General features: G+C 69.3%; 54 protein-coding genes, 1 tRNA gene and 2 pseudogenes (1 of these 57 running past the window's edge). 28 read left to right on the top strand and 29 right to left on the bottom strand.

All coding sequences use genetic code 11. From position 1 onward, the window contains the following. Nucleotides 1–125: 125 nt before the first annotated feature. Both NNI01S_RS29930 and nudC read left to right on the top strand, forming a co-directional pair. The gene (locus NNI01S_RS29930; RefSeq protein WP_063024377.1) at nt 126–1181 is read left to right on the top strand and encodes a potassium channel family protein; all 1056 of its coding nucleotides are present in this window, start codon (nt 126–128) and stop codon (nt 1179–1181) included. A gap of 46 nt (nt 1182–1227) precedes the next feature. Next, nucleotides 1228–2133 (top strand): NAD(+) diphosphatase, encoded by a 906-nt coding sequence (gene nudC, locus NNI01S_RS29935; RefSeq protein WP_063024379.1) that lies wholly within the window; start codon nt 1228–1230, stop codon nt 2131–2133. Between the two features lie 43 nt (nt 2134–2176). On the opposite strand, the gene NNI01S_RS29940 is transcribed toward nudC, so the two are convergent. Then, nucleotides 2177–2407, bottom strand: a complete 231-nt coding sequence (locus NNI01S_RS29940; RefSeq protein WP_157115098.1) for a mycoredoxin — start codon at nt 2405–2407, stop codon at nt 2177–2179. A gap of 114 nt (nt 2408–2521) precedes the next feature. Here NNI01S_RS29940 and NNI01S_RS29945 point away from each other — a divergent pair, with 114 nt between their 5' ends. The 6 genes from NNI01S_RS29945 (at nt 2522) to NNI01S_RS29970 (ending at nt 7078) form a co-directional block, all read left to right on the top strand. Next, complete coding sequence (locus NNI01S_RS29945; RefSeq protein ID WP_063024383.1) at nt 2522–2944, top strand: SRPBCC family protein; 423 nt, start codon at nt 2522–2524, stop codon at nt 2942–2944. Further along, complete coding sequence (locus NNI01S_RS29950) at nt 2941–3384, top strand: EVE domain-containing protein (RefSeq protein WP_063024385.1); 444 nt, start codon at nt 2941–2943, stop codon at nt 3382–3384. Before NNI01S_RS29945 ends, NNI01S_RS29950 begins: the two co-directional genes overlap by 4 nt. A 9-nt stretch (nt 3385–3393) precedes the next feature. After that, complete coding sequence (locus NNI01S_RS29955; RefSeq protein ID WP_063024387.1) at nt 3394–3858, top strand: MarR family winged helix-turn-helix transcriptional regulator; 465 nt, start codon at nt 3394–3396, stop codon at nt 3856–3858. Between the two features lie 168 nt (nt 3859–4026). Further along, nucleotides 4027–6174, top strand: coding sequence for an ATP-dependent DNA helicase UvrD2 (locus NNI01S_RS29960; RefSeq protein WP_063024389.1), 2148 nt, complete (start codon nt 4027–4029; stop codon nt 6172–6174). Between the two features lie 106 nt (nt 6175–6280). Then, nucleotides 6281–6619: a hypothetical protein gene (locus NNI01S_RS29965; RefSeq protein ID WP_063024391.1), complete on the top strand. Its 339-nt coding sequence runs from the start codon at nt 6281–6283 to the stop codon at nt 6617–6619. A 135-nt stretch (nt 6620–6754) separates the two neighbouring features. Continuing rightward, a complete protein-coding gene (locus NNI01S_RS29970) occupies nt 6755–7078 on the top strand; it encodes a WhiB family transcriptional regulator (protein ID WP_435825111.1) in 324 nt (107 codons plus the stop codon). A 264-nt stretch (nt 7079–7342) separates the two neighbouring features. Here the strand turns inward: NNI01S_RS29970 and NNI01S_RS29975 are convergent, their stop codons facing one another. The 3 genes from NNI01S_RS29975 to NNI01S_RS29985 form a co-directional block, all read right to left on the bottom strand. After that, on the bottom strand, nt 7343–8686 hold the full coding sequence (locus NNI01S_RS29975) for an ABC1 kinase family protein (protein WP_063024476.1): 1344 nt from the start codon (nt 8684–8686) through the stop codon (nt 7343–7345). 48 nt (nt 8687–8734) lie between these two features. Beyond that, on the bottom strand, nt 8735–9610 hold the full coding sequence (locus tag NNI01S_RS29980; RefSeq protein ID WP_063024393.1) for a hypothetical protein: 876 nt from the start codon (nt 9608–9610) through the stop codon (nt 8735–8737). A gap of 84 nt (nt 9611–9694) precedes the next feature. After that, nucleotides 9695–11104, bottom strand: coding sequence for a zinc-dependent metalloprotease (locus NNI01S_RS29985; RefSeq protein WP_063024478.1), 1410 nt, complete (start codon nt 11102–11104; stop codon nt 9695–9697). A 127-nt stretch (nt 11105–11231) separates the two neighbouring features. Between NNI01S_RS29985 and NNI01S_RS29990 the strand changes: the two genes are divergently transcribed. Continuing rightward, nucleotides 11232–12257 carry a YlbL family protein gene (locus NNI01S_RS29990; RefSeq protein WP_218019281.1) on the top strand — a complete coding sequence of 342 codons (1026 nt, stop codon included), beginning with the start codon at nt 11232–11234 and terminating at the stop codon, nt 12255–12257. Nucleotides 12258–12407: 150 nt separating this feature from the next. Here NNI01S_RS29990 and NNI01S_RS29995 read toward each other — a convergent pair whose 3' ends face one another. Further along, nucleotides 12408–12989: a PPA1309 family protein gene (locus tag NNI01S_RS29995; protein ID WP_063024397.1), complete on the bottom strand. Its 582-nt coding sequence runs from the start codon at nt 12987–12989 to the stop codon at nt 12408–12410. Between the two features lie 210 nt (nt 12990–13199). On the opposite strand from NNI01S_RS29995, the gene NNI01S_RS30000 reads away from it, so the two are divergent. Beyond that, entirely contained in the window at nt 13200–16199 is a 3000-nt protein-coding gene (locus NNI01S_RS30000; protein WP_063024399.1) for a UPF0182 family protein, read from the top strand. Between the two features lie 85 nt (nt 16200–16284). Here NNI01S_RS30000 and NNI01S_RS30005 read toward each other — a convergent pair whose 3' ends face one another. Continuing rightward, nucleotides 16285–16830 (bottom strand): transglycosylase family protein, encoded by a 546-nt coding sequence (locus tag NNI01S_RS30005; protein WP_063024401.1) that lies wholly within the window; start codon nt 16828–16830, stop codon nt 16285–16287. A gap of 518 nt (nt 16831–17348) precedes the next feature. Here NNI01S_RS30005 and NNI01S_RS30010 point away from each other — a divergent pair. Next, nucleotides 17349–17422: transfer RNA gene (locus NNI01S_RS30010), tRNA-Met, on the top strand. A 115-nt stretch (nt 17423–17537) separates the two neighbouring features. Here NNI01S_RS30010 and NNI01S_RS30015 read toward each other — a convergent pair. From NNI01S_RS30015 to NNI01S_RS36610, 4 genes are read right to left on the bottom strand one after another with little or no spacing between them, the layout of a single operon-like run. Continuing rightward, the gene (locus NNI01S_RS30015) at nt 17538–17867 is read right to left on the bottom strand and encodes an SH3-like domain-containing protein (protein WP_063024402.1); all 330 of its coding nucleotides are present in this window, start codon (nt 17865–17867) and stop codon (nt 17538–17540) included. Beyond that, nucleotides 17864–18574, bottom strand: coding sequence for a thiocyanate hydrolase subunit gamma (gene scnC, locus NNI01S_RS30020; protein ID WP_063024404.1), 711 nt, complete (start codon nt 18572–18574; stop codon nt 17864–17866). The genes NNI01S_RS30015 and scnC overlap by 4 nt, the downstream gene beginning before the upstream one ends. Further along, on the bottom strand, nt 18571–18870 hold the full coding sequence (locus NNI01S_RS36605; protein WP_063024406.1) for an SH3-like domain-containing protein: 300 nt from the start codon (nt 18868–18870) through the stop codon (nt 18571–18573). Before NNI01S_RS36605 ends, scnC begins: the two co-directional genes overlap by 4 nt. Further along, entirely contained in the window at nt 18867–19292 is a 426-nt protein-coding gene (locus NNI01S_RS36610) for an SH3-like domain-containing protein (protein WP_063024408.1), read from the bottom strand. The genes NNI01S_RS36605 and NNI01S_RS36610 overlap by 4 nt, the downstream gene beginning before the upstream one ends. Before the next feature lie 490 nt (nt 19293–19782). Between NNI01S_RS36610 and NNI01S_RS30035 the strand changes: the two genes are divergently transcribed. Then, nucleotides 19783–20589, top strand: a complete 807-nt coding sequence (locus NNI01S_RS30035; RefSeq protein ID WP_063024410.1) for a VOC family protein — start codon at nt 19783–19785, stop codon at nt 20587–20589. A 361-nt stretch (nt 20590–20950) separates the two neighbouring features. Here NNI01S_RS30035 and NNI01S_RS30040 read toward each other — a convergent pair whose 3' ends face one another. Next, nucleotides 20951–21622 carry a response regulator gene (locus tag NNI01S_RS30040; RefSeq protein ID WP_063024412.1) on the bottom strand — a complete coding sequence of 224 codons (672 nt, stop codon included), beginning with the start codon at nt 21620–21622 and terminating at the stop codon, nt 20951–20953. Beyond that, entirely contained in the window at nt 21619–22776 is a 1158-nt protein-coding gene (locus NNI01S_RS30045) for a sensor histidine kinase (RefSeq protein WP_245676422.1), read from the bottom strand. Before NNI01S_RS30045 ends, NNI01S_RS30040 begins: the two co-directional genes overlap by 4 nt. Nucleotides 22777–23000: 224 nt before the next feature. Between NNI01S_RS30045 and NNI01S_RS30050 the strand changes: the two genes are divergently transcribed. Continuing rightward, entirely contained in the window at nt 23001–23927 is a 927-nt protein-coding gene (locus NNI01S_RS30050; RefSeq protein WP_063024416.1) for a sterol desaturase family protein, read from the top strand. Nucleotides 23928–24117: 190 nt separating this feature from the next. Here NNI01S_RS30050 and NNI01S_RS30055 read toward each other — a convergent pair whose 3' ends face one another. Continuing rightward, nucleotides 24118–24924, bottom strand: coding sequence for a nuclear transport factor 2 family protein (locus NNI01S_RS30055; RefSeq protein WP_063024418.1), 807 nt, complete (start codon nt 24922–24924; stop codon nt 24118–24120). A 112-nt stretch (nt 24925–25036) separates the two neighbouring features. Between NNI01S_RS30055 and NNI01S_RS30060 the strand changes: the two genes are divergently transcribed. Both NNI01S_RS30060 and NNI01S_RS30065 read left to right on the top strand, forming a co-directional pair. Next, nucleotides 25037–25828, top strand: a complete 792-nt coding sequence (locus tag NNI01S_RS30060; RefSeq protein WP_063024420.1) for a phosphatidylethanolamine N-methyltransferase family domain-containing protein — start codon at nt 25037–25039, stop codon at nt 25826–25828. 167 nt (nt 25829–25995) lie between these two features. Next, nucleotides 25996–27345 (top strand): TIGR01777 family oxidoreductase, encoded by a 1350-nt coding sequence (locus NNI01S_RS30065; protein ID WP_063024422.1) that lies wholly within the window; start codon nt 25996–25998, stop codon nt 27343–27345. A 792-nt stretch (nt 27346–28137) separates the two neighbouring features. Here the strand turns inward: NNI01S_RS30065 and NNI01S_RS30070 are convergent. Further along, the gene (locus NNI01S_RS30070) at nt 28138–28983 is read right to left on the bottom strand and encodes a MerR family transcriptional regulator (protein ID WP_063024480.1); all 846 of its coding nucleotides are present in this window, start codon (nt 28981–28983) and stop codon (nt 28138–28140) included. Nucleotides 28984–29151: 168 nt separating this feature from the next. Between NNI01S_RS30070 and NNI01S_RS30075 the strand changes: the two genes are divergently transcribed. Beyond that, on the top strand, nt 29152–29775 hold the full coding sequence (locus tag NNI01S_RS30075; protein WP_245676423.1) for a lipocalin family protein: 624 nt from the start codon (nt 29152–29154) through the stop codon (nt 29773–29775). A 160-nt stretch (nt 29776–29935) separates the two neighbouring features. Beyond that, nucleotides 29936–31261: a cryptochrome/photolyase family protein gene (locus NNI01S_RS30080; protein WP_063024424.1), complete on the top strand. Its 1326-nt coding sequence runs from the start codon at nt 29936–29938 to the stop codon at nt 31259–31261. Nucleotides 31262–31271: 10 nt separating this feature from the next. Here the strand turns inward: NNI01S_RS30080 and NNI01S_RS30085 are convergent, their stop codons facing one another. Both NNI01S_RS30085 and NNI01S_RS36615 read right to left on the bottom strand, forming a co-directional pair. Continuing rightward, nucleotides 31272–31865: a hypothetical protein gene (locus NNI01S_RS30085; RefSeq protein ID WP_157115095.1), complete on the bottom strand. Its 594-nt coding sequence runs from the start codon at nt 31863–31865 to the stop codon at nt 31272–31274. Between the two features lie 414 nt (nt 31866–32279). After that, nucleotides 32280–32387 (bottom strand): annotated as a pseudogene (locus tag NNI01S_RS36615) (hypothetical protein); the annotation flags it as partial. 226 nt (nt 32388–32613) lie between these two features. Here NNI01S_RS36615 and NNI01S_RS36430 point away from each other — a divergent pair. From NNI01S_RS36430 to NNI01S_RS30095, 3 genes are read left to right on the top strand one after another with little or no spacing between them, the layout of a single operon-like run. Continuing rightward, nucleotides 32614–32739, top strand: a complete 126-nt coding sequence (locus tag NNI01S_RS36430) for a hypothetical protein (RefSeq protein ID WP_281180704.1) — start codon at nt 32614–32616, stop codon at nt 32737–32739. Nucleotides 32740–32774: 35 nt separating this feature from the next. Next, nucleotides 32775–33170 (top strand): hypothetical protein, encoded by a 396-nt coding sequence (locus NNI01S_RS30090; RefSeq protein ID WP_245676424.1) that lies wholly within the window; start codon nt 32775–32777, stop codon nt 33168–33170. Between the two features lie 22 nt (nt 33171–33192). Then, nucleotides 33193–33993 carry a PIG-L deacetylase family protein gene (locus NNI01S_RS30095; RefSeq protein ID WP_063024428.1) on the top strand — a complete coding sequence of 267 codons (801 nt, stop codon included), beginning with the start codon at nt 33193–33195 and terminating at the stop codon, nt 33991–33993. Nucleotides 33994–34319: 326 nt separating this feature from the next. Here the strand turns inward: NNI01S_RS30095 and NNI01S_RS30100 are convergent, their stop codons facing one another. From NNI01S_RS30100 to NNI01S_RS30115, 5 genes and pseudogenes are all read right to left on the bottom strand, one after another. After that, nucleotides 34320–35828 carry a sensor histidine kinase gene (locus NNI01S_RS30100; RefSeq protein WP_084489409.1) on the bottom strand — a complete coding sequence of 503 codons (1509 nt, stop codon included), beginning with the start codon at nt 35826–35828 and terminating at the stop codon, nt 34320–34322. A gap of 26 nt (nt 35829–35854) precedes the next feature. Continuing rightward, nucleotides 35855–36052: pseudogene (locus tag NNI01S_RS30105) on the bottom strand (winged helix-turn-helix domain-containing protein); the annotation flags it as partial. Between the two features lie 189 nt (nt 36053–36241). After that, on the bottom strand, nt 36242–36454 hold the full coding sequence (locus NNI01S_RS34975; RefSeq protein WP_157115096.1) for a mannosyltransferase YkcB-related protein: 213 nt from the start codon (nt 36452–36454) through the stop codon (nt 36242–36244). A gap of 62 nt (nt 36455–36516) precedes the next feature. Then, complete coding sequence (locus NNI01S_RS30110) at nt 36517–37173, bottom strand: class I SAM-dependent methyltransferase (RefSeq protein WP_063024486.1); 657 nt, start codon at nt 37171–37173, stop codon at nt 36517–36519. 109 nt (nt 37174–37282) lie between these two features. After that, nucleotides 37283–37486, bottom strand: coding sequence for a hypothetical protein (locus NNI01S_RS30115; protein ID WP_157115097.1), 204 nt, complete (start codon nt 37484–37486; stop codon nt 37283–37285). 454 nt (nt 37487–37940) lie between these two features. On the opposite strand from NNI01S_RS30115, the gene NNI01S_RS30120 reads away from it, so the two are divergent. After that, a complete protein-coding gene (locus tag NNI01S_RS30120) occupies nt 37941–38771 on the top strand; it encodes a mycofactocin-coupled SDR family oxidoreductase (RefSeq protein WP_063024436.1) in 831 nt (276 codons plus the stop codon). 128 nt (nt 38772–38899) lie between these two features. Beyond that, entirely contained in the window at nt 38900–39289 is a 390-nt protein-coding gene (locus NNI01S_RS30125) for an STAS domain-containing protein (RefSeq protein WP_084489402.1), read from the top strand. Nucleotides 39290–39421: 132 nt separating this feature from the next. On the opposite strand, the gene NNI01S_RS30130 is transcribed toward NNI01S_RS30125, so the two are convergent. Next, nucleotides 39422–40453, bottom strand: a complete 1032-nt coding sequence (locus tag NNI01S_RS30130; RefSeq protein ID WP_063024440.1) for a DoxX family protein — start codon at nt 40451–40453, stop codon at nt 39422–39424. Between the two features lie 193 nt (nt 40454–40646). Between NNI01S_RS30130 and NNI01S_RS30135 the strand changes: the two genes are divergently transcribed. Then, nucleotides 40647–40931, top strand: coding sequence for a hypothetical protein (locus NNI01S_RS30135; protein ID WP_063024441.1), 285 nt, complete (start codon nt 40647–40649; stop codon nt 40929–40931). A gap of 7 nt (nt 40932–40938) precedes the next feature. Here NNI01S_RS30135 and NNI01S_RS30140 read toward each other — a convergent pair whose 3' ends face one another. The 6 genes from NNI01S_RS30140 to NNI01S_RS30165 form a co-directional block, all read right to left on the bottom strand. Beyond that, nucleotides 40939–41793: an alpha/beta fold hydrolase gene (locus NNI01S_RS30140; RefSeq protein WP_063917735.1), complete on the bottom strand. Its 855-nt coding sequence runs from the start codon at nt 41791–41793 to the stop codon at nt 40939–40941. Nucleotides 41794–41878: 85 nt separating this feature from the next. After that, on the bottom strand, nt 41879–43630 hold the full coding sequence (locus NNI01S_RS30145; protein WP_063024445.1) for an N-acyl-D-amino-acid deacylase family protein: 1752 nt from the start codon (nt 43628–43630) through the stop codon (nt 41879–41881). A gap of 4 nt (nt 43631–43634) precedes the next feature. After that, on the bottom strand, nt 43635–45284 hold the full coding sequence (gene casG, locus NNI01S_RS30150) for a steroid-24-oyl-CoA synthetase (protein ID WP_063024447.1): 1650 nt from the start codon (nt 45282–45284) through the stop codon (nt 43635–43637). A gap of 37 nt (nt 45285–45321) precedes the next feature. Then, a complete protein-coding gene (locus NNI01S_RS30155; RefSeq protein ID WP_063024449.1) occupies nt 45322–46368 on the bottom strand; it encodes an NAD(P)-dependent alcohol dehydrogenase in 1047 nt (348 codons plus the stop codon). Beyond that, nucleotides 46368–47525, bottom strand: a complete 1158-nt coding sequence (locus NNI01S_RS30160) for a serine hydrolase domain-containing protein (protein ID WP_063024451.1) — start codon at nt 47523–47525, stop codon at nt 46368–46370. Before NNI01S_RS30160 ends, NNI01S_RS30155 begins: the two co-directional genes overlap by 1 nt. Before the next feature lie 7 nt (nt 47526–47532). Then, complete coding sequence (locus tag NNI01S_RS30165; RefSeq protein ID WP_063024453.1) at nt 47533–48900, bottom strand: flavin-containing monooxygenase; 1368 nt, start codon at nt 48898–48900, stop codon at nt 47533–47535. 211 nt (nt 48901–49111) lie between these two features. Here NNI01S_RS30165 and NNI01S_RS30170 point away from each other — a divergent pair, with 211 nt between their 5' ends. Further along, a complete protein-coding gene (locus NNI01S_RS30170; RefSeq protein WP_063024455.1) occupies nt 49112–49729 on the top strand; it encodes a TetR/AcrR family transcriptional regulator in 618 nt (205 codons plus the stop codon). A gap of 314 nt (nt 49730–50043) precedes the next feature. Continuing rightward, nucleotides 50044–50802 carry a DUF6319 family protein gene (locus NNI01S_RS30175; RefSeq protein ID WP_063024458.1) on the top strand — a complete coding sequence of 253 codons (759 nt, stop codon included), beginning with the start codon at nt 50044–50046 and terminating at the stop codon, nt 50800–50802. Here NNI01S_RS30175 and NNI01S_RS30180 read toward each other — a convergent pair. Next, nucleotides 50792–52336: a GGDEF domain-containing protein gene (locus NNI01S_RS30180; RefSeq protein ID WP_084489403.1), complete on the bottom strand. Its 1545-nt coding sequence runs from the start codon at nt 52334–52336 to the stop codon at nt 50792–50794. The two genes, NNI01S_RS30175 and NNI01S_RS30180, sit on opposite strands and share 11 nt — an antisense overlap. Nucleotides 52337–52860: 524 nt before the next feature. Between NNI01S_RS30180 and galK the strand changes: the two genes are divergently transcribed. From galK to NNI01S_RS30195, 3 genes are all read left to right on the top strand, one after another. Next, the gene (gene galK, locus NNI01S_RS30185) at nt 52861–53985 is read left to right on the top strand and encodes a galactokinase (RefSeq protein WP_084489404.1); all 1125 of its coding nucleotides are present in this window, start codon (nt 52861–52863) and stop codon (nt 53983–53985) included. 219 nt (nt 53986–54204) lie between these two features. Further along, entirely contained in the window at nt 54205–55932 is a 1728-nt protein-coding gene (locus NNI01S_RS30190; protein WP_063024492.1) for a sodium:solute symporter family protein, read from the top strand. Between the two features lie 12 nt (nt 55933–55944). Continuing rightward, nucleotides 55945–56174 carry the 5' portion of a hypothetical protein gene (locus tag NNI01S_RS30195; RefSeq protein WP_063024460.1) on the top strand. It continues 22 nt past the right edge of the window, so the window shows 230 of its 252 coding nt (coding positions 1–230); its start codon is at nt 55945–55947; its stop codon lies beyond the right edge, outside the window.

Below are 56174 nucleotides of genomic sequence, written 5' to 3' on the forward strand. Positions count from 1 at the left end.
AGCCACAAAGGGGCCGCGAACACCCAGCGCCGCAGGCGCTGGCAAAACAAACACAGTAGGCTCCCCTGCTGTGCCGGAGGGACGAGGAATACCGGGAATGACCGACGCGATGACAGGTGTGTCCGGTGTTCGGTGAGCGAACGCGCGGCCTCGGGCTGGCCAGTCGTCCCGATTTCGCCCTGGTCGGTGTGCTGCGTATCCCGGAAGTGCAGACCAGTCCGTGGATTTCGCTGACCAGGCGGGTGCTGTTCGCGACGGCGCTGCTGTTCCTGGCCGCGCTGGTGGTGTATCTCGGGCGTTCGGGTTACCACGACAACTCGGGCAACGAACTGTCGTTCCTGGACGCGTTCTATTACGCGACGGTGTCGCTGTCGACCACCGGGTACGGCGACATCCATCCGGTGACGCCGGAGGCGCGGCTGGCGAACATCGTCATCATCACCCCGCTGCGCATCCTGTTCCTGATCGTCCTGGTCGGAACCACACTCAGCGTGCTGACCGAACGTTCCCGGCAGGCTTTCAAGATTCAGCGATGGAGGCACACCGTGCGTAATCACACCGTGGTCGTCGGATACGGCACGAAGGGGCGGACCGCGATCGACGCCATGCTCGGCGACGGGGTGCAGCCGGCCGACATCGTGGTGGTCGACACCGACGTGGTCGCCTTGGAGGCGGCCGCGAACGCTGGGCTGGTCACGGTGCACGGTTCGGCCACCCAGTCCGACGTGCTGCGGCTGGCCGGTGCGCAGAACGCCGACTCGGTGGTGGTCGCCACCAATCGGGACGACACGGCCGTGCTGGTCACCCTGACCGCGCGGGAGCTGAACAAGGCCGCCAAGATCGTGGTGTCGATCCGGGAGGCGGAGAACACCCACCTGGTGCGGCAGTCCGGCGCGAATTCGGTGGTGGTGTCGTCGGAGACCGCGGGCCGGTTGCTCGGGATCGCGACCACCACGCCCACGGTCGTGGAGATGATGGAAGACCTGCTCACCCCGGAGGAGGGCTTCGCCGTCGCCGAACGCGAGGTGGAGTCGTCCGAGATCGGCGGCTCGCCACGGCATTTCAGCGACATCGTCCTCGGCGTGGTGCGCAACGGGGTGCTCTACCGGGTGGGCGAGCCGGAAGTCGACGCGGTCGAGGCCGGCGACAAACTGCTGTACATCCGCCGGGCGGGTAAGTGACCCCGCCGCGAGCCGGGTGGTAGCTCCGGCGCGATAGTCTCGAATCGTGTCGGCTTTTCAGCTCAATGGCGTTCCGCTGCTGTCCCGCTCTGTGATCGACCGGGCCGAGCAGATTCGAGGTGATGCGCAGGCTCTGAAGGAGGGGTGGGCCGCCGCCAAACTCTTGCGTATCAACCGCCGCGGGCAGGTGCGCTTGGAGGACGGCGTGCTGCTGCTGGAACCGGCCTTGGAGTTGTCGGCGGAGCCGAGCCCGGCGGCGGTGTTCCTCGGTGTCGAGGACGGCGTTCATCTCTGGGCGGTGCGTGATCCGGAGCTGCAGGGCACGCTCACCGATCTGCGCGTGCTGGCGGGCGACGCCGTCGACGACCGCACCGCTGGGCTGCTTTCTACCGCGCTCGCGCTGCTGAACTGGCACGACAAGGCCGGTTTCCACGGCGCGGACGGTGCGGTGACCGTGTCGGCGAAGGGCGGATGGTCACGCCTCACCGAGAGCGGCTACGAAGAGTTCCCGCGCATCGATCCCGCGGTGATCTGCCTGATCCACGACGGCGGTGAACGGGTGCTGCTCGCCCGCCAGAGCAGCTGGCCGACCTCGCTGTTCTCGCTGCTGGCCGGATTCGTCGAGGCGGGCGAGTCGCTGGAGCGGTGCGTGGAGCGGGAGATGCGGGAGGAAGTCGGTCTCGACGTGCGCGAGATCAGCTATCTGGGCAGCCAGCCGTGGCCGTTCCCGCGCTCGCTCATGCTCGGCTTCGCGGCGGTCGCCGATCCCGAACAACCGCTGACCTTCTCCGACGGGGAGATCGCCGAAGCCGCCTGGTTCACCCGCGCGCAGGTGCGCGAAGCGCTGGCGGTGGGCGACTGGTCGAAGCGGGACGAGGGCGCGCAGCTGCTGCTGCCGGGTTCGATCTCCATCGCGCGCACGATCATCGAGTCCTGGGCCGCGCTCGACTAGCGCACCCGCGCGCGGGGGCATGCGACCCGCGCGCGTCGGCCGATCAGGACAGTCCGGCGAGAACCTGCTTGACGGTGGCCAGCGACGGGTTCGTCGCGGTGGAGCCGTCGGCGAACTTCACGGTGGGCACCACGTGGTTGCCCCCGTTCACACTGCCGACGAACTCGGCCGACGCCGGATCGTCTTCGATGTCGATCTCGACGTAGGTGATGCCCGCCTCGTCCAGCTGCTTCTTGAGCCTGCGGCAGTAGCCGCACCAGGTGGTCGAGTACATCGTCAGGGTGGGGTTCGCGTCAGTCACGGACACTGCAACGCCGGAGGAGTGCTCACTGTTCCAACTCGAACCAGTGGTCTTGCGCACCATTTAGTATGCGCGCATACTAAATGCATGACCATTATCGCCACCGCGCACGCCACCTCCAGTGCGCCGCCGACGGCCTTCTTCGCCCGCTGGGCGGACATGCCGACCTGGCCGGAATGGAACACCGACATCGAGTGGGCGCGCCTGGACGGACCCTTCGCCGAGGGCGTCACCGGGACGTTGCGGCCGAAGGGCGGTCCGAACATCCGGTTCGTCGTCACCCGCCTCACCGACCGCGAGTTCGTCGACGTATCCCGGCTGCTGGGCGCACGGCTCACCTTCGCCCACGAGATCACCGTTGCCGAGGGCGGCACCACGGTCACGGTGACCGTCTTGATCGACGGACCACTGCGATGGCTGTGGACCAGAATCCTGGGCGCGGGCTCGGCCGCATCCGTGCAGCCCGACCTGGACGCACTGGTCGCCGTCGCCGAGGGGGTTGCGGCGTGAGCGGCGCAGGCTCCGGCTCGAGATACTGGCTGGCCGTCGTGTCCCGCGAACACGTCCGGCGTGGTGTCGAGCTGGGCATAGCCCAGGCCAACCACGGCAAGCGTGCGCCCGTGGAACGCATGCGGCCGGGCGACGGACTGGTCTACTACTCGCCGCGGGAGGGCATGCGCGCGGGCGCGCCGGTGCGTTCGTTCACCGCGATCGGCGCTATCGACGACCGTCCGGCCTGGCAGGCCGACCCGCAGGACGGCGGCTGCTTCCAGCCCTGGCGCCGTGCGGTCAGCTACCGAGCCGGGGCGCGCGAGACCCCGATCGAGGCATTGCGCGAGGAGCTGGAATTCACCAGCGTGCCGAACTGGGGAATGCTACTGCGCCGCGGCCTGATAGAACTCAGCCCGCACGACTACACGCTGATCGCGCGCGCGATGACGGACGAGTGAGGGAGGCCGATGCACGAGGCGGGGGACGGAAGGCTGCGCTCCAGGTTCCGCACGGCCGAGGAAAGCCCCGGCCTGCTGCTGTGGCAGGTGACCAATCGCTGGCAGGCGGCGCAGCGTGCGGCGCTCGCTTCGTTCGACCTGACCCATGTGCAATTCGTGCTGCTGGCTTCGCTCACCTATCTCGCGGCGGGCCGCGCGGATCCGGTCCGGCAGCGTGACCTGGCCGAGTACGCCGCCACCGACCCGATGATGACCTCCCAGGTGCTGCGCGCGCTGGCGCAAAAGGGGCTGATCGACCGCCGCGACCACCCGAGCGATCGCCGGGCCAAGGCCCTGGTCGCCACCGATGCCGGCGTAGCGCTGGTCAACCGGGCCATCGTGGCGGTGGAAGCGTGCGACGCGGAGTTCTTCGGCCCGCTCGACGGCCGGGCCAGCGCCTTCGTCCGTTCCTTGCGGCTGTTGCGCGACCGCTGATCCGTCCGGAAGTCCTGTCGTTCCCGCTGCCCGGCGTGTGACGGACTCCGGAGGCCGGGCGATCACCTCGTCATCCGTGGTACGGCTGCGGCACGCCTCAGGTGGAGCGCGAGGCGAGCCGACCGCAAGGGCGCGAAGGCGCCACCGTGCCTGTCGGTGGGCGCTGTCATGATGGTCCGCGTGCCCGTTGTCGACCTCGCAGATCTCGATCCCGAGCAGGCCGCCGCCGTGCGCGCGCCGCGCGGTCCGGTGTGTGTGCTCGCGGGCGCGGGTACCGGCAAGACCAGAACCATCACCTATCGCATCGCGCATCTGATCGCGCAGGGGCAGGTCAAGGCCGATCAGGTGCTCGCGGTGACGTTCACCGCGCGGGCGGCGGGCGAGTTGCGCACCCGGCTGCGCGCGCTCGGCCTCGGCGGCGAAGCGACCCAGGTGCAGGCCCGGACGTTCCACGCGGCGGCGTTGCGGCAGCTGAAGTATTTCTGGCCGCAGATCGTCGGTGACGTGCCCTGGCGGCTGATCGATGCCAAGTTCCCGATCGTCGCGCAGGCGGCGCACCGGGCCGGGCTGTCCACGGCCACCGACAGCGTCCGCGACCTGCTGAGCGAGATCGAGTGGGCGAAGGGCTCGCTCATCGCGCCGGAGGACTACGTGGCGGCGGTCGCGAAGCAGCGGCGCGAGACGCCCTATGAGGCGCTACGTGTCGCCGATGTCTACGCGGGTTACGAGAAACTCAAGGCGACTCCGGACGGACTGCTGCTGGATTTCGACGACCTGCTGCTGCATACGGCAGCCGCTCTGGAGGATTATCCGGCCGTGGCCGACGAGTTCCGCGGCCGCTACCGCAGCTTCGTCGTCGACGAGTACCAGGACGTCACCCCGCTGCAACAGCGTGTGCTCGACGCGTGGCTCGGCGACCGCGACGACCTGACCGTCGTGGGCGACGCCAACCAGACCATCTATTCGTTCACCGGCGCCACCCCGAGCTACCTGCTCGACTTCTCGCGTCGCTTCCCCGAGGCCACGGTGGTCCGCCTGGAACGCGACTATCGTTCGACCCCGCAGGTGGTGTCGCTGGCCAACCGGGTGATCGGAGCGGCGCGCGGGCGCATCGCGGGTACCAGGTTGCAATTGATCGGCCAGCGTGCCGACGGACCGGAGCCGGTGTTCGCCGAATACGACGACGCGCCCGCGGAGGCCGCGGCGGTGGCCGAGGCGATCGGCCGGCTCATCCAGGCGGGCACACCGGCCGCCGAGATCGCCGTGCTCTACCGGATCAACGCCCAGTCCGAGAGCTACGAGCAGGCGCTCACCGAGCGCGGCATTCCCTACCAGGTACGCGGGGGCGAGGGTTTCTTCGCGCGTGCGGAGGTCAGGCAGGCCGTGCAGGCGTTGCGGCAGGCCGCGTCCCGCGACGACCTGCCCGACCAGGCGCGCAGTGGCAGTGCCCTGGTCACCCTGGTCCGCGCGGTGCTGGCGCCGGTCGGCCTCACCGCCACCGAGCCGGCGGGCGTCCAGGCGCGTGAACGCTGGGCCGCGCTGGTCGCCCTGGTGCGGCTGACCGAAGAACTGGTCGGCCACGACGACCGGCTCGACCTGTCCGGACTGCTGCGTGAGCTCGCGACCCGCGCCGAGGCAAGGCACCCACCCACCGTGCAGGGCGTCACGCTGGCCTCCCTGCACGCCGCCAAAGGGCTGGAGTGGGATGCGGTGTTTCTCGTCGGCCTCTCCGACGGCACCATGCCGATCGCGCACGTCCTCGCCGACGACGGCTCGGTCGCCGACGCGGCGGCGCTCGAGGAGGAACGGCGTCTGCTCTACGTCGGAGTCACCAGGGCGCGCGAGCATCTGCGGCTGTCCTGGGCGCTGGCCAGGAACGAAGGCGGCAGGCGTACCCGGCGCCGTTCCCGGTTCCTCAACGGCCTCGTCCCCGACGATTCGCCCGCGTCGCGGATCGCGGCCCCGCCGTCGGCCGCGAACGGCGTCCGCCCGACCTGCCGTGTCTGCGCCAAACCGCTGATCGGCACGTACGCGACCATGCTCGGCCGCTGCCGCCGCTGCCCGGCCGAACTGGACACCGAATTGCTTGCGGCGCTGCGGGATTGGCGTGCGGAGAAGGCGGAGTCGTTGCGGGTCCGCGAATTCGTCGTGTTCACCGACACCACACTCACCGCGATCGCCGAACAACTGCCTGCCGACGACGCCGCCTTGGCCGCGATCGCCGGCATCGGCGCGAAGAAGATCGACCAATTCGGCGCCGACGTACTGGCCATCGTCGCGTCCCGGATTCGATCGACGTCACAAAACCGCAGGTAGAAAATAGGTTGTCGCGCTCGACGATCTTGCCTATGGTGGATTCACGCACCGGGAGGGCATCTCGGCGCGCACAGTTACCGAACGAGTACAGGAGGGAGGCAGAGCAGTGGACAACATCATGAACTTCGGCGCCAGTGGCGTTGCGGTCTATGCGCCCATGGCGGCCTCCCGGGGGATCCTCGCCTTGCAGGGGATCGGTCTGTCCGGAATCGGTGCGTTCGGCACGTCGGGCACGCAAGTGAATTCCGTTGCGATGCACACGTCTATCCGTACCGAGATCCAGGGCAAGCCCAGCGCGGGCTGGCACCCGGCGGCTGCCGAGGCAGCAGTCGGTGTCTTCGCGGACGAAGTCGGCTTCGAGCCGGCGGATCCGCGGGCAGCACGCCTCCGCACCGCACACCCAGCGACCGTGATCAGGACTCGACACAGATGTCGACCTAGGTAGGGAACTCCTCCCCGACCTCCTGGCCACGGATCGCACGACAGCGAAACCGTGGCCAGTATTCTCCGGCCCTTCAGCCGACCGGCACCGGTTTCGCACAACAAACGAACCGCTGCAAACGAGCTGAAGGAGAACGACGTGTTCACCGCACAGGGTTGGCCGCAGGCCACTACTGACGTGACATGCCGAACCGTGGCGCCGACTACCCGGGCCCAGGAGATCACCAAGGTCCTGCCCTGCCGTGCTGGAGACCCGGACCTCTGGTTCGCCGAGAGCCCGGTCCAGTTGGAGCAGGCCAAGGCGCTGTGCGCGACCTGCCCGATCCGCAAAGGCTGCCTGAGCGCCGCCATGGATCGTGGTGAGCCGTGGGGTGTTTGGGGCGGGGAGATCTTCGACCAGGGTGTCGTGATCGCCCGCAAGCGGCCCCGCGGTCGTCCGCGCAAGGTCGCGGTCCCGGCATGAGCCGGGGAGTGATTTCCCTCCCTCCGGTCGATGTGCTCGATTCGGTCGGTCCCGGCACGGGCCGAGCCAACGAACGAGAAAGCAGACCAGCCGCCCACCGTCGCCCGGTGGGCGGCTGCTCTGCGTTGATCCGATATCAGGCGTCTACACCTTCTCCACGCCGCATCGATCAACGCTGAGCGCCGATCGACGCGGCGCTGCCGGATGCACACGGGGGCCTACCAGCACTCGCGCGTGAGCACCCACGTGCCCGATCCGGGGATCTCAGGAAGCGGTGCGCTCCTCGCTGAAGCCGGGCATCCAGGTGCGGACGAGTTGCATGAACGGCAGCTCGGCGTCGAGTTGCGCCAGGATGCCGACGGAGCCGCCGAGCACGCGGAAGATCATCACGTATTCCGCGGGAAGCTGCAGCGCCCGTGCGGTTTTCATTTCCGGGCTGGACAACTCCGAGGCCTTTCCCGCGACCCGCTGCATCCACCTGCGGGTGAAGTGGAACGAGTCGGTCTGGATCGGGTCGGTGAACGGCCGCAGGTAGTCGGCGATCTCCTGGTGGGTGACCACCCGGCCGGGGATCACCCAGCCGTGGTCGTACAACAGTTCGGTGAGTTCGGCGAAGCGCTCCTCGACCGCGAGGGCCAGCATCCGGCCCAGCACCGGGGGAAAGCCGTCCGGCATCGGCGCGCAGGCGCCGAAATCGATCACCGCGAGCCTGCCGTCGGGCAGCATCATGAAATTGCCCGGATGGGGGTCGGCGTGCAGGAGCCCGACGACCTCCGGGGACGAGAAGTGGAATCGGCCCATCAGTCCAGCGACACGGTTGCGGAGCGCGAGGCTGCCCGCCGGATCCTCGGCGCCCTGCTTGATGATCGAGGAGACGGCGACACCGTCCAGCCATTCGGTGACGATCACTTTCGGCGCGCTCGCCACCACCTTCGGCACCACGATCTCGCCGTGTCCGTCGAAACCCTTGGCGAAGGCACGCTGGTTGGCCGCTTCGTTGCGGTAGTCCAGCTCTTCCTCGGTGCGTTCGGTGATCTCGGCGAGGATCGGCTTGACATCCGCACCGGGAATCACGGAGGCGACCAGACCGGACATCCGGGACAGGGTCTTCAGGTCCGCGCGCAGCGCCTCGTCGGCGCCGGGATACTGCACCTTCACCGCGACGGTGCGTCCGTCCGACCACACCGCCCGGTGCACCTGCCCGATGCTGGCCGAGGCGGCCGGGCTGTCGTCGAACTCGCGGAAGCGGGTGCGCCACTGGGTGCCGAGCTGCTGGTCGAGCACCCGGTGGACGGTGGCGGCGGGCATCGGCGGCGCGGCCGCCTGCAGCTTGGTGAGCGCCTCCCGATAGTGCTCGCCGAACTCTTCCGGAACCGCGGCCTCCATCACGCTGAGTGCCTGCCCGAACTTCATCGCGCCGCCCTTCAGCTCACCCAGCACCGTGAACAACTGCTCGGCGGCCTTCTGGTTGAGTTGCGCGTTGATCTCGGACCGGTCGCCTCCGGCGAGCTTCTTGCCGAACCCCACGGCCGCCCGACCGGCGATGCCGAGCGGAATCTTGGCCAACTTGGCGTTGCGGGACGAGCGACGGCGCACGATCTCAGACACGTACCCATCATGGCGGACGAACCGGCCGATCGGCCATCGCAATCTTGATCACTGCCGGGTTTCGAGGCTGTGTCCTGCGGAAACGTGCCTACACGCGCAGTCGGGATGGCGGTTCCATCCGCGCCGATCGAGGACGTGTGAATCCAGATCCAGTTCCAGCGTGGCGTCCAACGTGGCAGGCGGGCGCCGCGGCGAACAGTCGATGATCGCCTCCAGCTCGCCCAGAGCAACCGCGGTGGTGGCCGCGATCCCGGCGGGGGAGGCGTGTCCGACGCGGCCCAGCAGTTGTGCCGCCAGGTGCGGCCACTCGGCGTCGTTCTGCGCGCGGATCAGATCCGCGCAGCGCAGGCAGCTGGTGGCGCCGGGCAGCACCAACGGCCCGATGACGCCCTTGTTGTCCCGGATGCGCAATTGCAGATGCGGAATCCGGTGCAGCACCAAGTCGCTGACCAGCCGTGGATCGGGCATCAGTGTGTCGGCGAGCACAACGAGGTCCGCTCCCCAGGACCGTACCGTCGCCGCGCCGGAGGGATGGTCGCGAGAACGGCTCGGCCGCACCCCCAGCGCGCGCAGCCCGGCCGACACCGCGTCCGACAGCGGACCGAGCCCGTGCACCCGCACCGCCCGCACCTGCGCGGCGCGTTCCTGCGGATGCTCCAGCAGCCCGGCTTCGTCGATCAGCGTGAGCAATGCCACAGCGCGGTCGGCGTCGATCCCGCATTCTCCGGCTCGCCAGATGATCTGGGGCTTGGTGCGCAGACCATCGAGCAGGCGGAGGAACGCGACGACGGTCTGCGCGTCCATACCTTCCGGATCGAGGACCATCGCGGTCTCGGGATCGCACCCGAGTTGCACGCCACCGCTCGGGCGGACCAGCACGGTCACCCGCGGACGCAATCGCGGACCACGACGCATCGTTGTCATGTCATCAGTATGCGAACCGCGTGCAGGGCGACTCGTGCCGAAACCCCAGTTATCCACAGGGTTTCGGTTCGTCCACAGCGTGGATCAGGACGATGCGCCGCCCTCTTTGCCCAGGTCGGGCCCGCTGTCGTCCGTGCGCTCACGCGCGGCCTGCTCGCGCGCCTCGGTTTCGGCGAGTTGCGCGAGCGGATCGTCGAACACGGCCGCGCCGCCGCCGATCACCGAGTCGATGAAGCCCGCGGGGGAGTCCAGATCGTCGGAATCCGGCAGCAGATCGGGGTGCGCCCACACGCGGTCGCGCGCGGTCACGCCCGCGTCGTTGGTGAGCCTGCGCCACAACGCGGCCGCCTCGCGCAGCTTGCGCGGACGCAACTCGAGACCGACCAGGGTCGCGAAGGTCTGTTCGGCGGGGCCGCCGGTGGCCCGCCGCCTGCGCAGCGTCTCGGCCAGCGCGCCCGCGCCGGGCAACCGGTCGCCGACCGCATCGGCCACCACCACCTGCACCCAGCCCTCGATGAGCGCCAGCAGCGTCTCCAGGCGTTCCAGCGCCTGCTTCTGCTCCGGTGTGGTCTGCGGCTCGAACGTGCCCTGCGCCAGGATCTCCTCGAGCTTCGCGGGATCGGTCAGCGACATCGGGTCGATGCCCTGCGCGGCCTGTTCCATCGCGGAGAAGTCCATCCTGATGCCGCGCGCGTAGTCCTCGACCGCGCCGAGCACCTGCTGGCGCAGCCACGGCACGTGCGCGAACAGGCGCTGATGGGCGGCTTCCCGCGCGGCGAGGAACACCAGGATCTCGCTCTCCGGCTGCTCCAGTCCCGCGCTGAACTCCGAGATCGCCGCGGGCAGCAGCGCCGCGGTGCCGGTGGGCCCGAGCGGGAGGCCGATGTCGGTGGAGGTCAGCACCTCTTTGGCGAGCTGACCGAGCGCCTGGCCGAGCTGCGAGCCGAACGCGAGACCGCCCATCTGGCCCAGCATGCCGACCATCGGCGCGGCGAACTGCCTGGCCTCCTCCGGCAGCGCCGCGGTCCACATCCCCGAGATCTGCTCGGCGACCGGGTCGCACAGGCGCTGCCAGGTGGACAGGGTCTGCTCGATCCAGTCGTTGGCGGTCCACGCGACGGTCTTGGTGGCGCCCGCGGGCAGGGTGGTCGCGCTGTCGAGCCACAGTTCGGCCAGGTGCGCGGCGTCGGCCACGGCGCTCGCGGCGCCGGAGGAAACCGGGGCGACGGCCGAGCCGAGCTGCTGGCGGGCCAGCCGCTTGGCTACGTCGTAGTTCACCGGCCCGGCCTGCGCGGAACCCGGCTGACCCATACCGCTGAGCATCTGGCCGAGCGAGGTCAGCATCTGCCCGAGCTGCGCCGGGTCGAATCCGCCGGCACCGGACCCACCGATACCGAAACCGAACGGATCGTTCGGGCCGGGACCGCTCGGCTCGTCACCGCGCTTGCGATCGTCGTCGTCGCGGTTCGAGAATCCGAAGGGGAGGTCGTTCATGCCCTTCACGTTACGCGTGTAGCACAGCGTCCCCGTGTTCGCGCGGCGCGAAACCGGTGACGGCGCGCCCGGGTGAAATGACCGCCTCCGGCGCCTCGCGCCGCCGGTTGTCATTACTGTGGTCCGGGTGAATCGTCGGATCCTCACCCTGGTGGCCGCTCTGATCCCGGTGCTCGTGCTGGGTGTCGTCGGCAGTGTGCTGACTGTGCCGTTCGTCGCACTTGGTCCCGGCCCCACCTTCAACACCCTCGGCCAAGTGGACGGCAAGGAAGTCGTCGATGTCCGGGGCACGGAGGTCGATCCGACCACGGGCCATCTCAACATGACCACGGTGTCGGTGCGGGACGGGCTGAGCATCTTCGAAGCGTTCGGCTTCTGGGCCAGCGGCAAGCACGGCCTGGTGCCGCGCTCGGAGGTCTATCCGCCCGGCGTCTCCCGCGAGGAGATCGACAAGTCCAACCAGGAGGACTTCAAGGATTCCGAGGGCAACGCCGAGGTCGCCGCCCTGCATTTCCTGAACCTGCCCACGGTCGTGCTGCTGCGCAAGGTGGCCGACGACGGGCCCGCCCGTGACGTCCTGCGCGCGGGCGACGAGTTGATCGCCATCAACGGCACGCCCATGACGGCGCCCAAGGACGTGGTCACCGCGGTCTCGTCGCAGGCGCCCGGTAGCACGTTGACCGTGGTGTACCGCCGCGACAACGCCGAGCAGACCGCGACGATCGTCCTCGGCACCCGCCCCGACGACCCGGCCAAGGGCTATCTCGGCGTGACACCGGGCGAGGGCGCCCGCCCGCCGCTGCAGGTGGCCTTCAATCTCGCCGACATCGGCGGCCCCTCGGCGGGCCTGATGTTCAGCCTGGCCCTTATCGACAAGCTCACGCCGGGCGAGCTGGACAGCGGCAAATTCGTGGCGGGCACCGGAACCATCGATCAGGACGGCAAGGTCGGCCCGATCGGCGGCATCCAGTACAAGATGATGGCCGCGCGGGAGGCCGGTGCGGAGACGTTCCTGGTTCCCGCCGCCAACTGCAACGAAGCCAAGCAGCGGACCCCGGACGGCCTGCGGCTGGTGCGCGTCGAGAACCTCACCGGCGCGGTGCAGTCGCTCAACGAGATCAGCGCGGGCAAGGAGCCGGTGAGCTGCGGGTGATGCCGCACCGTGCGGCCGGGGAACCGTCCCGGGCGCTCGGCGCGACCGGGTAGTCGCCCGCAAGAGTGCGGGCCGCACCGCCGGCGCGGACCGCGCGCACCTGCCCGGCGGAGCCGTGCCATAGCGCGCCCGCCCGGCACCGTCAGTACGTCACTCGAGCGTATGGTGCAGCGCCTCCACCAGATTCGGCGCCAGGTTGGGGTAGGTGCGCAGGTCGAGGTCGCCGAAATCGTCGGCGTCGTCCTCGGGACGCAGCTGCAACAGGCACAGCGACGCGCCGTCGCGCAGCACCGCGGCGAACAACCGGGCCTCCCGGCGCTGCGGGTGCGCCTCGGCGGCGGCGCGCGCGGCCGCGTCGGCGGCGTCGTGGTCGGCCAGCAGCGGGGCGAGCGCGTCATCGAGCGTCGATTCGGCGTCCGGCGGAAGCACCACGATCTCCTGCACGAGTACGCAACCACGGACGGCGGGCGGCCAGCTGGTGGTGGCCAGGAATTCGTCCAAGGCGATCGAGCCGCCGGTGATGTCGTCCGGGAACGCCTCCTGGGCGACCGGCGTCAGCTCGTCGCCCTCGTCGAGCTGGTCCTCCAATTCCGGCTGCGCCGCGACCAGGTCCGCGGTCGGCACCAGGGCGAACATCTGCGGGGGACGCCCCCATCCCTCGGCATCGACGAATTCCGCCACCTCCCGGACGGATCGGGCAAGGACGAGTTCGGCGTGCAGGTCTGGGGTCACGCGAACATCCAACCAAACCGCCGACCGGGGCTGCCGGAAACCCGGACGAACGCTTCCCCGGCGCGGCAAGCGCAACCCTGCCAGCTGCATGGTGTCCGATTTCCGTAGAGTGGGCCGGGACGGTCCGGAAGGACCACCCGCAACATCGGACTGCGGCGCATCGGCCGGGCGTATCGGTGCGAGCGTCGCCGGACCTTGGAGAGTGGCATCGTGGGCATGCGGCCCCCCACCGGCTTACCTTCGCTGTCCCGACGCAGCCGTGTGCTGCTGGTGGCGGCCATCGTCCTCGCGGCGTTGCTGCTGCTCGGGCCGCGGTTGACGGACACCTACACGAATTGGCTGTGGTTCGGCGAGGTCGGCTTCCGCAACGTGTATCTCACGGTGTTACGAACCCGGGTACTGCTATTCCTCGCCGTGGCGGCCTTCGTCGGGCTGGTGGTCTGGCTGGCGCTGCTGCTGGCCTACCGGTCCAGGCCGGTGTTCGTGCCGGTGGCGGGCCCGAATGATCCGATCGCGCGTTACCGCACCACGGTGATGAGCAGGCTGCGGCTGTTCGGCGTCGGCATCCCCGTGCTGCTCGGCCTGCTGTCGGGCCTGGTGGCGCAGTCGAACTGGGTGACGGTGCAGCTGTTCCTCAACGGCGGATCCTTCGGCGAGAAGGACCCGGAGTTCGGTCTCGACGTCGGGTTCTACGCTTTCGACCTGCCCTTCTACCGCATGGTGCTGAACTGGCTGTTCGTCGCGGTGGTCATCGCGTTCTTCGCCAGCCTGGTCACCCACTACGTCTTCGGCGGACTGCGGCTGACCGGCCGCGAGGGCACGCTCACCCGCGCCGCGCGGATCCAGCTGGCGCTGCTGGCCGGAACCTTCGTGCTGCTCAAGGCGATCGCCTACTGGTTCGACCGATATGAGCTGCTCTCCAGCAGCCGCAAGGAACCCACGTTCACCGGCGGTTCCTTCACCGACATCAACGCGGTGCTGCCCGCCAAGCTCATCCTGCTGTCCATCGCGGTGATCTGCGCGCTGGCCTTCTTCGCCGGCATCGTGCTGCGCGATCTGCGGGTGCCCGCGATGGCCGCCGCGCTGCTGGTGCTGTCCTCGATCCTGGTCGGCGCGGTGTGGCCGCTGGTGGTCGAACAGTTCTCGGTGCGTCCCAATGCCGCGGACAAGGAGAGCGAGTACATCGAACGCAACATCGCCGCCACCAGGCAGGCGTTCGGCATCACCAACGACAGGATCGATTACAAGGATTACAAGGGCGAGAGCAGCAAGAGCCCGCTCGAGGTGCCGGTGGACGCCGCCACCATCGGCAACGCCAGGCTGCTCGACCCGAACATCCTCTCGCCCACGTTCACGCAGCTGCGTCAGCTGAAGAACTTCTACGGTTTCCCGGAGTCGCTGGACATCGACCGCTACAACCTCGACGGCGACATCCAGGACTACATCGTCGCCGCCCGGGAGCTCTCGCCCGCGGCGCTGAGCGGCAACCAGACCGACTGGATCAACCGGCACACCGTCTACACCCACGGCAACGGCTTCGTCGCCGCCCCCGCCAACCGGGTGAACAAGCCGCCGTCGGACGATCCCAACGCCGCGGGCGGCAGCGGCGACGGCGGCTATCCGATCTTCATGGTGAGCGACCTGTTCACGCCTGCGGACAAGCAGCGGATCAAGGTGGATCAGCCCCGGGTGTATTTCGGGGAGCTGATCTCGCAGGCGAACCCGGACTACGCGATCGTCGGCGCGACGGACGGCCAGCGACCGCGCGAGTACGACTCGGACGTCGCGCAATACACCTACACCGGCAAGGGCGGCGTGCCGATCAGCAATTGGTTCAACCGACTCGCCTTCGCGGCCAAGTACGCCGAGCGCAACATCCTGTTCTCCTCCGCCATCGGCGAGGACTCGAAGATCATCTTCAACCGCAGCCCCCGCGAACGGGTGCAGAAGGTGGCACCCTGGCTGACCACCGACGGCAACGCCTATCCCGCGGTGGTCGACGGACGGATCGTCTGGATCGTCGACGCCTACACGACGCTGGACAACTACCCGTACGCGCAGACCACCTCGCTCGAGGGTGCGCTGGAGGACAGCATCGACAAGAAGACCGGGCGGCTGCTGCCGCGCAAGGAGGTCAGCTACATCCGCAACTCGGTGAAGGCGACGGTCGACGCGTACGACGGTAGCGTCACTCTCTACGAGGTGGACACGTCGGATCCGGTGCTGAATGCCTGGCGCGGGGTGTTCCCGGGCGCGGTGAAGCCGGAGAGCGAGATCTCGCCGGAACTGCGGGCGCACTTCCGCTACCCGGAGGATCTGTTCAAGGTGCAGCGCGAGATGCTGTCGAAGTATCACGTGGACGATCCCCGAGAGTTCTTCACCAACAACGCCTTCTGGTCGGTGCCCGCCGATCCGACCACCGAGGGCGGCACCACCGCCAATCAGCCGCCGTATTACGTGCTGCTCGGCGATGGGAAAACGAACAAGCCCACGTTCAATTTGACCAGCGCGATGACCGGCTACAACCGGCCCTATCTCGCCGCCTATATCTCGGTGCGCTCCGATCCGGACGGGTACGGCAAATTCACGATTCTCCGATTGCCCACGGACACACAGACATTGGGTCCGCAGCAGACGCAGAACCGGATGACGACGTCGCCGGAGGTGTCGCGCGAGAAAACGTTGCTGTCGAATTCGAACAAGATCAAATATGGCAACCTGCTGACTTTGCCGGTCGCCGACGGTGGCATTCTCTATGTGGAGCCGTTCTACAACGAACGCAACACCGGGCCGAACACGGCGACCTTCCCGCAGCTGCTGCGGGTGCTGGTGAGCTATCGGGATGAGGCGGGCAACGTCAAGGTGGGCTACGCCTCGACCTTGGCGGACGCGCTGAACCAGGTCATTCCGGGTGCGGGCGCGCTGGCGACGCCGTTCGGCGGTGACTCGGGTACCAGGCCGAAGCCGGGTACCGCTCCGGCGCCCGCCGAGGGCACCAACGGGACCGGCAGCGCCGCTACTCCGCCGCCCGCGTCGGTCCCGCCGCCCGCGCCGGGATCCTCCCCGGCCAAGGACGCCGCGGCGGCCGAGCTCAACCGCAAGATCGAGAACGTGCGAAACGCCATGCGCAGCGGAAACTTCCAGGACTTCGGCCGGGCGCTGGACGAGCTGGAATCCGCCGTGAAGGCGTATCAGGACGCGGGTCGCTGACCGGCGCCGATCGCAGAGGCATGAATACCGAAGACGCCGCCATCGTGACGATGGCGGCGTCTTCGGGTGTGTGACGCGGGAGCCGTCAGCGACCGAGCGAATCGATCAGCGCGCTGTTCTGGCTGAGGATCTGCTGGAACTGGTCCTTCACGCCGTACCGCTGGGCGAGCTCGCCCGCGGCGGACTCGGCCTGCTCGATCGCCGACTGCGCGGCGCTCACAGCGGGCTGGGCGGGTTCGGGCACGGAGGGGAGTTCCTCGGCCTCGACCAGCGGCTCGGGCGAGGAGGTGCCCGGGCGCAGGTACTTGCCGCAGGACGGCCAGGCGCCGGGGCCCTGGGTGGCGAGCACGTTCTCCGCCACGCGGATCTGCTCTTCCTTGCTCGCGGTGTGGGCCGAGCCCCTGCCGCCGTTGGCCGCCCAGGTGCTCTGCGAGAACTGCAGGCCGCCGTAGTAGCCGTTTCCGGTGTTGATCCCCCAGTTGCCACCGCTCTCACACTGCGCGACGCCATCCCAGTCGTGGTTCGCCGCGGAGGCGGAAGCGGTGGAGAATGCGAACGGGACGGCAACAAGAGCGCCGGTGATGGCGGCGAAGCCGAGGGCGCGGGTGCTGATCTTCCGGTTCTCAGTCATGGTCGTTTCCCTCCCTGCGCCCGCCGGCACGGCGAATTCCTGCCGTGTCCCTGCCCCCAGGTCGTCGGGGATCCTCGAGCCGCGGGACAGGGTCACCGGTGTTCGGCGGTTCGAGTTCGAGCCCGTCTCGGATGATCCGGGCCCGTGGAGTGACGGTAACGAAGAAATCTCAGCAGATCACATCTGGATAACGCCGGAATTGCATGAAGCGAATAACCCGAATATCCCCGTTTTTCCAGGTGGGAAACGCCATCGACACACCGCAGTCGTGGTACGTTATCGCATCGTTATGTGAGTGATATCACTGTGATATAGTGAAACGGATCACGTTTGAAGTGGCTATCCGGTGGCAAATCTGGTGGGCGCGGTGTTCAGGCGTGGCTCGCGGTCGAGGTTGCCGCTGAGCGTTGTCGCGGAGTCGGTAGTGACTCGACTTGAGGGGCTGCGTCTCGTGAAACCGCTCCTGAGCAGTCGATTTGCGGTCTTCGTGAACGCGTGTGTAATGTTGTGTTCACCGACGCGGGGTGGAGCAGCTCGGTAGCTCGCTGGGCTCATAACCCAGAGGTCGCAGGTTCAAATCCTGTCCCCGCTACTAGCGAAACGGCCCGGAACCACGAGGTTCCGGGCCGTTTCGTTTGTGCTCCGATGCTCGGCCGATCCGGTTCGAAGGCGCGTCGCTTTCCTCCGCGGCCGGTTGTGGTTGCGGGCTACTGCCGGTGCAGTCGTTCCCGGACGGCGTCCATGCGGGCGCGCAGTTCGTCCGGGGTGATCACGCCCCGCTCCATCAGCGTGTGCGCGGTGACCACCACCGAGCGGGTGCGTACCGGGAAGTCGTGATAGAGCGTCTCGCCCAGCGTGTCCTCGGCGTGACGACGTTCCAAGTTGTCCAGGGCGCCGCGCCAGGAGAGGCATTCGCAGGTGGCTTGCATGCTCGACTCCCACGGGTCGGGTTTGCGATCGAGTTCGGGCAGTGCACCCTCCCGGCGCACCGCGGGATCCAGGGCGCTCAGCAGGACTTCGTAGGGACCGCTCGTCACCGGTGTCCGTCCTTCCTCGTGGCGGGCTCGACTCGGTTCGGTGGCTGCTGCGCCGTCCAATCGGTCTGGGGCAGCGCCACGCCGATCATGGTGTCCCGGGTGACGATGGCGGCCAGCTGCTCCTCGGTCCAGCCCTCGGTGCCCTCGGGGCGCATCGGCAGCACCATGAACCGGGACTTCTGGTTCGAGTCGTGCACCCGGATCTCCACGTCCGGCGGGAAATGCAGGCCGAATTCGGCGAGCACCTCGCGTGGCCAGCGCACCAGGCGGCGACGGTAGTTGGGCGTGCGATACCAGTCCGGGGACATCCCCAGCACCGGTCGCGGATAGCACGAGCACAGCGTGCACACGATGACGTTGTGCACCTGCGGCGTGTTCTCCAGTACGTAGAAGTAGGTGTAGTCGCTCGGCGTCCCGGATCCGGTCGGATCGCGCCAGTCGATGCCGACCTCCTTGCATGTCTCGGTCCCGTCGGCGAGCAGGCGCGCCTTGAAGTCGGGGTCGGTCCACGCCTTGGCCACGAGCTTCGATCCGCCGTGCGGCCCGACCGATTCGGCCCACTCGCTGAACCTGCGGTGGTCTTCCTGGGAGAACAGGCCCTTCTCGATGGCCAGTTCCCGGACCGCCGTCTCGAGCACTTCGAATTCGCTGATCTCCTCGCTCGTCCGGATCGGCGCGTGCGCGTCGTGATCGTGGGTCCGGCTCACGGGGCGTCCTCCTCTGCGGGCTCGAGCCAGCGCTCGGAGACTTCCGTCTCCAGGGTGTCGACGTCGAAGCCTGTGTATGTGGGCCACAAATCCTTCTGACGGAATCGCACGACGTAGAACGGCTCGACGCGACCGTCTTCGCGCCCCCACGCCTCGTCCTCCGGGATGATCCACTCCGGCCGGTGCTCGACGACCACGCCCGTGTGTCCCCGGGTGTAGGCCTGGGTACGGGTGTGGAACATCGACGTGGCGTCGCGGACCCGCACGCGATCGCCGATCCGGTACTTCCTGGTCATGCGCGCGCCTCCATTCGGGCGCGTACTTCGTCCAACTTGGCCGACAGTTCGTCGGGGGTGATCAATCCCTTGGCGACCAAGGTCTTCGCCGCGACGGTCGCCCAGCGGGCGTAGTACGGGAGACCGAAGTACAACGTCGCGCCCAGGTCGTTCTCCGCTCGCCTGCGTTCCTCGGAGTTCCATACGCCGCGCCAGCCGAGGCATTCGCAGGTGACGTAGGTGCTCATCTCCCAGGGCTGTTCCTCCTTCTCCCGGTACTCGACCGGGATATCCGGCTGTCCGCCCACGTCGTGCAGAACGTGCCGGAGGGCGGCGAACAAGGCGTTGGAAATCTCATAGGGCGAGTCCAGGGGTTCGCGGAAGACCGGTGCCAGGTCCGCGACACGATGCTGCAACTCGTCGAATCGGTTCGGTGCGCTCATGATGTCTCCGAAGTGACGGTGTGACCACGGTCACAATCACATGGTTCGGAGGCCAAGGGTACACGCCAAGATCGATTTGCTGAAGGATGGCCGCGGCGCGGTGCGGCTGCCGCGTACGGCCTCGAATCAGGCTCTTGACTAGCCGAAAATGAGGAGGAAACTAGTCATTACACCGGAACACCGGCAGGTGAGCGCACTGTCAGCTGAGACGTCGGCAGGCAGTGAAGGCAACCGACCCAGGATCCGGCTAGGCCCCCGGCAAGCCAGCCGAAACACCGGAGTCGTCGGCGACGACTGAGGCTCACGGTTTCGACGAGACTACCGGGGACTGATCTGTGTAGGGGGTCTTTCCCCTGGGTTTCCAGGGTTGCGAACGCGCCGGAGTGCTTCGGGCCAATCGGCTCACTCCGACGGAATGCTGGTGGTTGACTGGCCGTGTGCCGGCTGTCTCGGCCCGCACATCGGCAACCCGAGTCAGGAGGCACCCGCAATGCCCACTCATGACGGAAGCTGGCCGCAGGGAACGCCGTGCTGGGTCGACTGCCAGGTCGACGACCCGGCGCGCGCCCGCGAATTCTATGGCGCCCTCTTCGGCTGGGAGATCGAGGACAGCCCGCCCGAGGCGGGGGGATATCTGATGGCGATGCGCAACGGCCGCGCGGCCGCGGGCATCGGACCGAAGCCGGAAGGCATGCCGATGCCGTCGGTGTGGACCACTTACCTCGCCGCCGACAGCGCGGACGCCGTCGCGCAGAAGATCGGCGATGCGGGCGGCTCGCTGATGATGCAACCGTTCGACGTGCTCGATGTCGGCCGCATGGTCGTCGGCGCCGATCCCACCGGCGCGGTCTTCGGGATCTGGGAAGCCAAGGCCCACGCCGGCGCGGGCATCTACAACGAGCACGGCGCGTACTGCTGGAACGAGTTGCACACCAGCGACTACAAGCAGGCGCAGCAGTTCTACGCCGACGTGTTCGGCTGGCACTACACCGAGATCGGCGACGGTGAGCACTTCGTGTACTCCACGTTCAGCCTGACGCAGGACGGCGACGCCGTCGGCGGCGTCAACGACTCGACGAAGATGCCGGGTGACAACCCGTCGTATTGGCTGGCCTGGTTCCAGGTCGACAACACCGACGACGCGCTCGCCAAGGCGCGCGAACTCGGCGCCACCGTCACATCGGGACCCGACGACAGCCCCTTCGGCCGGATGGGCATCGTCCAGGGCCCGCAGGGCGAGGCCTTCGGCGTCATCGATCCGACGACGACCGTCGGGGAACCGCCGACGGGCGCCTGAGCCGACCGGCAGTGGCAACCGGGCCTCCGCGGCCGGTTGCCACTCGACGGAACTTCGCGGTTCGTGCTCCGGCGGGTGCCGCGGACTCGGCTCGCGGCGAGCGAGTGTCCCGGGCCTGATCGACGTGGCTTACGAGTGACGTTTTCGCCGAAAGGGCCGGTCGATTCGGTCCCTGCGGTGGGGCGACCGGGTTCGTAGACCGGCCGGGTGTCGCATCGTGGCTGTGACGCGGGCCGCACCGGGCGTGGTCACGGCTCGCTTTCTCGCCGACGATGCGGCGATGCGGCGATGCGGTATCGATGGCGGTCACAGTCGCGCGGGTTGTCGAATCCAGGTCGGGGCCGCGTGCGGGGCTGCCGGATCAGTCCGAGCGTGCCGATTCGGGCGACACCAGGCCGTGCTGATGGGCGTAGACGACGGCGTGGATCCGATCGCGGACGCCGAGTTTGGCGAGGATACGGGAGACGTGGGTCTTCACCGTCTCCTCGCCGACACCCAGCTGCGCGGCGATCTCGGCGTTGCTGCGCGCGTCGGCCAGCAGGAGCAGCACCTCCAGTTCGCGGGCGGTGAGCTGCTGGACTTCCGGCGGCGTGCGCGGCGGCGCGAGCGTGCTCGCGAAGCGGGAGACCAGGCGGCGGGTCATCGACGGGTCGATCAGCGCGTCGCCGCGTGCCGCGATCCGGATCGCCGTGACCAGTTCTTCGGGCGGCAGGCTCTTCAACAGGAACCCGCTCGCGCCCGCCTGCAGGGCGCGATACAGGTTGGCGTCGCTGTCGTAGGTGGTGAGCACCAGAACGTGCGTCCCGCCCGCGGCGACGATCGCGGCGGTGGCGGCCAGCCCGTCGAGTTTCGGCATGCGGACGTCGAGGATCGCGACATCCGGTCGCAGCCGGGCGGTCTCGGTGATCGCGGCGCGGCCGTCGCTCACCTCGGCGACGCAATCCAGGTCCGCCTGGCTGTCCACGACGGCGCGCAGGCCGGAGCGGAACATGCTGTGGTCGTCGGCGATCAGGACGCGGATCGGCGGGTTCATGATCCTCCGATCGGTACGGACACCGTGGTGTGCCACTGGGTGGCGTCGCGGCCGTAGTCCAGTTCGCCGTCGAACAACTCGGCGCGGCGGCGGATTCCGTTCAGGCCGCGCTGAACCGAGGGGTCGGCGGTGACCGGTCCGGGGGCTAGGGGGTTGGTCGCGCGCAGCACCACTCGCTTCGGGAGGTACTCCACGTCCAAATGGACGTGCGTGCCGTCGCCGTGCCGCAGCGCGTTGGTCAGCATCTCCTGCACGATGCGGTAGAGGGTGAGATTCAGCGAGTCCGGTAGTTCCACCGCGTCGCCGCGCACGGTCGTCTCGACCTGCAGCCCGGCCGCGCGGACGTGCTCGATCAACCCTTCGATGTCGGCGAGCCCCGGCTGGCGCTGCCCGTCGTCCTCCCGCCCGTGCAACAGATCCAGCTGGCGGCGCAGATCGACCATCGCGGCCCGGCTGCTGGATTCCACCGCGGACAGCGATCGGGCGGCGGCCGCGTTCGCCGTGCCGCCCAGGGCCAGCCGCGCCGCGCCGGCGTGGATGCCGATGGCGCTGACGTGATGGGAGATCACGTCGTGCAGGTCGCGGGCGATGGCGGCCCGTTCCTCGGTGACCGCGCGTTCCAGCGCCGTGCGGTGCTCCTGCTGCCGCAATCGGGCTCGCTGCTCCAGATCGGCGATGTAGGCGCCGCGCGCCGCGGTGTAGCGGCCGACCAGCCACGGCACGCAGCCCGCGGAGACGGTCGCGGCCAGCAACAGTCTCCAGTCGTGCGCCGCGGCGCTGTCGGTGAACAGGTGCGCCCCGGCGACCCCGGCGCACAGCGACAACATGGTCAGCACGGAACCCGGTCCGGCGAGCCACGCTCCCGCACGGTATCCGGCCACCAGGAACCCCACGTCGGCGAATCGCACCGGGAACCCGTGCCGATACAGCAGCAGCGCGGCCAGCAGTCGCACGAGGACTTGCAGCACCGCGACCACGCCTGCCGTCCTGGGCGGCGCGGCCAAGGCGAGATCGGCGGCGACGATGGCCGTGACAGCGGCGATCGTCTGCCACGGCGCGACCGCGAAGACGCCACACAGCCCCAGCACCACCGCGTCGATGGTGGCGGCCACCACGGCGACCACCACCGACTGGCGGGCCAGCGATCTGGTCACGTCCAACAGTTCGTCACCGCCTCCGTCCGGTTCCGGCGCCGGGTCCTGGGGCGATCCTAATGATCCGGCCCGATCGAAGACGCGGCACGGACGACAACTCTGCCTGCGCGCGGGCGCGCTCGCGTCCCCCGTACGGGGGACGCGAAGTCCCTCGTCGGCGCGATGTTCTCGCAGGCCCGAACCCGTAGCGTCGAAGGCGGACGCCAGAGGAAGAAGGAGTGCCCATGGGCCGTGTGCAGTTCGAGTTGCTGACCTACGCCATTCCGGCGTTCGCGGTGCTCATGCTGGTGGAGTGGATCGCTTACCGTCGCGATCCCGACCGGTCGGGCAACGGCGGATCGACCCGCGACACCGCTTCCAACCTGACGACCTTCACGGTGGGCAGGCTGGTCAAGCCGCTGATGCAGTATCTGGTGCCGTTCTCGGCGGTGGTCGTCGCCGCGGCGATCACGCCGCTGCACCTGTCGCCACGATCGTGGTGGGTCTGGGTGCTCGGTGTGATCGTCACGGATCTGTGCTACTACTGGGCGCATCGCGCCGACCACCGGGTCCGGCTGATGTGGACCGCGCACAACGTGCATCACTCCAGCCAGCACTTCAACCTCTCCACCGCGCTTCGCCTCTCCTGGCTGCATCCGATTCCCAACATCCTGCGCGGGCTGGCGTGGGTCCCCGCGGCCCTGCTGGGCTTCCCGGCTTGGATGATCTTCCTGCTGCAGGGCATCGGGCTGCTCTACCAGTTCCCGATCCACACCCAGCGCGTGCGGACGCTTCCACGTCCGATCGAGTTCCTGTTCAACACGCCCTCGCACCACCGTGTCCACCACGGTTCCAACAAGCCCTACATCGACAAGAACTACGGCGGCATCCTCATCATCTGGGATCGTCTGTTCGGCAGCTTCGCCGCCGAGTCCGAACCGGTGCGCTACGGCCTCACCAAGAACATCGGCACCGACAACCCGCTGAAGGTCAACTATCACGAATTGGCGGCGCTGATCCGCGACGTGCGCGCAGCGAGCACCTGGCGGGGCCGGCTCGGGTACATCTTCGGGCCGCCCGGCTGGACCGAGCGTGCCGTGCCGGAGCCGGAGCCGGTCGGAGCTCCTGCGCCGGGCCCGGCCCGGGAGCGCGCCGGACAGCTCGCGTCCTGACCGGGTGCGCAGCCCGTTCACCGATTCGGCGAGTTCCCTGATCGCGGGCAGCCGGGTGCCTCAGTGCATCCGGCTGTCGGCACGCATGCGCCGAACCGGAGCGCGGCCGTTCGGGGAGCAGATTATCGGCGCGGGTCCGGCGCGCGGGCGTCGGCCGATCCGACGACCCCACGACGCACGATTCGGCGGGTCAGTCGCCGTCGAGGTAGAACGTCACGCTCGCGATGTCGTCGCCGCTATTCGCGAACTGCACGAGCGCGACTCCGGATACCGCGCCGAGCCGGACACTCGCCGTGACGGTTCGGCCCGCGGCGATCACTTTGCTCCAGCGCATATTCCGCACCCGATTGGTGAATTCCTCCACCGACACCGGCGTCCCCGCGGGCAGTTCGATCTCGGCGCGAGACCCGAGCAGCTCGCGCACACGGCTCAGGTCGGTGCTCGCCGCCGCAGCGAAAAGCCCTGTCGTAGCTCGTTTCCCGCGGCGGCCAACCCCGCCGAGCGCCCGCATCAGGCCCAGCGCTCCGCCGACGCCCTGGTTGACGATCAGTTGCGGCCCGAGCTTCAGCGCCGCGGCGAATCCGGGCAGCCCGGTGCGCAGCAGTTGCCAGATCATGCCCGCCAGTTCCCAGTGCGCGGCGAGATGGGCGATCTTCCATGCGCCGTCCTGCTCGACCAGCCGGTAGCGCAGGTGCATCGGGACCAGGACGGTGGCGCCGGTCGACATCGTGGTGGCGATGGTCAGATCGCGCAGTACCGTCGGCGGATGGACCAGGTCGCGGTCGACCCGGAACGCGATGGTGTTCGGTCCGATGAATGTGTCGTAGAACCGTTCGATGGCGGGGCGGCCGACATGCGGGCGGGAACCCACCGGGTCGTTGACCTCCGCGTCGGGGGCGAACAGCCCTACCCACGCGGACTTGTCGTGCGCCGCGACCGCGCGCGGTGACGCCTCGACGGCCGTCAGCAGCGCTGCGGCCGAGGGATCCAGCGGCATGACACAACCTCCGTAGACGTGAGCCGGACTGGACACATGGTAGAACAAGTTCTAGTTTTGGCGTCGCGTTCCGGTGTCCGCGCCGGTCGCCTCCGCAGGACAAGGGAACTCGATGGACTGGTATACCGGCAACACCCTGTACGACACCGCGCTGACGATCGGCTTCGCGTTCGCGGCGTTCGTCGTGGTCGGCGGCCTGTTCGCGCAGAGTCCGTATGGGCGCTTCGCCTCCACCAAGGTCGGTTTCAACCTCAACCCGAAGCTGGGGTGGTGGTTGATGGAGATCCCCGCGACGGTGGTGTTCGCCCTGTGTTATCTCGCGGGCCCCAACCGCTTCGAACCCACCGCGTTGGTCCTCGCGGCCATCTGGGTGCTGCACTACGGCAACCGTGGCTGGTTCTTCCCGCTGTCCATCCGGCAGGTGCCCGGTAAGCGGAGCAGCTTCAATGTCTCGGTGCTGGCCGCCGGCGTGTTCGTCACGGCGCTGCACGGCTACCTCAACGGCTCGCTGTTCAGTCACGACTATCTCGGGCAATACGGGCCGGAATGGTTGACCGATCCGCGGTTCCTGCTCGGGCTCGTGGTCTATCTCGGTGGGTTCGCGCTGCTGGTGCGCTCCGAATCCATCGTGCGCAATCTGCGGGACAAGTCGGATCCGGGCGCGGCCGAGTACCGGATCCCCTACGGCGCGGGGTTCCGGTTCGTCAGCAGCCCGGCGTACCTGGGTGAATTGATCGCCTGGGCGGGCTTCGCGCTGGCGACCTGGTCGTTGGCCGGCGTGGTCATCTTCCTGATCACCGCGGGCAACCTGGTGCCGCGAGCCTTCGCCACGCACAAGTGGTACCGGGAGAAGTTCGCCGACTATCCCGCGGACCGGAAGGCACTGATCCCGTTCGTGGTCTGACCGACGCGCGGAACCGGTCGGCTCGCCTCGTCCGTGAATCGAAAATCGAGTCAGCGATGTGCATCGGACGAACTGGTTACAGGGGAAGTGCTGGTCTTTCCGCGTCGGCGTGCCGTCGAGCGATGCAGAAACGCTGCAACTGGTCGGTTTCGGGCTACAGTCGAGACATGGGTATCGAGTACGCGAGCGTCATCGATCTACCCCGATCCGAGGTGTTCGCCTGGCACGGCCGCCCCGGTGCGCTGACCCGCCTGGCGCCGCCATGGCAGCCGGTGACGCCGCGCGCCGAATCGGACTCGCTCTCCGATGGGCAGGCCGTGCTCGGACTGCCCGGCGGCCTGCGCTGGGTGGCCCGGCACGATCCCGGCGAATACGACCCGCCGCGCCGGTTCGTCGACGCGGTCACCGTCGACGGAGTCGGCTCGTTGCCTGCGGGGCTGCTGCCGTGGCGGCACACCCACGACTTCGAGGTCGTCGACGAGACGCATACCCGGGTGGTGGACCGGATCGACGCACCGGTCCCAGCCGCGGTGCTGCGCCCCATGTTCGCCTACCGGCACCGGCAGCTCGCCGACGATCTCGCGGCCCATGCGCGGGCCGCGGGGGAGGGGTTCAGGTCCAGGACCGTGGCGGTGACCGGGGCGTCCGGCCTGGTCGGTTCGGCACTGACCGCGTTCCTGTCCACCGGCGGGCACCGCGTCGTGCGACTGGTCCGGCACACGCCGCGCGCCGCCGATGAAAGACAGTGGGATACCGCAGACCCCGCACCGGACCTGTTGGACGGCGTGGACGCGGTGGTGCATCTGGCGGGCGCCTCGATCGCGGGCCGGTTCACCGAGGGGCACAAGCGCGCGATCGCGAGCAGCCGGATCGGGCCGACCCGGAAACTCGCCGAGGTGGCGGCCCGCGCGGCGGTGCCGGTCTTCGTGAGCGCCTCCGCGATCGGTTACTACGGCGCCGACCGCGGCGACGAGGCGTTGACCGAGCGGTCGATGCGCGGTGGAGGCTTTCTCGCCGATGTGGTCGAGGAGTGGGAGGATGCGACGGCTCCGGCCGCCGAAGCCGGTGTCCGGGTGGTGCGCGTGCGTACGGGCATCGTGCAGTCTCCGCGCGGTGGCACACTGCGGCTGTTGCGCCCGTTGTTCACAGCCGGGCTGGGCGGGCGCATCGGCGACGGCAGGCAATGGCTGTCGTGGATCGGAATCGATGACCTGATCGACATCTACCATCGGGCGCTGTGGGATGCAGGACTCGTCGGTGCGGTCAATGCCGTTGCGCCGCAACCGGTTCGGAACGCGGAGTATGCCAAGGTCCTCGCGGGCGTGCTGCGCAGGCCCGCCTTGTTCCCGGTGCCCGGATTCGGTCCCGCGCTGCTGCTCGGCCGCGAAGGGAACCGGGAGGTGGCGTCCGCGAGCCAGCGGGTCGTTCCCGTACGGCTGGCGGCGGCCGGACATCGGTTCCGCGCCCCGGCTTTGGAACCGGCGCTGCGGCATTTGCTGGGGAGGCTCGTGGGCTGAGCCCGGGGGCGCGCGAACCGTCGTGCCGAATCCGGGGTGTGTCCTCGCGCGGTGAGCCGATCGACGGGACCGGCAATTCGCCCACGACGCGGCGATCCGGCTGCATGCCGCGCCTGAAGGCGGCCTGAGCGCGGAAGGAGCTGTCCAGGCGCGGCTCGCCGCCGCTGAATCGGTGTGCGCGAGCGGCGCCCGCCGAGTGATCGGCGGGAGACCGAATGGGGCGACATGGTCGGTGCGGTCGCCGCACTTGATGCGGTGCGCGCCCGTAGGGTGACGCGACGTCGCCAAACGCTCTCCCGGAGCCGGAGTCGCGAGTACGTTACGGCGCCTACGTCAAGCATCCCGGTCCCGGCTGGTAGGCACGGGGCAGCCGAGGGAGGGAGCAAGCGTCGAGGGGGACGGGGAGTGCTCACCGGTTACCGGTGCAGGAGCCCTCGTCGCGCGACAAGGTTCTCTCCCACTTCGATTGCTGACGCGCCAATATCGGACTTGATGCGAGTCATTTTTGCATCGAATGTGGATCGCAGGTAAAGATGGTGCGCCGACCGAGGGGGCCGGCCCCGGCCTACTGCGCACTGAACGGGCGGACCCCCAGCGCGGACAGATGCGCGCCAAGTCGCGTTCGCTGTACACCGGAAATGAACCGCGCTGCGGGTTGCCGATCGGAACCGGCACAGTGTGCCGAGGAAGGAAACGAACCGCGCTGCCGGTTGCCCATCCGAGCCGGGATGGTGTGCCGCACGAGAATTCGTGTCCGGCGACGAAGCGGTTCGGCGGAATTCGCCTGCGCGCTCAGGCGAGCCGGTCGGCGGCGTCGACCAGGCTCTCGACCCGTTCCACGCCCTCGGGGAGGAAGACCGCCTCCCATCCCGGGCCGCCGACCAGCACGCGCGCGCCCGCCCCGAGGCAGGCGCGGACCGCGGAGGTCAACGCCGTGGATTCCTGCTGCGACCACAGCAACACGGCGGCGGAGCGGTCGAACCGGGCGAGAGTGTCGGCGAGCGCGGCGGCGGGCACGTCCGCGCCCAGCATCCGGGCTCCGACGCCGCGTTCGGCCAGTGCGGCGCGCAGCACCTCCAGCGGCAGCGAATGCGTCTCCCCGCTGGTGCAGGCGAGCACCACCGGCGCCGTGCCGTCCGGGACGGACGGCGGGTTCGTCCGGTGCAGCACCGAGATGACGCACCAGGACAGCAAGTGCTCGACATCGATGCATCCCTCGCCGCCGAGCTGCCGATCGACGATGTCGGCGAACGCGGGCCTGCACAACAGGTTCCAGGTGTCCACCACGCCGAACGCGCGGACGTGCGCTTCGATCTGGCTCGACACCGCCGTGGTGTCCAGCGCGAAGGCCGCGGCCAGCAGCGCTTCCCGGCGGCCGAGCGTGGGCGCAGGCCCGCGCACTGTCGCCGCCGCGCCCGCCGGGCTCGCGCCCGCGTTGATCAGCGCCAGCATTCGTTCGAGCATGGCGATGTCGGCCTCGGTGTACAGGCGGTGCTTACCCGGGCGGTGCTGCGGTGGGCCGATGTCGTAGCGGCGGTTCCAGCTGCGCAGCGTCGCGGTCGGGATACCGAGACGCTCGGCGACCGCGCGCACCGTGTATCCGGCCGCGTCGGACACGGGGACGGGACCGGCGGGCATCGCCCTATTCTGCCCGCCGCCGCCGACAGGATCCGCTCCGCCCGGGTGATCGGCGGGTCCGGGCGGTGGCGTCACCTCGCCCTCCATTCCGTGAACAGCAAATGTTGCATCAATTATGCATCGTTATATGCTAGGCTGGTCAGCGTCGCCGATTTCCTAGGAGTTAGCTTGAATCGTCGCAATCTGCCCCGTTCGTCGACCCGACTGCTCGCCGGGGTGGTGGCGGCGCTGTCCGCGACGGCTCTGGCGACCGCCGGGGCATCCGCGGCGCCGAACCCGATCGACGGGCCCGCGCCGGTGCCGCGCCTGGAATTGGAGCGGTATCTGGGCACATGGCGTCAGCTCGCCGCCATCCCGCAGTACTTCAACCTCGCCTGCGCGCGGGATACGCAGGCCAACTACTCCCTCGATCCGGCAGGCAACATCGCGGTGCGCAACACGTGCACCACGTGGGCGGGCACGCAGAACGAGATCAACGGCACCGCGACGGTCAACGACCGGGAGACCGGTGCGCAGCTGCACGTCAGCTTCCCCAGCGTGCCGACCCAGGATCGGCTGGACGGACCGACCAACTACATCGTCACGGCCCTCGGTCCGGACTATTCGTGGGCGGTGGTCACCGATCCGAGCCGGATATCCGGATTCGTCCTGGCGCGCGCCGCGTCACTGGACGCGGCTGCCTGGCAGCAGGTGCGCGCGTCGATCACCGCGGCGGGCCAGAACCCGTGTGTGTACTTGACCTCACCGACGACGGGCGGTGAATCGCGCATCGTCCCGCTCTGCGCGGGGTGATCCTGCATGTTCGGCGCTCGCGAGGGACGCGTCGGCGGCGGTGGGGCTGAGCCGCCCGACGCCGCGCCGGCGCGGCCCTCACGGGCGCCGAGCCCGGCCGCGCTCGTGGACAAGGAGGCTCGCGAATGACCGTCGGTGCCGCACAGCGTGAGCGTGCGCGATGACCGTCACGATCGCTCTGTTCACCCGCGACCTGCGGGTGCGGGACAACCCGGTGCTGACCGCCGCGCACCGCGAGGGCGCCGCGGTGGTGCCGTTGTTCGTGCTCGACGAGGCCATCCTGTCCGGCCGCTTCGCCGCGCCGAACCGCGCCCGGTTCCTCGCCGCCGCCCTGGCCGAACTCGACGACGAACTGCGCGCGCTCGGCGGCAATCTGGTTCTGCGCCGCGGCGATGTGGCCGCGGAGGTCGACCGAGTGGTCTCCCAGGTGCACGCCGAGAGCGTGCACGTAGCCGCCGACGTCAGCGGCTACAGCCGCCGGCGCGAACGGACGCTGCGTGAGCGTCTCGCGCGGCGTGACTGCCTGCTGCATACCCATTCCGCCACCGTCACGGCCGCCGATCCGGAGACGTTGCGGCCGGCCACCGGGCGCGACCACTTCGCCGTCTTCACCCCGTATTTCCGCCGCTGGTCGGAAGCACCGCAGCGCAAGCCGCTGGGCAAACCGCGCGGCCTCACGGTGCCGCGGGTGACGAGCTTGCCGCTGCCGGACGCGGGCGAGCTGTGCCAGGGCCCGACGTCACCGCGGCTTGCCGTCGGCGGTGAGACGACCGGACGAAAGATGGTGCGGGATTGGCTGTCCGGGCCGGTCGCGCACTATGCGCGCGACAACGATGATCTCGCCGCCGACGACACCTCGCGGCTGTCGCCGTATCTGCATTTCGGCTGCGTGTCGCCGGTGGAGCTGGTGCACCGGGTCGACCTGTCCGACGCGGGCGGGCGCGCGTTCGCCCGCCAGCTGGCCTGGCGCGACTTCCACCACCAGTTGCTGGCCGCGCGCCCGTCCGCGGCCTGGTCGGACTATCGTCCCCGCTCGGTTCGCTGGCGCGACGACGAGCAGGCCGTCGACGCCTGGCGCGAAGGCCGCACCGGGCATCCGATCGTGGACGCGGGTATGCGGCAGCTGCACGCGGAGGGGTGGATGCACAACCGGGCGCGGTTGATCACGGCCAGTTTCCTGACCAAGTCGCTACGCGTCGACTGGCGGGTGGGGGCGGAGCACTTCTTGCGCTGGCTGGTGGACGGAGACCTGGCGAACAACCAGCTCAACTGGCAGTGGGTGGCGGGTACGGGCACCGACACGAGGCCGAATCGGGTGCTCAACCCGCTGCGCCAAGCCGAGCGTTACGACCCGGACGGCGACTACGTCCGGCGCTGGATTCCCGAGCTGGCGCACCTGCCCGGTGGACGTATCCACCGGCCGTGGCGCGAGCACGTCGATCCGGCGGACTATCCGGCGCCGATCATCGACTTCGTCGGAATGTAGTGCGGGCGGTTCACCCCGGCAGCGGATCCGTGACGAGTACGGCGTCGGCGACTTCCTCGAAGGCTCGCACCACGTTCTCCAGTTCGTCGCCGAGGTCGCGCATTCCGGCGACCGCCGTGAGGTCGTCGGTGTCGAAATACCACCGCGCGAACAGGCGCCGGAAAGCGTCGTCGGCATCGTCCGCCAGCTGGCGGATAGCAGACCGATAACGGTGTGTCAGAAGGGTATTCAGCGGAGTTGTCAGCGAGCGGGCCGTATGCTGCCCGCATTCCGCGACGATGTCGATCACCTCGGCGAGTTCGTCCACCGGCGCCGTCACGCGATGCCGGTTCGCGCGCTCGGCCGCTGTCCGCAGGTGGACGACGACGCTGTGCAGCGCCCGGCCGAGCGCGCACCGGTCCGCCGTGTCCGGCGCGCCGAGCAGTTCGCACCCGAATCCGTCGCTGCGATCGGCGAGCACCACGAGCCGCGCATGCACCGCCGCGGGATCGGCGCGCTCTCGATTCAGCGTGCCGATTATCGCCGCGGCCTGCCCCACTGTGGCGGCCGCATACCGGAAACAGTCGTGCGAGTCTTCCCGGACCAACGGTGGTGACGACGCCACAGGTACTCCTGACGGTGGATCGCAATGTCGGCGTGGTGCGGTGCTCCGCACGCACGGCCGCGACCGGTGCCGCGACACAGATGATTCGAAGAGCGAGGGGCCTTGGATGAAGCCTCGTGGATCCACCCGAGCGCGCTTGGCGAATCCCCTTCCCGCGCGCTTGAATTGATACGTCGAGATCTGCCATGCCCGAGGAAAGGGGCCTGTCATGGGCACAGTCGAAATCGCGATCACCATCGGCCGCATCGTGGACACGCTGCAGAAGGCGCTGATTCTGCTCATTCTCTGAACGACTCGTGAATTCGGGCGCCCGACGAAGGTTGCCCGCAATTCACCGATTACCTCATATCGTTGCTCGTCGATCAACGCCGGACACCGACCGGTGGAATTCCCCTGCGTCGGAGACGATGTCGGTCAGGCCGGGGCGCTGCGGCTTCCAGCCGAGCCGGGGCGGATGGCCTCCAGCGCCGGCAGGTGCGCGGCGACGAGGTCGGCCACGTGCACGTAGTCCCGGATGCAGGTGCCGTCCGACGTCGGATAGTCGGTGCCGTAGAGGGTGGACGAAGGGCGTTACCCGGCGGCGATTTCGCGCGCGCCTTCTTCGACGCTGTGTATCCGCTGAGCGTGCCGATCGGTTGCCAGGAGTTTCCCAGCGGCGTATCGGGCGGTCTCGAGATCCCGCATTCAGGATCGTTTCTGCGGTCGAAGTTCGGCCGAGGGCCCGCCGGGCCGGATCGAGGAGACAGGTATGAAGGTGTTGAAGTCCAAGGTGGCGAAGGCGGCGGTGGCCGGAGGTATCGCTCTGGCGGCGGTCGGCGCGGGCGCGGGTGTGGCGAGCGCGGATCCGCTGTCAGGTCGATTACCTCGCAGGTAATCGACCTGAGCGGCGTTGTGGGCGAGGCTCGGGACATGGCGACGTACAGCATGCGGAGCACCCGCTCTCCACTGGCCGGTGCACTGCGCGGCCTGGCGCTCGGGCGGGTCGCGCTGGGATCGGCCGCACTCCTGGCCCCGCGAACGTTGAGCAAAACGTTGGGTGTGCGCCCCACACCCGAACTCGATTACATGAGCCGGATCTTCGGCGCGCGGGCGATCGCACTGGGCCTCGGGTATCTGACCGCGCCTGCCGAGGAGCTGCCGCGCTGGCAGCGCCTGGCGTTGCTGGTGGACGTCCTGGACACCACGCACGGCGGGGCGCGGCTCCTGCGCAGTGACGTCCCCCGCCCGACCGCCGTCGCGCTGGTCGCCTTGACCGGCGGCTACATGCTCGTCGGCGCGACCCGGCTGGCCCGGGACCTGTGGTGAAAGTCTTTGGCACACTGATGCGATGGCGACCGTTGTGGCATTTCACGCGCATCCCGACGATGAGACGCTGCTGACCGGCGGGACGCTGGCCAAGCTGGCCGCCGCCGGGCACCGGACGGTGATCGTGGTCGCGACCGACGGCCATATGGCCGATCTGGACGGCCGCGCGCCGCTGCGGCTCGGCGAGCTGGAGGCGAGCGCCGCCGCGCTCGGCGTGCACCGGGTGGTGCACCTCGGCTACGCCGACAGCGGGCACGGCGCGGTGCTGTACGCGGACCCGCCGGACCGGATGCGATTCGCCCGTGCGGACCCGGAAGACGCGGCGCGGCGGTTGGCCACGATCCTGCGCGAGGAGCGCGCCGAGATTCTGCTCAGCTACGACCGCAACGGCGGGTACGGGCACCGCGACCACGTCCGCGTGCACGAAGTGGGCAAGCGCGCGGCCGAACTCGCAGGCGTGGCGCGCGTCCTGGACGCGACCATGCCGCGCGAGCGCTATGCGCGTCTGGTTCATCCGCTGCGGCGGCTGCCGGCCCCCTTTCGCTACGACCCTGCGGTCCTCGCCTCGCTGTACAGTCCGCGCTCGGCGATCACACACCGCATCGATGTCGGCGCCCATGCCGCGCAACGGAAGAGCGCATTGGCGGCACACCGCTCGATTATCGAAGGGTCCAGCCGCTTCGCCACCATCGCGAAGGTGCTGCTGCGCATCCCCACTCCGGTGCTCGCCCGGGTGATGCGCTGGGAATGGTATGCCGAAGAAGGCGCATTTTCCGCCTCCGGCGCTCCGCTCGACGACATCTTCCGCCCCGCGCCGCGCTGAAGGCGGGCCACCATGCCGATCTGCCCTCGGGGCCCGCGCAGCGGCAGTCAGATGGCGGCGCTCGCCGGTTTGGTGCCCGCCGACCTCCGTGCCGGTGCGCGTTGCGCAGTCCACGCGGCTCGACGGATATCGTCCACGACCCGGGCCCGTCCCGGCCGTCTCCGCCGATGTGGGCTCGCCGGTGGCACATATCTCCCGTGAGATGCCGCCCCTCGAGCACGATGACGCGGCCGCGGTTGCCGTAGAACGCCGACAGTACGGCTGGTTCCGCCGCGCGTACTCGGTGCGATCGCGATGCCGTTAGGCCCGGCGGCGGAAGGCAACGGCTACGGGGATGGTGTTCGTTCCACCGGGGGCTGCGGATCGGCGGGATCGCGCGGCAGCACCACCGTGAAGGTCGCGCCGCGCGCGGGTTCGCTGTCCACCGATACCCGTCCGCCGTGCGCCGTGACCAGCGCTCGCACGATGGACAGGCCCAGACCGGTGCCGCCGCTGGCCCGGGTGCGGGAAGCGTCCGCGCGATAGAAGCGTTCGAACACCCGCGCGGCGGCCTCGGGCGCCAGGCCCGGCCCCGTGTCGATCACATCGATGCGGACGCGATCGGGGGAGGGCGTGAGCCGCACGGTGATCGCCGCTTCGGGCGGGGTGTGTGTGAGGGCGTTGCCCAGCAGGTTGACCAGGACCTGGCGCAGACGGGACTCGTCGCCGACGACGTCCATGGTGCCCTCGCCTCGGCCGACCACCAGCGTGATCGGGCGGTCCGGCGCGTCGGGCGCGGGTTTCTGGCGGGCCGCGATGGCGCGGGCGTTGTGCACGGCGTCACCGGCGAGCGCGAGCAGGTCGACGGGTCTGCGCTCCAGCGGGCGCTTTTCGTCCAGTCGTGCCAGCAGCAGCAGATCCTCGACCAGCAGGCCCATTCGCTCGGCCTCGGCCTCGATCCGGCCCACCACCATCCCCGCGTCGGTGCTGGCACCCTGCCGGTAGAGCTCGGCGAACCCGCGGATCGTGGTCAGCGGTGTGCGCAGCTCGTGGCTTGCGTCGGCGACGAAGCGACGCATCCGCGCCTCCGAGCGGCGAGCCGCCTCCTCCGAAGCCTCGGTCGCCGCCACGCCGTGCTGGATCTGCGCGAGCATCTCGTTCAGCGACCGCGCCAGATGGTCGACCTCGGTGTCGACGCCGCGCACCGGAACCCGTCGGTGCAGGTCACCGCCCGCGATCGCCGCGGCGGTCCGCTCCACCTCACGCAGCGGCCGCAAGCTGCGCCGGATCACCAGGTAGCCGACGGCGCCCAGGGCAAGCAGAGCCGCCGCTCCGGTGCCGATCTCGAAGAAGATCAGCCGCGAGACCGTCTCCTGGTTGTCGGTCAGCGGCAGGCCGATGGTGGTGGAACCGTACTGGTTGGTGGTGGTCAACACCCGCCAGCGCACCGACGAGTCGTCCGAGGAATCCACCGTCCGCGGCGTCTGGGTGGTCGTGCCACCGAGATCCGGGGACCCGGTGGAGCCGCCGCCCGGCGGATCCGGGTATACCTGGCCGTCGGCCCCCACGCGCAGTTCGAAGAACCGGCGCGGCTGTTCGCCCGCCGACCGCTGCGGCACGGGCACGGCCGGGAGATCGGCCGGAATCCATTGCGTGCGACCGTCGGCTGTGGTCACCTGCCGCATCGGACGCGGCTGCGCCCAGCTTCGCGCGGCGTCGTAGAGCTGCTCGTCGGTGCGCTGGGTCAGCGACCGGCTCAGCGCCGAGGTCACCGCGGCGCCCGAGGCGAACAGCGCCGCCGCCGTCAGCAACAGCAGCGCGATCACCAGTCCCACGCGCAGCGGGACCGCCGACATCCGCCGCGTGAGTTCCGTCCGTACGCTCACGTCCGGCTCACCTGGGGCCGGCGCAGCACGTATCCGACACCGCGCAGGGTGTGCAGCAGTTTCGGCTCGGTGGTGTCGACCTTGCGCCGCAGATACGACACGTACGACTCGACCACACCCGCGTCACCGCCGAAGTCGTAGCGCCACACGTGGTCGAGGATCTTCGGCTCGCTCAGCGCTTCGCCGGCATCGACCTCGTCGTCCACGATGAGGACGCGAGCTTCCGGTTGGGTAGCGGTCATGATCCCATGATTACTTCGGAGACACCGAGCAACCTGCGAGCAAGCTGGGTGTTCTCTGTGAGCCACGGGTGTCGCCGCCGCGCGCCAATGGAGTATCGCCGCACCTACGATGCGGCGATACCCCGGCGGCCGGTCTGGAGATCAGCCACCGGTGGGCGCGGTCAGGTCGTCGACCGTGACGCTGCCGACCGTCTTCGCGGTGTAGTGGGCCTTCACCCACTCGGTGATCTCCTCAGCCGCCGACTCTTCGCCCCTGGAGCCTGGCCGCATGCCCTGGCCTTGCGCGAGGAAATAGTGCACCTGCCCATCGGCGACGTACCGCTTGAACTGGCCCGATCTCCATCGTCTCGGCACGGATGCGGTCGTGACCGGCGACGATTGCGCGGGTGCGTTGCTCGCCCGTGATGTGCCCGCGGTCAGTCGCGGCGAATTCGCAGGATGTTGTCTTTTCGGGTGCCCGGCTGCCCTTCGGGGCCCGCGTGCTCGCGCTCGGCGACCTCGTCCACTTCCACCCGCCATGTGGCCGGGTCGAGCGCGAGGTCGGCACGCACCTCGGCGGTGGTCGGGAAGTGCAGGTCGGCGGGCGGTTCCACCACCCAGGTCGGCCATTCCGCATGCCCGACGATCAGCAACAGCCCACCGGGCGCCACCGCCTCGGCGGCGCGGCGCAGGATCCGGGTCCGTTCGCCGTCCTGCGCGAGCGGCGAGTGCAGATACTGCGCCGAGACGAGATCGAACTGTCCGGCCGGAAAAGTGTGGTCCAGATCGTGCCGCTGCCAATCGATTTCGCCGGAGAGCTCCTGTCGTGCGGCGTTGGCCCTGGCGCGGGCGAGCGCGGTTTCCGAGACGTCCACCGCCGTGACCTGCCAGCCGCGCTCGGCCAGCCAGATCGCGTCGGCGCCCTCGGCGCAGCCCAGGTCCAGCGCACGGCCCGGGGCGACCCCTTCGATCTCGCGGACTAGCAGGAAGTTCGGCCGTCCCGACCAGACCTGCGTGCGCTCCTGGTAGAAGGACTCCCAGTAATCGACCGTCGTGGGCGTCGTCCGGTCGGCGTGGTGATGTGTGGCGCTCATGCGTCCCACCATCCACCGGCTCCGCCGGATCGGCAAATATCGTTGCCGATCCGGCAACCTCCGGCCACCGGTATTCGTCGCGCGCGGCTTCTACCCGGCCGCGCGCAGGTCAGCAGTCGTCGAGCGGGTCGCGCAGGATCATGCCCTCGGCGGCACGAAGCCGCGTGGTCATGGTCGTCAGTAGATCGACGGAATCCTCGGAGAGGCCGATGGCCGTGTGCAGCAGCCTGCGCAGCCGCGGGCTGGTGAGCCGGTCGGCCACGGTGCTGTCGTGCTCGGTCGGTTCGGCGTCGGGCTGTCGGTCGAGATTCACGGGAAGGTACTCACAATCGGTCATCGGGCCCCCAGAAACCATTGTCGATGCGCCGTCCGCACCCGGAACGATGCGTGGGCACGGGCAGGATCGTTCCGGGGCGCAGCGTACATCGCACACAATTGGTCGCTGGACCGGGTCGGAATGGTTACATGCGGTCTCCGTGCCGCAGCCGGGCCGGTTCGTCCGTGCCGTGGCCGTGCCCGCTGCGGTGCCGAGACCGCATTCATTGTTCCACTGCCCCTGCGTAATTCGGCACAACACCCCGTTGAAGCAGGTGACGGGCGCGCCGCGCGCCGGCGTGTGTGCCAGGGGCGGCACGGCCCCCGGTCCGTCCCCAATTCTGGGAAATCGCCCGTCGGCGGCACGGCCCCGCCGGAAAACGGGAGCTCACACCGGGCGCGCGTGACACGATGGGGCGGCCGAAGCAGGACCGACCGAGGAGAGGTCATCCATGGGAAACCTCGACGACCGGGTAGCGGTGATCACCGGCGGCGCCCGGGGGCAGGGGCGCGCGCATGCCCTGGCGCTGGCGAACGCGGGCGCGCACATCGTGGTGTGTGATATCGCCGCGCCCCTCGCCGGCCTTCCCTACGAGCTGAGCACTCCCGGCGACCTGGCCGAGACCGCCGCGCTGGTCGAGCGGACCGGCCGCCGCTGCGTCGCCGTCCAGGCCGATGTACGCAGCCTGGAACAGATGCGGTCGGTCGCCGAGCGCGCGATCGAGGAGTTCGACCGCATCGACATTCTCATCGCCAACGCGGGCATCGCGTCCAACTCGCCCGTCGCCGAGATGGACGATCAGCTGTGGCAGGACATGATCGACACCAACCTGACCGGCGTGTTCCACAGCTTCCGCGCCGTCGTGCCGCACATGATCGAACGCCGCTGGGGCCGTGTGGTGGCGACCTCGTCCATCGTGGCGAAGATGGGCGTGCGCAACGCGGCGCACTACGCCGCGAGCAAATGGGGCGTGCTCGGCTTGGTGAAGTCGCTGTCGCTGGAGGTGGCCGAGTACGGCATCACGGTGAACGCACTGCTGCCTTCCGGGGTGGACACCGACATGATCCAGAACCCGGCGACTTGGCGGCTCATGGTGCCGGACAAGGAGAATCCGACCAAGGAGGACTGGATGGCGATCATCGAATCCGGGCCGCCGAACGGCGATCTGATCCAGCCCGCCGAGGTGGCCGAGGCCGTGCTGCTGCTGGTCTCCGAGCACGGCCGCCACTTCAACGGGGAGGCTGTCACCATCTCTTGCGGCGGGAGCGCGAGTACGTCCTAGCGGAGCGGCGCGTCGGCCGGAAAGGACGCTCTCCGAATGGACTTCGCGCCTGTACAGAGCTTTCGCTCCGTGCTTCACTGGAAGCACAAGGGTCTGTGCACTGCCAGCTTCCGGCCAGGAGTCAGCGCATGTCACGTCACACCGAACGGACTGCCCCGCTTCTGTTTTCGGTGTGCCGCCCGCGGCGCGACATCACCATGCTGATGGTCGCGGGCGATATCGATGTCGCGACCGCGCCCCGTTTCCACGCCGAACTCTCGAGCGCCTACCTGCGTCGCGCGGCCACGCTCGTGCTGGACCTGTCGCCGGTCACCTTCCTCGCGGCGGCGGGGTTGAGTGTCCTGGTCGAAGCGCAGGCCGAGGCCGTGCGCGCACGCCGCCGAATGATTCTGATCACCACCGTGCGGCCGGTGGACCGCGCCATCGACGTCACCGGCCTCGCCGACCGGTTCCATCGGGTGACCTCGCTCGATGCCGCCCTCGTGGTTCTCGGGACCGGCTACGACGAGACCGCCTGACGGCCGTCATGCCCGGCTAGATCGTGTCGAGAGGCGATACGCCTCAGACGCGCGGCCGAGCGCTACGGCGGCACCGGAGGGACCGCCGTAGCAGGTGTGCTCGCCGCCCGCCGGTAGGAGGCGTCGTCCGGTTCAGTGGCGCCGCGATTCGATCGCCTCGCGGGCCGCGTGGGCCGTCTGCGCTCCGCGCTCGCGGGCCAGCTGCGCGGTGTGTGCGCTGCGCTCCCGCGCGGCATCGGCGATCTCCGGTCCGCGCTCTTTGGCGATATCCGCCCATTCGCTCCCGCGCTGCTTGGCCAGATCGGCGAGATGGACACCCCGCTCCTTGGCGATCTCGGCCCACTCGGCGCCGCGCTCTTTGGCGACCTCCGCCCACTCCGCACCGCGTTCCTTGGCGATCTCGGCCCAGTCGCTGCCGCGCTCTTTGGCGATCTCGGCCCAGTCGCCGCCGCGTTCCTTGGCGATCTCCGCCCACTCCGACCCGTGCGTCTTGGCGGTCTCCGCCAGCTCGCCGCCGTGTTCCTTGGCCGCCTCCGCCCACTCCGGCCCGTGGCGCTGGGCCGACTCGGCGAGTTCCGCGCCTTTGCTCGCGGCCACCGCTCCCAGCGCGCGCGCTCGCTCGGCGGCCTCGTGCGCGTGCTTGCGCAACGCAGCGCCGGTGGCGGTGTCCGAGGTCGCGCCGAACGGCAGCGCGGCGGTGACCGCGGCCGCGGCGTCGCGTGCGGCCCGGCGGCCGCGCCAGCCGAGCGAGGGCTTGCCCTCGGTATCGGCCGCGGCGATCATCAGGCCGCCGAGCAGCCCGAGGTCTTTGAGGAACGCGTTCCGCTTCGCCGACTTGCGGGCGGGGTCCTGCTCGTTCCAGAAGTCCTGCTCGGTGACGGCCGCGGGCACGACGGTCGCCGCGAGCACCAGGGCGGCCAGACGCGGCGCCTTACCCAGCGCCAGCAGCACTCCGCCGCTCACCTGGGCGAGGGCGTTGACCTGCACGACGGTCGTGGGATTCGACGGCAACTTCGTGGCGATTTCTTCCGGGAGCTGCCGGTGCCCCCGTTCCAGCAGTGCGTTCGCGGCCTTGACCCGCTCGTCCGGGCGCCGCAGCGTATCGACCCCGTCTACTACGAACGCGGTGGCCAGTAGCGGCCGGGCGAGTCGGCGCAACAACATGACAGAACCCCTTCCCTAGATGTCGTCACGTCTCGGATTCCCGCGCGATTCGTGACCAAACAAGCCGGTCCGCCGCCGTGTGAAGGCCGCCTCATCCGGGTAACAGCTGATGGAGAGAGATCGATCCAGGGGGAAGGCGCCGCGGCCCGCATCGGCCCGCGCTCCCGCCCTGCTCCGCCGGAAGGTATCTGCTGTGAACACCCATACGGCCACAACGGCTTTCGATGCCGTCGTCGCCGAGTTGCCCGCCGCGCCGAAGTGCACGTTCCGCTTCGATTCGGTGCCCTGCCGTCACCGCGCGGAATGGTTCATTCGTAAACGGTCCTGCTGCCATCCGGCGGGGGTGGACTTCCTCTGCGAAACCTGCCATACCCGCATCCACTGGATGCTCGATATCGGCGTGGTGTTCGAGTGCGCCGGATGCGGTGTGCACTCGGCCAGTTTCGCCGAACTCTGCCCGACCGCGGCTCCGCTGTGAGCGCGGCTCAGCGGCCGCCGGCCTGCTTCGGCGCCGGCACCGCCGTGGCGGCGAGGAAGTCGGTGATGATCGATGTGACCCGTTCCGGGGCCTCCACCATCGGAAGATGACCGCAGTCCGGTAGTTCCACCGCCGTGTGCGGGCGCAGCCTGCGGTTGAGCCGGCCGCCCGCCCTCGCCGAAAGGATGCGATTGCGCCGTCCCCAGATCGTGCAGATCGGCGGGAAGCCTTCGGGCGGATCGAACGTGTCGAGCGCGCGATAGGACGGGAAATCCTGCACCAGGCCGTGCAAGGCTTGCAGCCTGCCCCGATCGGTCCAGTGCGCTCGCACGCGCGGCTCGTGCTGGTCGTTCCTGGCCCGACCGCGGGGGCCGAGCTGGTTGCCGATGATCAGCGAGACCACCGGGTTCGGCAGCGTGATCCGGCGGGCCAGCGGCCCCAGCGGCAGGCGCGCGTCGAGCCAGGCCAGGCCCGCCGACTGTCCGGAGCTGACGGTGTCCGAGGTGAGCGGATTGAGCAGCACGAGCGCGCGCACCCGCCGCGCGTGACCCATGGCGTAGCGCAGCGAGGTGGCGCTGCCGAGGCAGTTGCCGATCAGCACCACGTCGGTGAGACGGTGGGCGTCCAGGAACGCGGTGAGCATGTCGACGTAATCGATGAGGCGGTAGCCCGAAGCGGGCTGGTCGGATTGCCCATAACCGGGGAGGTCGAGCGCGAAGACCTCGTGGTCGTCCCGGAGTGCGGCGACCTGGGCGTCCCAGATGCGGCGTTGCGTGCCCGCATTGTGCAGGAACACGACCGGGGACCCGCTGCCGGTGCGGTCGAAGACCACGGCCCTGCCCTGATGCTCGAAAACGTCCACGCCGACTCCTACGAACCGCCGGCGAGCGAGCCGCCGTTCCTTCGTGATTCTACGTGGCGGCTCCGGCCGGGCAGGGCCGATCGGATCAGCGGACCGCGGTCGCCGCGCGAAGGAATCGGCCGGTCCGGCGGCTGCCGAGCGCCGGGGCAGGCGCACCGGCGCCGAATACCGGCACGCCGCCGACGAACACCGCCGTGACCGCCTCGTCGTTGCGGTTCACCATGCGCGGCAGGTTGTCGAACGGGGCGATCGGGTCTTCGTGGTAGGCGTCGAGCGAGTCGTCCAAACGGGCCGGGTCCAGGATCACGGCATCGGCTCGGTCGCCCACCCGTAGGTGCCCGGCGTCCAGGCCGTACCAGTCAGCGAGTTCGCCGGTGAGCCGGTGTACCGCCTGCTCCGTCGAGAGGAACGGACGGCTGGCCTCCGCGGCGTCGCGCACCCGGCGCAGGAAGCGGAGCCCGAAGTTGTAGAACGCCATGTTGCGCAGATGCGCGCCCGCGTCGGAGAAGCCGAGCTGCACGCCGGGGTCGGCGGCGAGCCGGTCGAGGACTTCGGGCCGATGATTGGAAATCGTTGTCCGCCATCGGACTTCGGCGCCGTGCTCCACCACGAGGTCGAGGAAGGCGTCCACCGGATGCGAGCCGCCGCGGTCGAGGCCCACTTGACCGAAGGTCTTGCCGATCACCGCGCGGTCGGGGCATTCGACGATCTGCGCGTCGAAGAAGTCGCGGTGCCAGACCCGTGGACCGAATTTCTTGTCGTAGTCCGCGCGGAAGCGGCGCCGATAGCGTTCGTCGCGCAGCAGTTCCCTGCGGCGGTCCACCTGATCGGCCAGGTGCAGCGCCTCGGCGCCGGACCCGAACTCCTCGAAGACCACCAGGTCGATGCCGTCGGCGTAGACCTCGAAGGGCACCGGAAGATGCTGCCAGCGGAAATCGGCGCCCAGCGCGTTCAGCACCCGCGCGATCAGCGGGAAAACGTGCACCACACCGGGAATCGCTTTGATGTCGGCGGCCGAGAGCAGACTGACCTTCAGCGGCCTGCGGAACAGGCCGACGCTGGCCGCCGCCATCGTGATCAGGCTGTGTGGCCGGGACACGTCGGGCCCGCCCTGCAACGCCCCGCCGCGCCGGCGCAGCACGGTGTTGAGCCGGTGCCGTTCCCTGGTTGTCGCATAAGTCGACGGCAGTGTGCGGGAGCGGCACACCTCGCCGTCCAATTTATCGAACAACAGCTGCTGGGAGGACATGCCGACGAAGCCGGCGTCCAGCGCCTCGGTCAGTTTCGCCTCCATTCCGGCCAGTTCGCCGGAAGAGGGGCGGACATCCTTGCGCGTCGCGCGGTCCAGGCCCATCTCGGCGGCGCGGATATCCGAGTGCCCGATGAACGCGGCGACGTTCGGGCCCAATGGAAGCCGCTCCAGCGCGTCCGCGTACTCGTGCGCCGAGCGCCAGGTCTTGTGCTCGCCGACCGCCGCGACGACGTGCTTGCGCGGAATCGCCTCGACCCGCGCGAACAGGTCGCCCGCGTCGGAGGCGTCGACGTGCACGGTGGACAACGAGCACGAGCCGAGCAGCACCGTGGTGATGCCGTGCCGGACCGATTCGGTCAGCGCCGGATGCTGGAGCACCTCCACGTCGTAATGGGTGTGGATGTCGAGCATGCCCGGGATCACCCACTTCCCGGTGGCATCGACGATATTCGGACAGGCGGGATCGTCGATCGGCTCGGCCGAGATCGTCGCGATCCGCCCGTCGTGGATGCCGAGATGGCGGATCGCGGAGGGCGCGCCGGTGCCGTCGAACCAGCGGCCGTTGGCGATGATGGTGTCGTACATGGATCTACACCTCGAGATGGGCGCGCACGACCTTGCCGGTCGCGTTGCGCGGGAGTGCGGTGGTGGTGAGCCGCCAGCGGGCGGGCACCTTGTAGTACGCGAGCCGCTCGGCGGTGAACGCGCGCAGCTCCTCTTCGCTGGTGGCCGTGGCGTTTTCGACCACCACCAACGCGGCGACCTGCTGGCCGAGGTCGGCGTCGGGCACGCCGAGGACCGCGCACTCGCGCACCGCGGGATGCTCCTCGAGGCACTGCTCGATCTCGGTGGGATACACGTTCTCCCCGCCGCGCAGGATGAGATCCGAACGACGCCCGGACAAACGCAGCCGTCCGTCCTCCAGCACACCGATGTCACCGGTGCGCAGCCAGCGGTCCGGGGTGATCGCCGCGGTGGTGGCGGTCTCGTCCTGCCAGTACCCGAGCATCACGTACGGGCTGCGCACCCAGATCTCGCCTTCGGCGCCGTCGGGGACCGCGTTGCCCGCGCTGTCGCGGATCTCCAGCGTGACCCCGACGACGGGGCGTCCCACGGTCTCCGGGAACGCCGCGAGCTCGGCCGGACTCGCCAGCGTGGCGGCGGTGCTGCATTCGGTGAGGCCGTAGCTGGTCACCAGCGCGTTGCGGGCGACGGGCAGCTGATCGCGCAGCTTCTGTTGCAGCGCGGCGGAGGACGGCGCCGAGTTCAGTGAGAAGGACGACAGCGAGGACAGGTCGTAGCGGGACAGGTCGAGTTCGAGCATCCTGGTCGCCATGGTCGGCATCGCGCCCCAGTTGGTGACGCGTTCGGCCTCGATCAAACGCAGCACCCGATCGGCGTCGAAGGACCCCTGGTGGATCACCGCCGCGTCGCCGGTGACCAACCGGGGGACCACGAGGTTGTGCAGGCTGGCGATATGGAACAGCGGTGAGGTGAGCAGGAAGCGCCGCCCGCTGGGCAGTTCGGTCGCCCCGGTGAGCGCGGCGGCCAGCGCGTCGTTGAACAAGTGATAGTCGGTGACGGCCACCAGGTTCCGATGGGAGTGCACCGCGCCCTTGGGTCGTCCGCTGGTGCCGCTGGTGTACAGGATCACCGCGGGGTCGTCCTCGTCGATCTCCGCCTGCGGGAGGTCGTCGGTCCGGTACTCCGCGATGAGCGCGGGTACGTCGTGCTCCATGGTGAGCACCGGGATCCGGATGTCCAGCTCCGCCACCAGCGCGGCGCGCTTGGCGTCGACGACGAGCACCGCGGGGGCGGTGTGCTCGATGCCGTAGTCGATCTCGCGCGGCGCCCACCACGCGTTGTAGCCCACGGCGATCGCGCCGAGCGCTTGGGCGGCCCAGAATGTGAGCACCCATTCGGGGGTGTTCGCCGCGAGAATGCCGACCCGGTCGCCTTTGCGGACGCCGCATCGATCACGCAGGGCCGTGGCCAGCGCCGCGACCGCGGCGGCGTGCTCGGCGAAGGACATTCTGCGGTCGGAGGTGACCAGGTAGTCCCGGTCGCCGTGCGCGGCCGCGGCGGCGAGCACCTCGCGCAGCGAGGACTTGCGGTGGCGCACCACCGGCATCGGTGCGCCGAGCACGTCCTCGACCACCATCTCGAATCGGCCACCGGGTCCGGTGAGCCGGGCCGCGGCTTCCGCCACGTACACCTGCGGGTCGAAGGGCTTCGTCATATCGGGTACTTCCTCGTCACTACGCGGGGTCGATTCGTCACGGTTCCGGGACCAGGACCGCGCGGCCGGTGACCAGGCCGCGTTCCAGCCGGTCCAAGGCGGCGCGGCCCTCGGTCAGCGGATAGCGCTCCACCTCGACCCGGAGCTTTCCCGCCGCGGCCAAGGCCACGGAGTCGAACAGGTCGGACTTGGTGCCGCCGTAGGATTTGCGCACCGACGCGCCCCACGGCCAGCCCGGCCCACCGGCAGGCGCCGCCGTGATCTCCGGCGCGCCGCCGCCGAGGCCGATCATGCGGTAGGCCCCGTTGGGCGCAACCGACTCCACCGCCAGTCGTGCGGTCGCATCGACGCCGACGAAGTCGAACACCGCGTCCGCGCCGCGGCCCTGGGTCCGGTCGAGGATCTCGCGGGCGGTGTCGTCATCGGCGAGGAGTCCTTCCGCGGCACCACAGCGCATGGCGAGTTCCAACTTGTCTGCGCTGACGTCCACGGCCAGCACCCGCGCCGCTGTGGTCGCGGCGAGGATCTGCACCGCGACGTGCCCCAGCCCGCCGATCCCGATCACCACCGCCACCGATCCGGGCACGAGCTGCTCACGAGCGCCGCGGATGGCGTGATAGCTCGACAGCGCGGCGTCCGCCAGCGGCGCGGCCTCGGCGAAATCCAGGTCGCCGATCGGCACGAACGAACTCGCGGGCACCCGGATGTAGTCGGCCATCCCGCCGTCCGGCCCGAGGCCGGGGCAGGGCGGCATGGCGGTGCGGCCCGCGGCGCGGCAGACGTTCTCGTTGCCGCCGGTGCACTCCCGGCAGACCCCGCACGACCAGCACAGATACACGATGCCGCGCTCACCGGCCCGGCGGCCGCCCACCCCTTCGCCGACGGCTTCGATGGTGCCCGCGATCTCGTGGCCGAGGGTCAGCGGCTCCTCGCGCATCCGGAAGGGAATGTGCAGCACGTGCAGGTCGGAATGGCAGATGCCCGCCGCGCCTACGCGCAGCAGCAGGTCGGCGGGACCGATCTCCGGGATCGGTACCTCGCGCAGTTCCAGCACACCGGGCTCGGTGAGCTGCAGTGCCCGCATCATCCGCGGACCGCCGCGAAGGTCGCGCGCAGGTAGGCGTCGGCGCGATCGGAGCCGATGAGGCCGGGAGCCATCCGGTTCATGGTGTAGGCGAACGTGGTGCGGTGCTCGAGGTCGTTGACCACCATCGCGCCTCCGTACCCGGCCCACCAGCACACCCGGCCGTCGGGCACTTCCGGGGCGGTCTGCCGCTGCGGCAGACCGTAGCCGATGCCGAAACGCAGCGGCACCAGAAGCGCGAGATCCACGCCGTCGGATTGCTGCTGGAAAATCAGCTCGATCGTCCGCTCCGACAGCAGCCGCCGCCCGTCGAGTTCGCCGCCGCAGGACACCAGTGATTGCACCCGCGCCACCGATCGGGCGTTGCCGTGGCCGTTCACCGCGCCGATCTCGGCCTGCCGCCAGCCCGTGCTCGCGGTCTCGGCGATGTCGAGCAGCGGGCTGGTGAGCGTCTTGACCAGCACGCTGTCCCGATCGAGCGCCGCCATGTCGAATTCCGGCAACGCGGGTGGGATCAAGGTGGCGATCCGCCCGTGGTGCGCGGGCGCGGTACCGATGTGGAAGTCCGCGCCGAGCGGCCCGGCGAGTTCCTCGGCGAAGAACTCGCCCAGCGAGCGTCCGGTGACGCGGCGGATCACCGCGCCGATCAGGTGGCCGTAGGCCAGCGCGTGATACCCCGACGCCGTGCCCGGCTCCCACCACGGCGGCTGGCTCGCGAGGCGGGCGGCGGACGCCTCCGCGTCGTAGATGTCGGCGAGCTCGATCGGCGGCTGCCAGCCCGAGACGCCGGAGGTGTGTGCGAGCAGATGACGAATCTCGATGTCGCCCTTGCCGTTGGCCGCGAACTCCGGCCAGTACCTTGCCACCTTCGCGTGCACATCCAGTTCGCCGCGCTCGACCAGTAGCAGCGCGCTGAGCGCGGTCATGGTCTTGGTCAGGGAGAAGACGTTGACCAGAGTGTCCTCGGCCCACGGCGCGTTGCGTTCCGGGTCGCGGTAGCCACCCCAGAGGTCGACGACCGGCTCACCGTCGACCGTGACGCAGATCGAGGCGCCCAGCTCGTCCCCGGAGGCCAGCCGGGTCTCCAGTTCCGTTCGAACCTGCTCGAAACGCTCCGCGCAGAATCCCGACGTGGCGGTTCCCGTGGTTGTGGTCATCGCCGCCTCACACGTGCTCGAGCGCCCGGGCCGGAACCGGCAGCGCGTTGCCCGCCGCGGCCGCGCGTTTCGCGCCGCGCGCCAGTTCTCGCCGCATGTCCCGCACATATGGTTCGAATTCGATCTGGATGGTGTGCCGGGGCGAGTCGTAATAGCGGCCCGTCCTGGCCGATTCCGCGGACCGGATGGCCGCCCGCATCTCCTCAGTGGACGGCAGGTGGTAGCGCCCGGTCAGGTAGGCGGCGAGCAGCTTGCTCTGCTGTTCGGCGAAGTTCACCAGCGTGGGCAGCGGCTGCGCGAGCCCGAGGAAGAACAGGTTGTCGACGCCGGGCTTGATCATCTGCTTGAACAGCGGAAAGCGGTTGTCGCGGTCGGGCAGCAGTTCGGGGTCGGAGAAGAACGGGAAGGAGATCCGGTAGCCGGTGGCGCAGACGATCACGTCCACCTCTTCGACGCTGCCGTCGGCGAAGCGCACCCGCGGCCCCTCCAGCGCGGTGATCGCGGGTTTGAACGTGACATCGCCGCAGCCCGCGCGGTGCAGGAACTCCTCGCTCGCCGAGGGATGCGCCTCGAAGGGCAGATGGTCGGGCTTGGGCAGACCGTAGTCCTCCATGTTGCCGCGGAACTTCCGGACGAATCGCTGCTTGAGCTTCAGCCCCAGCTTCGGCGGCATCCACCGCGGCATCGAGCGTTTGTCGCCCACCTTGCCGTTGACGTATTTCGGCAGCACCCATACCCCGCGCCGGGCGGAGACGAAGAGCTTCGCGGCGATGAATCGCTGCGACAGCTCGGAGGCGATGTCCAGGCCCGAGTTGCCCATGCCGACCACGACGACGCGCTTGCCGCGCATGTCGACGGGGTCGAACGGGTCGTTGTAGGCGTGGCTGTGCAGCAGCGTGCCGTCGAACTCCCCGGGATAGTCCGGCAGCCGTGGGTCCCAGTGATGCCCGTTGCAGACCACGAGCACGTCGTAGTCCTTGGTGCGGCCCTCGCTCGTGCTGATCAGCCAGCGGCCGTCCGGAGCGCGTTCCGCGGCGGTCACCTTGGTGCCGAACACGATCCGGTCGCGGATGCCGAAATGATCGACATAGTCGCGGAAGTACTGGAACAGCTGGGAATGGTGGGGGAAGTCCGGCCACTCGTCGGGCGCGGGATAGTCCTCGAAGGCCAAGCGGAACTTGGACGTGTCGATGTGCAGGCTCTGGTAGCAGGCCGACATGCCGTTCGGGTTCTTGAAGTACCAGTTGCCCCCGACTTCGTCGGACGCCTCGTAGCAGTCGAAGGGGATGCCGTGGTCGTTCAGGCGTTTGGCGGCGGTGATCCCGGAGGGGCCCGCCCCGATCACGCAGACGCGGGGGAGTGCGGTTGACGTCATTCACTGTCCTCGTGCTGGAGGCCGTCCTCGACGACGGCCGAACCGTCCGGCGCGGATGGCGCACCGGAGTGACGTAGGCAACAAACTAACACTCACTAGACACGCTGTCTAGTGAGTGACGCACTGTCCATCAAGAGCGTTCATGCGTAGACTCACTTAACGGAAGCAGCACGTCAGCACGGCTTTTACGGATTCGAGGTACTCGCTCACCATGCGGACGAACGCGAACACGAACCTGCGGGACGAGCAGAAGCAGCAGACCAGGGCCCGGCTGATGGAGGCCGCCAAGGAGCTGTTCGCCACCCGCGGCTACGCGGCCGTGCGCGTGGACGACATCGCCGCCGCGGTCGGTTGCAGCCGCGCCACGTTCTACCTGCACTTCGCCGGGAAGCAAGAGATCCTGCGCGCGATCGCCGAACAGGGCACCGTGCCCACCGCGCTGCACTTCTATCAGGATCTCGACCGGGTGCTGGAGACCGGTTCGCGCGCCGAGTTCGCCGCCTGGGTGACCCGCGCGATCGAGTGGTTCCACGAATACAAGGACCTGCTGCCCGCCTGGGACGAGGCGACCGCGCTGGAGCCGGAGTTCCGGGAGATCGCCCGCACCGGAATCCTCGCCTTGCCCAATGCGATGACCGCCTACCTCGCCGGATGGCCCGCCGAGCGGCGCGACGAGGCGCGTTTGCGGGTCGAATTGCTTGTCGCCCAACTGGAACGGTTCTTCACCCGCTGGGCGATGCAGGGCACCATCGACGTCTCGGTGGACCAAGCCGTCGAGGTGCTCACCGACATCTGGTTCCCCGCGCTGCGCGCGCCGACGCCGAGCTGATCGCGCCTGCGCACCCTCGGCATCGCGTCATCGACGATCGGCGTGGACAGACGTGCGGTGGCAGGAGCGGTGCCGGTGCCGAAAGACGACCGCGGCCAGCGTGTTCCGGCGGTCACATCCGATCACGATCACACGGCGGCGGATACCCGGACGACGCCCCGCTTGAGCGGGGTGCCCCGCGACTGTTGCCAGATATTCGCTGAATGTCCGGAACGGGGTGCCCCCAGGCCCGATTAGACGGTGGCCCGCAAATCTGTCGGCGTCGTGGGGCATCATCTGTGCACGCAGCCAACCACGAATCGCTCGGAGTTACCATGCCGTCCCCACGAACCAAGCCGCAACCTTTGTCGGACAGCGAGATTCAACAGATCGCCACGGACATAGCCGGTGGCCGCCCGCCCATGGTGTGGTTCACCGCCGCCGCGGTCGGCGTTCCGGAGGGGCGCTCGGGCAAGGTGATCGCACTCGGTGACCCGGCCGACGGTGACTTCCTGCAGGTCCGGCCGACCGGATCGAAGGATGTACTGTCCTTCTCTCCCGTCGAGGTGACCTTGACCAAGCCGCCGCGAGGGGCGGCGGGCGCCACTGCCCAGCCGAAGTCGACAAGGAAGGAATCTTCTGTGACCCAGTCGTCGACCACGACGAGCACCACCGCGCAACCCGAGCAGGCGAGCGCACCCGAACCCGCTGCCACCCCGAAGCCCGCCGAGGCGTCCGGGGAAGCAGGCCGAGCAGGCAGCGCGAGCAAGCAGGTCCCGGCCGCGCCGGCGCCCAAGCCCGCCAAAGCTGCTGCCGCCCGCAAGCCCAAGGCGCCCGAGGTCACCGTGACGCTCACCGGCACCGCCGACGGCGAGTGGTCGATCGACGTCGTCAGCGGCAAGAAGCGCACCCTGCGCGGTATCCCGGTGGCCGGCTCCGCCGTGGCGCAGGCGGCGAAGATCCTGCATCCCGAGGTCGCCGAGGTGGTCTCCGGGGTCCTGGAGGCATTGCGCGGGGTGCAGGAGGCCAAAGTGCAGCAGTTACAGGCCGAGCTCGAGGAGGCCAGGCGCCTGCTCGACGAGCTCAGCGACTGAGTCGGACCGCGGGACTGGCGGATCGGGCGGCGGTGCGCCAGATCCGGCGTTCGCTGTCCGGCGGCGCGTGCCGCACGTCGTCGTGGAACGCGTAGCCGAGCGAGGACTGCTTCGCGTGGTACATGGCCGCGTCCGCGTCTCGCAGCAGACTGTGCATGTCGGTGTCCGAGCTGCGCGGACCGACGCACGCCACGCCGACGCTCGCGGTGATCGGAATCTCGCCCGCGCTCAGCCCGAACGGCCGGACGAACGCGCCGAGCAGCCGTTCGGCCAGCACGGCCGCCTCCGGCCGGGCGAGCGGCGCGAGCACGACGAATTCGTCGCCGCCGTAGCGGGTCACCACGTCCTCGCGGCGCACCACCCGCCGGATCCGGGCCGCCGCTGTCGCGATCAGTTCGTCGCCGACGGAGTGGCCGTAGCTGTCGTTGACTCGCTTGAACCCGTCGAGGTCGATGAACAGCAGGCAGATCGGCTGCTCGGCCCACAGTTCGCCGCGCTGCCGCAGAGCGCGCAGCAGCGCGGCCCGATTCAGCAAACCGGTCAGCATGTCGTGTTCGGCCTGATATTGCGCGCGCCGCTCGCTGCGCGCGCTGCGTACGATCGCGCGCTCGCTGCGCACCAGCATGCCGATCAGCAACAGCGCGAACAGCGATGACACCACCGCGCGGTCGAGCGGCCGCAGGCTGGACCCGACGACCGGAACGAGCGAGGCCACGATCAGCGCGATCGCGATGAGGCTGGCGCGTTGTCTGGAGTGGTGCGGGTGGATGCGCCGCGGCATACCGAGCGTGGCCATGGTCGGATGCAGCGCCGCGACGCCCACGGTGGCGTAGGCGGCGAGCAGCGGAGCCACCAGCACCTCGTGCCCGAGCGCGGTCGCGCCCGCGGTCTCCAGGCTGTAGCCCAGGTCGCTGAGCAGCACCGCGACCAGTCCGGTGTGCAACAGCCACAGCGAGGTCTCCGCGCGGGCCGCGGTGGCCATGGATTGCGCTACCAAGGTGAGCAGCAGTGCGTCGAGCACCGGGTAGGTCCCCGCCACGAGCGCGTCCAGGCCCGTCGCGGTGGACTGCAGAATCGGAGAGATGAGGAAGGTCCACGAGGCGAGCAGCGCGCCGAGCCCGATGAGAGCCGAGTCCAGCATCAGGTCGTAGTTGCCGTGCACCTGGCGCGGCCACAGCCAGAGCAGCGCGGCGACGCCGACACCGAGATAACCGAGCAGGGTGAACGCGTCGTCGAGCGGGTGGACCGCGTGGTCGCCGACGTCACGCAGCGTGGTGCCGGTGGCGAACAATACCGCCGAGCCGGACAGCAGATACCACGGCAGCGGATGCGCGGGCCGGTGCGTGCGCACCCCGGCGGCGACCATGGCGACGGTCGCGCCGACGATGACCACCATCGTCACGAATGTCACCAGCTGCGAGTCGAGCGCCAGGTGTACCGCGATCGCAGCTCCGCTTCCCCCCAGAAGCACCGCGTACCAGCCCGTTCCGATACTGCGCCGACAGATGGTCTGTGGCTGTTCACTGGGTGTCATCAGCCCCCCTTGGTCGCTCCGTTCCCGGTGCACCGGGCCGCGTACTAGATCTGGGAATCCTCCACCGCGACTTCGACGTTCGCCTGTTCGTCGAGCACCGCGCGGACGCTGTCGGCGAACGAGAACCGAGTGTTGTTGTACCAGCGGATGTCCTGACCGACCGCGCGCGCTCGGCAACGAATACCTGGACAACTGATTTGATCATGGCATGAAACGCCGCTGTTTCGCGGGCAGTTGGCGCAACAAGGGTGAAACCCGCCCCGCCACGTCTGCACGCGAAGATCGGCCGTGTCCGCCGGGAACTCCGCGGGATGCGGTACCTGTCGTGCGACGGCTTTCGGGCGCGGCCCGAACGTCTCGTGGTGCGGGTGGGATAACGCGCGCGGCTGGCATTTCGCGGGCCGGTCTCTTGTCGCGATCGACCGCGCGTCACGCCAGCCGGTCGAGCAGCCGAGCGCGCGGAGGGGAATGCTCGCGTGGCGTGTCTCGTACGCTGGCACCGACCGGAACAGCGAGGAGCGAGTGTGCGGACATGGGTGGCCCCGGGGCGGGTCAACATCATCGGTGAGCACACCGACTACAACGACGGCTACGTCCTGCCGATCGCGTTGCCCCTGGTGACGCGGTGTGCCGCGGCGCCGCGCACCGACGGGTCGGTGCGGGTCGGCTCTCGGCAGCGGCCCGGCGAGCCGGTGCTCGTCGCGGTGTCCGATCTCGCCGCGGAGCGGGCCAGGATGCCGGGGTGGGCGCGCTATCCGCTCGGTGTGGTCGCCGAGTTCATCCGGCGCGGGCACCGGATTCCCGGTGTGGATCTCGACCTCGACGGCGCGGTGCCGATCGGCGCGGGCCTGTCGTCCTCGGCGGCGCTGTCCTGCGCGGTGGCCATCGCGCTGCGTGATCTGTTCGCCCCCGGCCTGACCGACCGGACGTTGATCGATGTGGCCCGCGCCGCCGAGAACGATTACGTCGGCGCGCCGACCGGCTTACTCGACCAGTCGGCCGCGATGCTGTGCACGGCCGGGCACGCGCTGTTGCTGGACGTACGGGCGTTCGCCGCCGACACCGCCGCGCCGCGCGGCAGCGGGCACGAGCAGATCCCCTTCGACCTGGCCGCTTTCGGACTCGAACTGCTGGTGATCGATACCGGACAACCGCACGAATTGGCCGACGGCCGCTACGCCGAGCGTCGCGACCAATGCGCCGCGGCGGCCACGGCGCTCGGCGCAGGCACCTTGCGGGACGTGACGGTGACCGATGTCGGCCGGATCGCCGACGACGTGCTGCGTCGCCGCGCCAGGCACGTGGTGACGGAGAACGCCAGGGTTCTCGCGGTTGCCGAGAAATTGCGGAGGAGCGCCGACCCGCGCGGTATCGGGCCGATCCTGACGGCGGGGCACGCCTCGCTGCGGGATGACTTCGAAGTGTCCACTCCGGCCCTCGACGCGGCGGTCGACGCCGCGCTCGCCGCCGGGGCGCACGGCGCGCGAATGGTCGGTGGCGGGTTCGGCGGAAGCGTCGTCGCGCTCGTGGACCAGGACCGCACCGCGACGGTGGTCGAGGCGGTGCGGCGGCGCTTCGCCGGCGAAGGCCTTCCCGAGCCGCGCACGTTCGTGGTGGTCCCAGCCGCCGGAGCGCACCGCATCGGCTGAGCGGCCGGTGCATTGTGCGCGAATGTACCCCGCGGTAGGGCATGATCACGCAGAGTGGTGTCAGCCGACACCATTCGGCGGGCGACGAGGAGGTCGCGCGCGCCGGGCAGGACCAGCACGACGCACGCTTTCGCACGACGAGCGATCTCGCTCGCCGCCCCGGTCGTACCCGCCAGGAGGAACGCTGTGCCGCTCGCCGAACCGTCCGTACTCGCCGCCGTGCCCGGCTGGCACGCGGCTGCCTCACCCCCGTACCCGGTAGCCGCCGAGACCCTCCGGCTGGACGCGCAGCCCGTCGATTACGCGCTGGTAGCGCTGTATTTCGTGTTCGTGCTCGGCATCGGTCTGCTGGCCAGGCAGCGCGTGTCCTCCAGCATCGATTTCTTCCTGTCCGGGCGCTCGCTGCCCGCCTGGGTGACCGGGCTGGCATTCATCTCCGCCAACCTCGGCGCGGTGGAGATCATGGGCATGTCCGCCAACGGCGCGGAATACGGGTTCCCGACCTTCCACTACTTCTGGATCGGCGCGGTGCCCGCCATGCTGTTCCTCGGCGTGGTGATGATGCCGTTCTATTACGGCTCCAAGGTGCGCAGTGTGCCGGAGTTCATGCGCCGCCGCTTCGGTACCGGAGCCCATCTGGTGAACGCGCTGAGCTTCGCCGTCGCCCAGATCCTCATCGCGGGGGTCAACCTGTACCTGCTCGGCTCGATCGTGAACGTGCTGCTGGGCTGGCCACTGTGGGTCTCGGTGATCGTGGCCGCGGTGATCGTGCTGTCCTACATCACCCTCGGCGGTCTGTCGGCCGCGATCTACAACGAGGTGCTGCAGTTCTTCGTCATCGTGGCCGCGCTGCTGCCGCTCACTCTGGTCGGCCTGCACAAGATCGGCGGCTGGGAGGGGCTGCGCGACAAGGTCTCCGCGTCACCGGGCGGTGCGGCACAGCTGGAATCCTGGCCGGGCAATGCGCTGAGCGGGTTCGGCAACGACTTCCTCTCGATTCTCGGCATCGTGTTCGGGCTGGGGTTCGTGCTCTCGTTCGGGTACTGGACCACGAACTTCGTCGAAGTACAGCGCGCGATGGCGACCCACTCCATCTCGGCGGCGCGGCGCACCCCCATCATCGGCGCCTACCCGAAGATGTTCATCCCGCTGATCGTGGTGATCCCCGGCATGATCAGCGCGGTGCTGGTGCCGCAGATGGCGGAGTACAAGGCGGCGGTGACCGCGAATCCGGACTTCGAGAGCGACACGACCTACAACCAGGCCCTGCTCTACCTGATGAAGGACGTCCTGCCCAACGGCCTGCTGGGGGTGGGTCTGGCCGGCCTGCTCGCGGCGTTCATGGCAGGCATGGCGGCCAACATCTCGGCGTTCAACACCGTCTTCAGCTATGACCTGTGGCAGCAGTACGTGCGGCGCGATCGCCCGGACGGCTACTACCTCGGCGTGGGCCGGCTGGCCACCGTCGGCGCGACCGTGGCCGCGATCTTCACCGCGTTCATCGCCTCCGGCTTCAGCAACATGATGGACTACCTGCAAACCCTGTTCAGCTTCTTCAACGCGCCGCTGTTCGCCACGTTCATCCTCGGCATGTTCTGGAAACGGATGACCCCCACGGCGGGCTGGATGGGATTGGTCTCCGGAACAGGTTCGGCCATCGTCGTTTTCCTCCTGCACGAGGCGAAGGTGTTCGAGCTGTCCGGCCAAGGCGCCAGTTTCGTCGCGGCGGGTGTGGCGTTCGTGGTCGACATCGCGGTCAGCGTTGTCGTCACCCAGGTGACGGAGCCGAAGCCGGCGGCGGAACTGGTCGGGCTGGTCTACTCGGAGACGCCGAAGGAAGTCCGCACCGATCCCGAGGCCGGTTCGCTGCCCTGGTACCAGCGCCCGGTCCTGCTGGCGGGCATCGCGTTCGCGCTGGTCGTCGTGCTCAACATCGTCGTCGGATAAGGAGACGCCGCAATGCTTTTCGATATCCGCACCATCGTCGGCGCGTTGCTCGGGTGCTACGCGGTCGTCCTCGTGGTCACCGGGCTGGTGCACGACACCGCGGCCGAGCAGGCCAAGACCGGCGGAGTGAACGTGAATCTCTGGGCCGGGCTCGGCATGGGCGTGGTGGCGCTGGCCTTCGTGGCATGGGCGCTGCTGCGTCCGGTCCAGGTGCCGCCGGGATCGCACCCAGCAGACGCTGA

Source organism: Nocardia niwae NBRC 108934 = DSM 45340 (assembly GCF_001613465.1).
GTDB lineage: Bacteria > Actinomycetota > Actinomycetes > Mycobacteriales > Mycobacteriaceae > Nocardia > Nocardia niwae.

Excerpts from the sequence above, each read along its gene's own strand:
- NNI01S_RS30160 (WP_063024451.1), bottom strand. The coding sequence starts at position 47,525 with ATGACCACAACCACGGGAACCGCCACGTCGGGATTCTGCGCGGAGCGT.
- NNI01S_RS30175 (WP_063024458.1), top strand. The coding sequence starts at position 50,044 with ATGCCGTCCCCACGAACCAAGCCGCAACCTTTGTCGGACAGCGAGATT.
- NNI01S_RS30110 (WP_063024486.1), bottom strand. The coding sequence starts at position 37,173 with ATGAGCGCCACACATCACCACGCCGACCGGACGACGCCCACGACGGTC.
- NNI01S_RS36610 (WP_063024408.1), bottom strand. The coding sequence starts at position 19,292 with ATGAGCGCACCGAACCGATTCGACGAGTTGCAGCATCGTGTCGCGGAC.
- NNI01S_RS30120 (WP_063024436.1), top strand. The coding sequence starts at position 37,941 with ATGGGAAACCTCGACGACCGGGTAGCGGTGATCACCGGCGGCGCCCGG.
- NNI01S_RS29985 (WP_063024478.1), bottom strand. The coding sequence starts at position 11,104 with ATGAACGACCTCCCCTTCGGATTCTCGAACCGCGACGACGACGATCGC.
- NNI01S_RS29940 (WP_157115098.1), bottom strand. The coding sequence starts at position 2,407 with ATGTACTCGACCACCTGGTGCGGCTACTGCCGCAGGCTCAAGAAGCAG.
- NNI01S_RS30125 (WP_084489402.1), top strand. The coding sequence starts at position 38,900 with ATGTCACGTCACACCGAACGGACTGCCCCGCTTCTGTTTTCGGTGTGC.
- NNI01S_RS30060 (WP_063024420.1), top strand. The coding sequence starts at position 25,037 with ATGGACTGGTATACCGGCAACACCCTGTACGACACCGCGCTGACGATC.
- casG (WP_063024447.1), bottom strand. The coding sequence starts at position 45,284 with ATGACGAAGCCCTTCGACCCGCAGGTGTACGTGGCGGAAGCCGCGGCC.
- NNI01S_RS29945 (WP_063024383.1), top strand. The coding sequence starts at position 2,522 with ATGACCATTATCGCCACCGCGCACGCCACCTCCAGTGCGCCGCCGACG.
- NNI01S_RS30095 (WP_063024428.1), top strand. The coding sequence starts at position 33,193 with ATGGCGACCGTTGTGGCATTTCACGCGCATCCCGACGATGAGACGCTG.
- NNI01S_RS30145 (WP_063024445.1), bottom strand. The coding sequence starts at position 43,630 with ATGTACGACACCATCATCGCCAACGGCCGCTGGTTCGACGGCACCGGC.
- NNI01S_RS36430 (WP_281180704.1), top strand. The coding sequence starts at position 32,614 with ATGAAGGTGTTGAAGTCCAAGGTGGCGAAGGCGGCGGTGGCCGGAGGT.
- NNI01S_RS30070 (WP_063024480.1), bottom strand. The coding sequence starts at position 28,983 with ATGCCCGCCGGTCCCGTCCCCGTGTCCGACGCGGCCGGATACACGGTG.
- NNI01S_RS30180 (WP_084489403.1), bottom strand. The coding sequence starts at position 52,336 with ATGACACCCAGTGAACAGCCACAGACCATCTGTCGGCGCAGTATCGGA.
- NNI01S_RS30100 (WP_084489409.1), bottom strand. The coding sequence starts at position 35,828 with ATGTCGGCGGTCCCGCTGCGCGTGGGACTGGTGATCGCGCTGCTGTTG.
- NNI01S_RS30170 (WP_063024455.1), top strand. The coding sequence starts at position 49,112 with ATGCGGACGAACGCGAACACGAACCTGCGGGACGAGCAGAAGCAGCAG.
- NNI01S_RS30055 (WP_063024418.1), bottom strand. The coding sequence starts at position 24,924 with ATGCCGCTGGATCCCTCGGCCGCAGCGCTGCTGACGGCCGTCGAGGCG.
- NNI01S_RS29960 (WP_063024389.1), top strand. The coding sequence starts at position 4,027 with ATGATGGTCCGCGTGCCCGTTGTCGACCTCGCAGATCTCGATCCCGAG.
- NNI01S_RS30080 (WP_063024424.1), top strand. The coding sequence starts at position 29,936 with ATGACCGTCACGATCGCTCTGTTCACCCGCGACCTGCGGGTGCGGGAC.
- NNI01S_RS30065 (WP_063024422.1), top strand. The coding sequence starts at position 25,996 with ATGGGTATCGAGTACGCGAGCGTCATCGATCTACCCCGATCCGAGGTG.
- NNI01S_RS30035 (WP_063024410.1), top strand. The coding sequence starts at position 19,783 with ATGCCCACTCATGACGGAAGCTGGCCGCAGGGAACGCCGTGCTGGGTC.
- NNI01S_RS30090 (WP_245676424.1), top strand. The coding sequence starts at position 32,775 with ATGGCGACGTACAGCATGCGGAGCACCCGCTCTCCACTGGCCGGTGCA.
- NNI01S_RS30155 (WP_063024449.1), bottom strand. The coding sequence starts at position 46,368 with ATGCGGGCACTGCAGCTCACCGAGCCCGGTGTGCTGGAACTGCGCGAG.
- NNI01S_RS29955 (WP_063024387.1), top strand. The coding sequence starts at position 3,394 with ATGCACGAGGCGGGGGACGGAAGGCTGCGCTCCAGGTTCCGCACGGCC.
- NNI01S_RS30130 (WP_063024440.1), bottom strand. The coding sequence starts at position 40,453 with ATGTTGTTGCGCCGACTCGCCCGGCCGCTACTGGCCACCGCGTTCGTA.
- NNI01S_RS30165 (WP_063024453.1), bottom strand. The coding sequence starts at position 48,900 with ATGACGTCAACCGCACTCCCCCGCGTCTGCGTGATCGGGGCGGGCCCC.
- NNI01S_RS30050 (WP_063024416.1), top strand. The coding sequence starts at position 23,001 with ATGGGCCGTGTGCAGTTCGAGTTGCTGACCTACGCCATTCCGGCGTTC.
- NNI01S_RS30005 (WP_063024401.1), bottom strand. The coding sequence starts at position 16,830 with ATGACTGAGAACCGGAAGATCAGCACCCGCGCCCTCGGCTTCGCCGCC.
- NNI01S_RS30040 (WP_063024412.1), bottom strand. The coding sequence starts at position 21,622 with ATGAACCCGCCGATCCGCGTCCTGATCGCCGACGACCACAGCATGTTC.
- NNI01S_RS36605 (WP_063024406.1), bottom strand. The coding sequence starts at position 18,870 with ATGACCAGGAAGTACCGGATCGGCGATCGCGTGCGGGTCCGCGACGCC.
- NNI01S_RS29980 (WP_063024393.1), bottom strand. The coding sequence starts at position 9,610 with ATGACAACGATGCGTCGTGGTCCGCGATTGCGTCCGCGGGTGACCGTG.